Genomic DNA, 40,383 nt, shown 5'->3' with positions numbered 1-40,383 from the left:
TCGTCTCCGCGCTGGAGGAGGCCCTGGGCGGCGGGGCGGGCGAGCGCTGGGGGGCCTTCGTCAACAGGGCCCGGGAGGCCTGGGACCGCTCACGCCGGCCGCTGCTGGAGGAGCCGCTGTGGCCGAACTGGCAGGTCCTGGCCGACCGTGAGCCCTATCCGGCGGTGCCGCGCCGGCGGCTGCTGCGGCGCGATCTGCGGGCTACGACGCTGGCCGAGGTCGCCGCGTGGGAGCTGGCCGACCCACGGCTGACCGCGCTGCTGGAAAGTCACGCCCTGGCCTGCGGACTCGATCCGCGCACGGCTCCCGCGGCGGCGGCCGTGCTGCCGTACATGGAGCACACCTTCGGCAGTTGGTACGCCGTCGGCGGCATGCGCGAACTGGCGCGCGCCGTGTACGAGCGCTGTCTGGCCCGCGGGGTCGAGTTCGTCTTCGGCGCCGACGTCACCGCGATCACTCAGAAGGACGGCCGCGTGTCCGGTATCGGGCTCGCGGACGGCGAGACCGTGGAGGCCGACCGGGTCGTCGCCGGTGTCGACACCCGGCTGCTGTCCGCCCTCGTGGGTGGCCGGGATCCGTGGCAGGACGGTGATGTGCGGCCGGGGCGGCGCCCCGTGCCCGGCCGGCTCACGGTCTGTCTCGCGCTGCGCGGCGGCCGTCCGGAGGGTACGGCGCACCGGACGGTGGTCCATTCCACCGACCGCGCGGGCGAGTTGGAGGCGCTGTTCGACGAGGGCGTGCTCGGCGACAGTCCCACGGTGACCGTGCTGCGCCCCGACGATCCGTCCTCGGTGCCGGACGCCGGGCACGAGGCGGTGGTGCTGTCGGCGGTGGTGCCGGCGGGGGGCGGGGCCGTGGACTGGGCCGACGAGGCGGTCGCGGGGGACGCCGCCGACCGCCTCGTGCGGTCCGCCGAGGCGGCGGTGCCGGGTCTGGCCGACCGGATCCTGTGGCGCGTGGTGCGGACGCCGCTCGACACGGCGGCGCTCACCGGGGCGCGGGGCGGCTCGGTGCCCTCCCCCGCCCTGCCGGGCGCGGGAGGGCGGCTGCTGCACCCGGCCAACAGCACCCGGCTCGCGGGGCTGCACGTGGTGGGCGGCTGGTCCCATCCGGGCGGCGGGCTCCCGCACGCCGGCATGTCCGGAGCCCTGGTGGCGGGACTGATCGTCGAGGGCGAGGACTTCCGCGGCTCGCAGTGACGCTCCCCCGGCGACGGCCGCTCGCAGTCCCGGGCTCCCGGCGACGGGCCCCGGTGCCGGCACGCGGCTCCGCCGGGTGGGCGCGACCGGCCACGACGGACCCGCGGGGGACGCACCGGACCTCCGGCGGAGCGCCGGCGCTCAGTAGCGCTGCTGCTCGTTGAAATCCGGGTCGTAGCCCTGCTGGTACGGCGGGTACGGCTGCTGTCCCTGGTCCTGCGGCTGCTGCTCGCCGTCTCGCTGCTGCGGGACCCAGACCCCGCCCGCCGGGGTGTCGGCGGCGTACTGCCCGCCGTACGCGTCGTAACCGCCGGTGCCGTACTGACCGTAGGCGTCGTACTGCTGCTGCGTGGTCCCGATGTACGGGTCGGAGTACGCGGCGTACTGCTGCTGGGCTCCGTAGTCGTACTGCTGCTGCGGCATCTGCTGCTGCTCGTCGTAGCCGGAGTAGTTGTAGCCGTAGGCGTCCGTGCCCTGCGCCGCGTAGCCGTCGGGGCTCTGCGGGGCGGCCGCCGCGAAGACGGAATCGTTGTCGCCGCCGTACACGCCGTACTGCCCGGTGTCCTCCTCGGGCAGCGGCTGCGGTGCGTACACCGGGGCGTCCTGGCCCTCGTCGCCGCCGGCCGCCCCGAACTGCGCGGGTTCGAAGGGCGAACGCTCGTAGTCGGGCAGGTCGTAGCCCGGCGTTTCGGACTCCGGGGTCTCGTAGGCCAGATCCGAGACCTCGAGGGTGGGTTCCCGGGAGGCCGCCTGGTCCTTGCGGCGCCGGCTGGAGCCGCCGCGCATGCCGTTCAGTGCCCAGCCCTGCTGGAAGCCCTTGCGGAAGGAGAGGGTGACGTAGGTCTGGCCCACGGCGAAAGCGGCCGCTCCCACGCCGATCACGATCACCGAGGGCAGCAGTACGCCGATCACCACGCCCAGGAAGCCGGCGAAGGCGAGCAGCCTCCAGCGCAGCCGCGCCTTGTACTGAAGCAGCACCTCGCCGAGCAGCCACAGTGCGACCACTCCGAACGCGATGTACAGGACTGTCCAGCCCATGTACGCCCCTCTCGTTCGGCCGCCGCCCCTCGGATACGGCCGTCAGGACCGCCTGTGCAGTCCCAGATTCTCGTAGATTTCAAGCGTCGCCGGGGAGTGGTTCAGCGTGATGAAGTGCAGCCCGGGGATTTCCTCGGACATCAACCGTGAGCACAACTCCGTGGCGTATTCGATTCCGATCGAGCGTACAGCCGCCGGGTCGTTCTTGACCGAGAGGATCCTCTCAGCCAGCTCCGGGGGGAAGGCGGCATTGCTGAGCTGTGCGAACCGCTCGATCTGGCGGACGTTGGTGACCGGCATGATCTCCGGAATGATGGGCGTCGCGCAACCGGCGGCCGCCACCCGGTCCCGCAGCCGCAGGTAGTCCTCGGGGTAGAAGAACATCTGCGTGATCGCGAAGTCGGCTCCCGCACGGCACTTGTTCACGAAGTGCTCGATGTCGGTGTCCCAGTCGGTGGAGCGCGGGTGCATCTCCGGGTAGGCCGCGACGCCCACGCAGAAGTCCCCCGACTCCTTGATCAGGCGGACCAGCTCCACCGCGTACCGCACGCCCTGGGGGTGCGGGATCCACTCGCCCATCGGGTCGCCGGGCGGGTCGCCACGCAGCGCGAGCATGTTCCTGATGCCCGCGTCGGCGTACTGGCCGATGACATTGCGCAGCTCAGCGACCGAGTGGTTGACCGCGGTGAGGTGGGCGACCGGGGTCAGGGTGGTCTCCGTGGCGATGCGTTCCGTGGCCCGGACGGTGCCCTCGCGGGAGGAGCCCCCGGCTCCGTAGGTGACGGAGACGAAGGTCGGCGACATGGATTCGAGCCGGCGGATGGCGTTCCACAGCGTCTGCTCGCCCTTGGCGGTCTTGGGCGCGAAGAACTCGAACGAATAGGACTTCTTGCCGGACGCCAGCAGCTCACGCACCGTACGCGCGCGGTCCGTCCTGGTGGAAGCAGTTCCGAGGGCCATACCGGCAGGTTAGCCAGCTGACATGCGGCAACCCAACAAATCGTGGCAATTTGTCCGATTGGTCACTTTCTTGTCCACGTATCGGACAGATGACGGATGGCGCGCGCAAGTGCCGGGGCTCCGCGCGCCTTCACGGGCCCGCCGTTTCCCCCCGAACATTCAGAGGTTCTTCACCGGAGCTCCGCGCCGCTCCCCCGCCGGGGGGTCACTCCCCGCCGTCGTGCAGGGGCCGCTCGCGCAGCCGCTTCGCCAGATCCGCCGCCGCGGCCCCCGGGTCGTCGGCCTCCGTGATCGCCCGTACGACCACGACCCTGCGCGCCCCCGCGTCCAGCACCCGGTCGAGACTGCCGGCGTCGATGCCGCCGATCGCGAACCACGGCCGGTCCGGCGCCGCCGCCGCGGTGTAGCGCACGAGGCCGAGACCGGGCGCGGGGCGGCCGGGCTTGGTCGGGGTCGGCCAGCAGGGTCCGGTGCAGAAGTAGTCGACGCCGGGCTCCGTCACGGCAGCGTCCACCTCCGCCGCGGCGTGCGTGGACCGGCCGATCAGCACGTCCGGGCCGAGGATGGCCCGGGCAGCCCGGACCGGCAGGTCGCCCTGGCCCAGATGCAGCACGCCGGAGCCTGCGGCATGCGCGACGTCGGCGCGGTCGTTCACCGACAGGAGCCTGCCATGCCGCCGGCACGCCTCGGCGAAGACCTCGAGGTGCCCCAGCTCCTCCGCGGCCTCCATGCCCTTGTCCCGCAGCTGGACGATGTCCACCCCGGAGGAGAGGACGGCGTCCAGGAACTGCGGGAGGTCGCCCTGGCGCGTGCGCGCGTCGGTGCAGAGGTAGAGCCGGGCAGCGGCGAGCTGCTCACGCGGGGTGGCGACGGCCACGGATGTCCCCCGGGGGTCGGCGGCGTACGGGCCGGGGCCGTCACGGTCCCGGCCCGTACGCCGGGCGGTGGTGCTGGCGGTTCGGTGTTCCAGTGGTTCGGGCCACCGGCGGTGTGCCGGTGGCCCGGCGTTCTTCGGTGGTGCTGTGCTGCTTCCGCTCAGACGGCGAGCGCCTGCGCGCGGCGCTTCACCTCCGTGCCGCGATTCTCGCTCAGGGCCTGCGCGGGCGTGCCCGGCAGGCTCGGGTCGGGGGTGAAGAGCCACTCCAGCATCTCTTCGTCGGTGAAACCGTCGTCCCGCAGCAGCGTCAGCGTGCCTGCCAGGCCCTTGACGACCTTGCCGTCGCCGATGAAGGCGGCGGGCACATGGAGCGCCTTGTTCTCGCCGCGGCGCACGGCGATCAGCTGCCCCTCCTTGATCAGCTGCCGCACCCGGGTCACCTCGACGCCGAGCATCTCGGCGATGTCGGGGACGGTGAGCCAGGCGGGGACGAGAGCATCAATCTTCGCGTCAATCTCGGTCACGCCTCCCAGCCTGCCATCCCGGACCGACGGCCGGTAGCCGGGCACTCGCCGCTGCCGCCGGACGGGGGTCCCTCAGGCCCCGGGACGGACCCGGAAACCTCCCCAGCGCCCCTGACCACGGGAACCTCCGGACCTCGCATCCCCGCGCCCCGGGCCCGGACCGGGCTCCGCTCCCGCCCTCAGACCACCGCGCCCTTCAGCGGCACCGCCGGGTCCGCGGCCCGCACCGGGTCGACCACGGCGCCCTTCTCGATCAGCCTGCGGGCCTGCGCCAGGTCACGCGGCCGCCCCACCGCGAGAAGCGCCACCAGCACACCGTCGCGCAGCCAGCACACCGACCATGCGGCCCCCGCCGGGTCCCCGCGCCACACCAGGCGGTCGGTGGCGGTGTGGTACCCCGCGTACTGGACGAACCGTCCGAACTGCTCCGACCAGAAGTACGGCACCGGGTCGTAGACCGGCCCCTCGGCCTCCCCGCCCACGATGTTCGCGGCGACGGTACGCGGCCCCTGCAACGCGTTGTCCCAGTGGTGGACCAGCAGCCGCTCGCCGTAGCGCCTGGAGGGGAACGACGCGCAGTCCCCGACGGCGTACACATCGGGCAGCGAGGCGCGCAGCCGCTCGTCCGCCGTGATCGAGCCGTCCGGGCCGAGCTCGACCCCGCAGCCCGCCAGCCAGCCGGTGGCCGGCCGGGCCCCGATGCCGACCAGGACGGCCTCCGCCGTGATCCGGCTGCCGTCGTGGAGGACGACGGACAGGGGCGGTCCCGGGTCGATACGGGCGACCCGGGCACCCGTACGCAGTTCGGTGCCGGTCTCCACGTACCATCCCGCCAGCTGCATCGCGACCTCGGGGGGCAGCACATCGGCGAGCGGCCGGTCGGCGGCCTCGACGACCGTCACCGAGCAGCCCGCCTCGTGGGCGGCGGTCGCGAACTCGGCACCGATCCAGCCGGCCCCGACCACCACGACGCGGTGCTGGGCGGCGAGGACCGGCCGCAACTCCCGCACGTCGTCGAGGGTGCGCAGCAGATGGACACCGGGGATGCCCTCGCTGCCGGGCAGCCGGATCGCCTCCGCCCCCGTGGCGACGACGAGCACGTCGTAGGGGACCGGACCCGCCGCGGTGTCGACCTCGCGGTCGTCCGGGCGCAGTCCGGTGACCTCGCGTCCCAGGACGAGTTCGATGCCGAGCGCGTCGAAGTCGATCTCGAAGGCGGAGCCCTCCGCCTTGCCGAGCAGCACCGCCTTGGAGAGCGGCGGACGGTCGTACGGCGGATGCGGCTCGGCCCCCAACAAGGTGACGGGGCCCGTGAATCCGTCCTCGCGGAGCGCGACCGCGGTCTGCACCCCCGCCATCCCCGCGCCGACGACCACGACTCTGCGCTGCTGCTGCTCGCTGCTCACCCGATCACTGTAGGCACAGCCGGTCTTACAGCGGGTCGAGCCGCCGCGTTAAGGTGGCCCGCGTACAAAGCACCCGCGGGAGCCCGGACGCACCGGGCTGAGAGGGAGGCTGCAGCGGCCTCCGACCGTACGAACCTGATCCGGGTCATGCCGGCGAAGGGAGGAGCTGGACGCTCATGTCATCATCTGCCCCACGGGTCCCGTCGGCTTCGCGGAACTCGGACCATCACGCCGCCCGCACCCCGGACGTCCTGGTGATCGGCGGCGGGATCATCGGTCTCGTCACGGCCTGGCGGGCCGCGCAGCGCGGGCTGCGCACCGCGGTCGTCGATCCGGAGCCCGGCGGCGGCGCCGCCCGGGTGGCGGCCGGCATGCTCGCCGCCGTCACCGAACTCCACTACGGCGAGCAGACGCTGCTCGCCCTCAACCTGGCCTCGGCCGAGAGCTATCCGGCCTTCGCGGCCGAGCTGGAGGAGGCGAGCGGCAAGGACATCGGCTACCGCACCTGCGGCACCCTCGCGGTCGCGCTCGACGCCGACGACCGCGCACATCTGCGCGAACTCCACACGCTGCAGCGCGACTCGGGGCTCGACTCGGTGTGGCTCACGGGCCGTGACTGCCGCCGGCTCGAGCCGATGCTGGCTCCGGGTGTGCGTGGCGGACTGCGGGTGGACGGGGACCATCAGGTGGATCCGCGGCGGCTGGCGGCGGCGCTGGTGACGGCCTGCGAGCGGGCAGGGGTGGTATTCCACCGGCGGTGGGCGGAGCGGCTGCGAGTCGTGGGGGACCGGGCGTCCGGTGCGGTCCTGGCTGACGGCACCGAACTGTCCGCCGGGCAGGTCGTGCTGGCGGCCGGGAGCCTGAGCGGGCGGCTTGCCGGAGTGCCGGCCGAGGTCCTGCCCCCGGTGCGGCCGGTCAAGGGGCAGACACTGCGGCTGCGCGTGCCGGGTCGCTGTGCGCCTTTCCTCAGCCGCACCGTGCGAGCCGTGGTCAGGGGCTCGCACGTCTATCTCGTACCGCGTGAGAACGGTGAACTGGTGGTGGGAGCCACCAGCGAGGAACTGGGCTGGGACACCACGGTCACGGCGGGCGGTGTGTACGAACTGCTGCGTGACGCACATGAGTTGGTGCCCGGCATCACGGAGCTGCCGCTCGCCGAGACCCACGCCGGGCTGCGGCCGGGTTCTCCCGACAATGCGCCGCTGCTGGGCCCGACGGCTCTGCCCGGTCTGCACCTGGCCACCGGCCACTACCGCAACGGCGTGCTGCTGACGCCCGTCACCGGCGAGTTGATGGCCGAGGTCCTGGCGTCCGGGGTGGTGCCGGAGGCGGCCCGGCCCTTCTCCCCCGGGCGTTTCGCCGGTACGGCCGAGGACCGCGTGCCCGGGCCCGCGGCGGCCGGAGACGAGACAGCCGGAGACGAGACGGCCGGGAACCGGGCGGCCGGGAACCGGGCGGCGGCGGAACTCCAGGAGCAGTCCGCATGACCGTGCTGACCGTCAACGGCGAACGCCGGGACTTCCCGGCCGGCATCACCCTCGACAGGCTCGTGGCCACCCTGACCCGGGCCCCGTCCGGCGTCGCGGCCGCCGTCAACGAGACCGTCGTACCACGTGGCCAGTGGGCCGCGACCGCCCTCGGCGACGGTGACCGCGTCGAGGTTCTCACCGCCGTGCAGGGAGGATGACGCCATGGCCGACGATTCGCTCACCATCGGCGGTACGTCGTTCGGGTCCCGTCTCATCATGGGCACCGGGGGCGCCCCCAGCCTCGATGTGCTGGAGCGGGCGCTGGCCGCCTCGGGCACGGAGCTGACGACGGTCGCGATGCGACGTCTCGACCCGGCCGTCCAGGGGTCCGTGCTGTCGGTGCTGGACCGGCTGGGTGTCCGGGTGCTGCCCAACACGGCGGGCTGCTTCACCGCCGGGGAGGCGGTGCTGACGGCCCGCCTGGCGCGTGAGGCGCTCGGCACGGACTGGATCAAGCTGGAGGTCGTCGCCGACGAACGGACCCTTCTGCCCGATCCGGTGGAGCTGCTGGAGGCCGCCGAGACCCTGGTCGACGACGGGTTCACGGTGCTCCCGTACACCAACGACGACCCCGTCCTGGCGCGGAAGCTCCAGGACGTCGGCTGCGCGGCCGTGATGCCGCTGGGCTCGCCGATCGGCTCCGGCCTCGGGATTCGCAACCCGCACAACTTCGAGCTGATCGTGGAGGCTTCCTCGGTGCCGGTGATCCTGGACGCCGGCGCGGGCACCGCCTCGGACGTGGCCTTCGCCATGGAACTGGGGTGCGCCGCGGTGATGCTGGCGTCGGCGGTGACGCGGGCCCGGGAGCCGGTGCTGATGGCCGAGGCGATGCGGCACGCGGTCGAAGCCGGGCGGCTCGCCCGGCGGGCGGGCCGCATCCCGCGCCGGCGCTTCGCGCGGGCCTCCTCCCCGGTCGACGGCGTCGCGGTCCTCGATCCGGAGCGGCCCGCCTTCGGCGCCCAGGCCTGACGCCCGGGGCCCGCCCCGCAGGTGTGGGCGCGGTCCCGGGGCCCGCCCCGCAGCCGGACACATGCCCCGACGTCCCGGACCACGGCCCCGGGCGTGCGCCCCACGCACTTCGTCCACATACCCTGGGAATTCCTTGCTCCTGCGGTCAGGCACCCGGGAACGCCCGGCAGCCGGGCCCCGGGACAGGCGCTGCGGCCGCAGACCGCCACCCCGCACCGGGCAGTTCGCCGCACCGGTTCGCCCGCCGGTCGAACGTCACGTGACGTCGGCGGACAGGCCGGCCGGCGCGGCACTCGCGCGTCAGGCGGCGGGCGTCAGGATTCGGCCGACCACCGGTTTCGACGCGCGCCGGCGCGACGAGAGCGCGGCCTCCGGCCGACGCGCCGGACGTCCGGGCCGCCCGCCGGGCTCGGTCGGCCCAGGGGAACGAGGGCCGGCCCTCGGGCCGTGCCGGCGCGCCCCGCGCTTCGTGCACGCGCCCTGGAGAGGGCACCCGCAAAGGCCTGCGCCCGTCGGGCCCCATCGGATGCGGGAGGGCTCCGGTTCCTGGGGACCGTCGGTCGTCCTGCGCTCCCGAGCCGGGGAGCTCGCCCGGCATCGGGCCCCGGGCGGGCTCGCCCCCCTGCCGGCACCCGGGCCCCGGGCAGGCGCCGCCCCTGCCTGCGCGCAGGACGCTCGGGCCGGCCGGCCGGCGCCGTCAGCCCGCAGGGACGAGGGCCGGCGTGCCGTCGGCCTCGGTGATCGGCGCCACCGGGGTGTCCGCGGCGCCGACCCAGCGGGGGCCTGCGGGGCCGAACACCTCGCGGGGCTCCGGGAAGACCCGCAGCAGCACGAGGTGGAGGACGCCCGCCACGGCGGCGCCGAGCGGCAGGCTGATGTCGGCGCCGCCGGCCAGGTCGCCGAGCGGGCCGACGAACTGGCCGGGGATGTTGGTGAACAGCACGCCGGTCACCGCCCCGGTCCACCACGCGGCCATGCCGCGCCAGTTCCAGCCGTGCGCGAACCAGTAGCGCCCGCCGCGCTGCCTCCGGGTGAAGACCTGCAGCGCGTCGGGGTCGTACCAGCCCCTCCTGGTCACCCAGCCCAGCATCATCACGATCATCCACGGCACCGTGCAGGTGATGATCATCGTGGCGAAGGTGGAGATCGCCTGGACCAGGTTGAAGCCGAAGCGGCCGACGAAGATGAAGACGATGGACAGCACGCCGACCAGCACGGTGGCCCGGACCCGGCTGAGCCGGGGGAAGACGGAGGAGAAGTCGAGGCCCGTGCCGTACAGCGCGGTGGTGCCCGTGGACATGCCGCCGATAAGGGCGATCAGGCAGACGGGCAGGAAGTACCAGGACGGGGAGACCGCCAGCAGTCCGCCGACGAAGTTGGGGGCCGCCGGGTCGAGGTACTCCGGGGCCCGCTCGGCGATGATCGCGGCCGTGGTAAGGCCGAAGCCGAAGGGCAGCACGGTGGCGATCTGCGAGAGGAAGGCCGCTCCCATGACCTTGCGGTGCGGGGTACTGGCCGGGATGTAGCGCGCCCAGTCGCCGAGGAAGGCGCCGAAGGACACCGGGTTGGACAGCACGATCAGCGCGGCACCTATGAAGGACGGCCAGAACAGCTCCTGGGTGGCCGCGTCCGCGCCGGCGGTGAAGATCCCTGCGTACGAGGCGTCGAAGTCGCCGGCGAACGCGAACAGTCCGAGCACGAACAGCAGGGTGGCCGCAACGACCGCGATCTTGTTGACGAGCAGCATGAACCGGAACCCGTACACGCACACCGCCAGCACCAGCACGGCGAACACCGCGTAGGCCACCGCGTAGGCCGCGTCGCTCTCCGGCAGCCCGAACATCCGGTGCGCACCGCCGATCAGCGCGTCGCCGGAGCTCCACACCGACAGGGAGAAGAACGCGACCGCGGTGAGCAGGGACAGGAAGGAACCGACGACCCTGCCGTGCACGCCGAGGTGCGCGGAGGAGGAGACGGCGTTGTTGGTGCCGTTGCGCGGCCCGAAGACGGCCATCGGAGCGAGGAGCAGGGCGCCCACGACGAGCCCGAGCAGCATCGCGGCCAGACCCTGCAGGAAGGACAGGCCGAAGAGGATCGGGAAGGCGCCGAGCACGCAGGTGGAGAAGGTGTTGGCCCCGCCGAAGGCGAGCCGGAAGAGGTCGAAGGGGCGGGCGGTGCGGTCGGCGTCGGGGATGCGCTCGACGCCGTGCGTCTCGACCTGGGTGACGGAGGGCGGCTTTTCGGTCACGGACGACTCCGAATGTTGAATATTCATACGGGGTGTTGCATGGACCCTAGGTGCCGTCAACCCGCCTCACCAGTGGATGTTTCGTACACACCCCGCCGTCCGGAGGGGATGTTCCGCACTGTGCCCGTTTTCCGTCACAGCTCGGATCCAGTCTTCCCGCAGGCGGCGGGTGGTGTCGGCGGTCGCTCGTAGACTCTGCTGCGTGGATATGACCCTCCAGGACCCGCTTGTCGGGCAGGTGCTCGACGGCCGTTACCGCGTGGACGCGCGGATCGCCGTCGGCGGCATGGCCACGGTCTACCGTGCCGTGGACACCCGGCTCGACCGGATTCTCGCCGTCAAGGTGATGCATCCGTCGCTCGCCACCGACGCCACGTTCGTGGAGCGGTTCATCCGCGAGGCAAAGTCCGTGGCCCGCCTCTCCCACCCCAATGTCGTCGGGGTCTTCGACCAGGGCTCGGACGGCGCGTACGTCTATCTCGCGATGGAGTACGTGGCGGGCTGCACCCTGCGGGACGTGCTGCGCGAGCGCGGGGCGCTCCAGCCGCGTGCCGCGCTGGACATCCTGGAGCCGGTGCTGGCCGCGCTCGGAGCGGCGCACCGCGCGGGCTTCGTGCACCGCGACATGAAGCCGGAGAACGTCCTCATCGGGGACGACGGCCGGGTCAAGGTGGCCGATTTCGGTCTGGTGCGCGCGGTGGGGACGCACACCAACACCTCCACCGGCGGGGTTCTGGGCACGGTCTCCTATCTCGCTCCCGAGCAGGTGGCGCACGGCACGGCCGACACCCGCGCAGATGTGTACGCGTGCGGGATCGTGCTGTACGAGATGCTGACCGGCGCCAAGCCGCACACCGGGGGCACGCCCGCCCAGGTCCTCTACCAGCACCTCAACGAGGACGTGCCCGCTCCCTCGGCGGCCGTGCCCGGGCTGGCGCGCGCGCTCGACGGGCTGGTGGCGACCGCGACCGCCCGCGATCCGGAGGCCAGGCCGTACGACGCGGTGGCGTTGCTGGCCCTGGCCAGGCAGGCCAGGACCGCGCTGAGCGACGAGCAGCTCGACGCGGTGCCGCCGGGTGCGAGAGCGGGCGCACCCGCGGGGGCGGGCCCCGAGGACCGTACGAGCGTGATCCCGCGGGCGGTCGCGACGCCGGTCCCGGCGCGGTCCGCCGCGGACGACGCCCACCTGCTGAACCGGACCAGCAGGCTGGAGATGCCACCGCCCGGACCTCCGGCCGCGGAGGCCCGGGCCGGGGCGGAGGGTGCGCGGCCGGGCCGCCTCGACGGGCGGCGCGGGCTCTTCGCCGTCGTCACGGCCCTGCTGCTGATCGTCGGCATAGGCGCCGGCGTCTGGTACATCAACTCGGGGCAGTTCACCCGCGTACCGCCGCTGCTGGGCAAGACCGAGGCACAGGCCGGGAAGCGGCTGTCGGAAGCGGGGCTCGACGTGCGCGGCGTAGAGCAGGCGTTCAGCGACTCGTACCCGCGCGGCCAGGTGATGGCCAGCGACCCCGCCCAGGGTGAGCGGATCCGCGGCAACGGCTCGGTGACCCTGATCGTCTCCCGGGGGCCCGAGATGGTGAAGGTGCCCGACGTGAAGGGCGGCACGCTCGCCGAGGCGCGGCAGAAGCTGAAGGAGCAGGGCCTGCAACCGGGTCTGGTGACCAAGGCGTTCAGCGAGGAGGTGCCCCGGGGGCGGGTCATCAGCACCGACCCCGCGGCCGGCTCGGAGCGCAAGCCGGACACCGCCGTCGCCATCCTGGTCTCCAGGGGTGCGCCGGTGGAGGTGCCCGACGTGGTGGGCAAGTCCGTCGCGGACGCCACGGCGGAGCTCGCGGATGCGGGCCTGGAGGCCGAGGTCTCCTCCGAGCCCGTCTTCTCGGTGGAGGAGAAGGACACCATCGCCAAGCAGTCCCCGGGCGGCGGCGCCGAGGTCGGCGAGGGCGACAGGATCAGACTCACGGTCTCCAAGGGACCGCAGCTCGTCGAGGTCCCGGACGTCGAGGGCCTGAGCGAGGACAAGGCCGTCGCGGAGCTGGAGGCCGCCGGCTTCGAGGTCGAGGTGCAGCGCTGGTTCTTCGGCGACACGGTCTGGGACCAGTCGGTGGACGGCGGCGACGAGGCCCCGAAGGGCAGCACGATCACCATCAAGGTGAGGTGAGGCCCCGGCCTTCCGGCCGGGCCGAGGTCACGGCCTCCCGTCCGCGTGCCGTCCCCCGTCCGTGTGCCAGGGGGGCCGGTCGGCCCGGCGCGCGGCGGGGCTGGCAGGCTGAACGGGTGAACCGTGGCGCTGTCCCTGATCCTCCGGCCCGTCTCCCTGATCCTCCGGCCCGTCGCCGCAATCCCGTCGGCGGACATGTGCCGGTCGCGGCGCGGGGGCTCGTCGGCACCGGACTGGCCCACGCGCGTGAGACGGGTGCCGAGACGGTGCAGGTCTTCGTGGCCAATCCGCGCGGCTGGGCGACGCCCTCCGGGAGACCCGAGGAGGACGAGGCCTTCCGGACGGCCTGCGCCGACGGGGGAATCCCCGCGTACGTCCATGCCCCCTACCTGATCAACTTCGGTTCGCACTCCGAGGCGACGGTGGAGCGGTCCGTCGAGTCGCTGCGGCACAGCCTGCGACGGGGCAGGGCGATCGGGGCGCTGGGTGTGGTGGTGCACACCGGCTCGGCCACCGGAGGCCGGCCCCGGGAGGCGGCGTACGCGCAGATACGGGAGCACATGCTGCCGCTGCTCGACGAACTGACCCACGACGACGACCCCTTCCTGCTGCTGGAGCCGACGGCGGGGCAGGGCGCCTCGCTGTGCTCGCTCGTCACCGACCTCGCCCCCTACTTCGAGCGGCTCGACGCGCACCCCAGGCTCGGCGTGTGCCTTGACACCTGCCACGCCTTCGCGGCGGGCCACGATCTCGCGGCCCCGGGCGGGATGAAGGAGACCCTGGACCTGCTGGTGGACACGGTCGGCGGGTCCCGGCTCAGGCTGATCCACGCCAATGACTCCAAGGATGTGGCGGGGGCGCACAAGGACCGTCACGAGAACATCGGCAGCGGCCACATCGGCCCCGGCCCCTTCGCCGAGCTGTTCTCCCATCCCGCCACAGAGGGCGTGCCGCTGGTCATCGAGACGCCGGGCGGCAAGGACGGGCACGCGGCGGACGTCGCCCGGCTGAAAGAAATGCGGGCCGTTCCGGAATACCCCCCAGGGGTACCTGGTTCTGTGCTGTGACAGAGGCGGACAGCACCGGCAGGACGCCGCACACGAACCTGGGGGACGTCATGCAGCACGAGGCCCACACCCAAGAGCAGCACCGGCACGGACAGCACGGCACCGGGCAGAACCGGCACGGACACGGACACGGCGCTCACGGCCCCGCGAGCTGGGGCACGGCCGTGCGTGCCACCCTGCACTGCCTCACCGGCTGCGCCATCGGCGAGATCCTCGGCATGGTCATCGGCACCGCGCTGGGCTGGCACAACGCACCGACGATGGCCCTCGCGATCGCCCTGGCCTTCTTCTTCGGCTACTCGCTCACGCTGTACGCCGTCACCAGGGCCGGCCTGAGCCTCAGGACCGCGATAGGGGTGGCGCTGGCCGCCGACACACTCTCCATCACGGCCATGGAGCTGGTCGACAACGGCGTGCTCCTGATAGTCCCCGGCGCCATGGAGGCCCAGCTGTCCGACGCCCTGTTCTGGTGGGCGCTGGCCGCCGCCTTCGCGGTGGCGTTCCTGGCGACCACTCCGGTCAACAGGTGGATGATCGGCCGCGGCAAGGGGCACGCGGTGGTGCACCAGTACCACGGGTAGCCGTACGGGCGGACGCCCGCGGGCCGCTACAGCTCCGGGCCGTCCCCCGGTTCCTCCTGGTAGGAGTAGCGCTGCTCCCGCCAGGGGTCACCGATGTTGTGATAGCCGCGCTCCTCCCAGAAGCCGCGGCGGTCGGCGGTCATGTACTCCACACCCCGGACCCATTTCGGACCCTTCCAGGCGTACAGGTGCGGCACGACGAGCCGGACCGGGAAGCCGTGTTCCGCGGTGAGGAGTTCACCGTCCTTGTGGGTGGCGAAGATCGTACGCTCGGACATGAAGTCGGCGAGCCGCAGATTCGCGCTGAAGCCGTATTCGGCCCACACCATCACATGGGTGACCTCGGCCGCCGGCGGGGACAGCTCCACGATGGTGCGGGCGAGCACACCACCCCATTCGGCGCCGAGCATGCTGAATTTCGTCACGCAGTGCAGATCCGCGACGACCGAGGCGTATGGCAGGGCCGTGAACTCCTCGTGGTTCCAGCAGCGCTTGTCGCCGTCCGCGGTGGCCCCGAAGACCCGGAACTCCCAGCGGTCGGGCTTGAACTTGGGCACCGGCCCGTAGTGGGTGACCGGCCAGCCCCGCTGCAGTCGCTGCCCGGGAGGAAGCATGTCCCGCTCCGCCTCGCGGCTTTCCGACTGACCCATGCCTCCATGGTGACAGACCCCGGAGGGTGGTCGTGACCCACCCACCCCGAAATGGGACAACTACTACTAAGTATGCACTTACTGGACGGCTTTCGATCACGGTGCGAGGATGCGCGCACCTGCCCGCCACACGCCTGGAAGGAGCCCGCCGCCATGCAGGGCGACCCCGAGGTCATCGAATTCCTCAACGAGCAGCTGACCGCCGAGCTGACCGCGATCAACCAGTACTTCCTGCACGCGAAACTGCAGGAGAACTTCGGCTGGACGAAGCTCGCGAAGTACACGCGCAGCGAGTCCTTCGACGAGATGAAGCATGCCGAGGTGCTCACCGACCGAATCATCTTCCTGGAGGGGCTGCCGAACTACCAGCGGCTCTTCCATGTGCGCGTCGGCCAGACGGTGACCGAGATGTTCAACGCGGACCGGCAGATCGAGGTCGAGGCGATCGACCGCCTCAGGCGCGGTATCGAGGTCATGCGCGCCAAGGGCGACATCACGTCCGCGAACATCTTCGAGGACATCCTGGCGGACGAGGAGCACCACATCGACTACCTGGACACGCAGCTGGAGCTCGTCGAGAAGCTCGGCGAAGCGCTCTACATCGCGCAGCTGATCGAACAGCCGGACAGCTGAGGCGGGATCCTGCGGGCCCCCGCACACGGGGACAACGGGAGACCCGGGAGACCCGGACGGCACGGAGAACGCTCAGGCGGCTTCTTCGAGCCCCGGGCCCGCCGCCCGGACCTCCACGGCGGCGGCAGCCGGCTCACGGCGAAGCCGTGGCTGGGACTGCGGCTGGGGCTGGGCGCCACGGCCGAGCAGGGCCTGTATACGCCGTACGCAGGAACCGCAGTCCGTGCCCGCCCTGCAGGCCGAGGCAATCTGCCGCGGGGTGCAGGCACCGGCGTCCGCATGCTCCTTGACCTGCTTCTCCGTGACGCCGAAGCAAGAGCAGACAAACATGCGGTACACCTCCCGGGAATCGATCGGGATCGTCTGTTGCGCCATCCCGATGATCGGTGAGGCAAACCTAACCTTACCCGGCCTGTCCGATTCGCAAAAGCGCAGTGGGGCGCGGATCCGATGTGATCCGCGCCCCACTGGGGTCGACTGCCGCGATTCCTCGGCGCCTACTGGTCCCGGTACATCTCCGCGACCAGGAAGGCCAGGTCCAGCGACTGGCTGCGGTTCAGCCGGGGGTCGCAGGCCGTCTCGTAGCGCTGGTGCAGGTCGTCGACGAAGATCTCGTCGCCGCCGCCCACGCACTCGGTGACGTCGTCACCGGTGAGCTCGACGTGGATGCCTCCCGGGTGGGTGCCCAGCGCCTTGTGGACCTCGAAGAAGCCCTTGACCTCGTCCAGCACGTCGTCGAAGCGGCGCGTCTTGTGGCCGGAGGCCGCCTCGAAGGTGTTGCCGTGCATCGGGTCCGTCACCCAGGCGACGGTGGCGCCGGAGGCCGTGACCTTCTCGACCAGCTCCGGGAGCTTGTCCCTGACCTTGTCGGCGCCCATGCGGACGATGAAGGTGAGCCGGCCGGGCTCGCGCTCGGGGTCGAGCCGGTCGATGTAGCTCAGCGCCTCGTCGACCGTCGTGGTCGGACCCAGCTTGATGCCGATCGGATTGCGGATCTTCGAGGCGAACTCGATGTGCGCGTGGCCCAGCTGCCGGGTGCGCTCACCGATCCACACCATGTGCGCCGAGACGTCGTACAGCTGCCCGGTGCGCGAGTCGACACGGGTCAGCGCCGACTCGTAGTCGAGCAGCAGCGCCTCGTGCGAGGAGTAGAACTCGACGGTCTTGAACTCCTCCGGGTCGGCCCCGCAGGCGTGCATGAAGTTCAGCGCGTTGTCGATCTCGCGCGCCAACTGCTCGTAGCGCTGCCCGGACGGCGAGGTCTTCACGAAGTCCTGGTTCCAGGCGTGCACCTGGCGCAGGTCCGCGTAGCCGCCGGTGGTGAAGGCGCGCACGAGGTTGAGCGTGGAGGCCGAGGCGTTGTACATCCGCTTGAGGCGCTGCGGGTCGGGGACCCGGGCCTCCTCGGTGAAGGCGAAGCCGTTGACGGAGTCGCCCCGGTACGTGGGCAGCGTCACGCCGTCACGGGTCTCCGTGGGCTTGGAGCGCGGCTTCGAGTACTGGCCGGCGATCCGGCCCACCTTGACGACGGGCACGGACGCGGCGTACGTCAGCACGGCGCCCATCTGCAGCAGCGTCTTCAGCTTCTGCCGGATCTGGTCGGCCGAGACGGCGTCGAAGGCCTCGGCGCAGTCGCCGCCCTGGAGCAGGAACGCCTCGCCCCTGGCGACGGCTCCCATCCGGGCGCGCAGCTGGTCACACTCGCCCGCGAAGACGAGCGGCGGATACGACTCGAGCTCCGCGACGACGTCGCGCAGAGCCTCGGCATCGGGGTACTCGGGCTGCTGCGCCGCGGGGAGGTCTCGCCAGGTGTTGCCACCGGAGGCGGTGGTCTTAGCGTTCACGGTCACCTGTCCCACATTACGTGGTCGTGCCGGACGTCCATCCTCGCTCTCACCAGATGAGACGGAAGCCGCACAGAAGTGTCGGGGCTTCTTCCGGGCCGGACCGCGTACCGACCGTGTCCGGACGGTCACTGCCGCGTGCTTGCCTCACGGGCCGGACAGGCTCGCCGGCGTGCCCGCCGAATGCCCGGGAAGCCGGGCCCCGGACGGCGACCGAGGATGTGCCGTCCGCCTCCAGCCGATGCGCCGTCCGCCGGATCGTGTAAGGTGCCGGCCATGTTCGCGCACTCGATCCAGAACTGGTGGTGGACCGCTCCTCCGGCGGCCCACTGACTGCGCGTACCCGATACCGCGAAGGCCGCCCGAGGGGCGGCCTTCGGTGTTCTCGCGGACACCGGCCGTTCCTCCTGAGGTGAAGATTCCCCGGAAGGAACCCCTGGATGAGTACCGAACCCACCGCCACCGCACTCGTCGAGCGCCTGCTCGCCGCGGGATGCCCGCCCTTCGCGCTGCTGCGGCGCCGCACGCCCGGCCGCGACCACGACACGGTCGAGGTGCTGGTCGGTCCGGTCGCGGAGGCCGAGCGGCTCGCCGACATCCCGGTGGACGGCGCCGGCGCCCTCGCCCTCGTGCCGTTCCGGCAGATCCGCGAGCGTGGCTTCGACGTGCGGGACGACGGCACGCCGCTGTCGGTGCTGCGCGTCGAGGAGACGTACGAACTGCCGGTGGCCGGGCTCCTGGAGGCCCTGCCGGCGCACGATGTGCGGGTCGCGGGCGGGGAGTTCGCGGTCGGCGACGAGGAGTACGCCGGGATCGTGCGCCGGGTCGTGGAGGACGAGATCGGGCGGGGCGAGGGCGCCAACTTCGTGATCCGCAGGGACTTCACGGGCGTGATCCCCGGTTTCGGCCGGGCCGACGCGCTGGCGCTGTTCCGGCGGCTGCTCGCCGGCGAGCGCGGCGCGTACTGGACGTTCGTCGTGCACACCGGGGACCGCACCCTCGTGGGGGCGAGCCCGGAGGTCCACGTCCGGATGAGCGGCGGCACGGTGGTGATGAACCCGATCAGCGGGACCTACCGCTATCCCGCAGGGGGGCCGACGGCCGAGGGCCTGCTGGAGTTCCTCTCCGACCGCAAGGAGACGGAGGAGCTCTCGATGGTCGTCGACGAGGAGCTCAAGATGATGTGCACCGTCGGCGACATGGGCGGTGTGGTGATCGGGCCCCGGCTGAAGGAGATGGCCCACCTGGCGCACACCGAGTACGAGTTGCGGGGCCGCTCCTCGCTGGACGTGCGCGAGGTGCTGCGCGAGACGATGTTCGCGGCGACGGTCACCGGCTCCCCGGTGCAGAACGCGTGCCGGGTCATCGAGCGGTACGAGCCCGAGGGCCCGAACGGCGAGGGACGGGGCTACTACGCGGGGGCGCTGGCCCTGATCGGCCGGGACGCCGGCGGTGCGCAGACCCTGGACTCGCCGATCCTCATCCGCACCGCCGACATCGACGGCTCCGGGCGGCTGCGGGTGCCGGTGGGCGCCACCCTCGTACGGGGCTCGGATCCGTACTCCGAGGTCGCCGAGACCCATGCCAAGGCGGCCGGGGTGCTCGCCGCGCTCGGAGTGAGGGAGGGGCGGGCCCCCGAGGAGGCGGAGCGGCCCCGGCTGGCCGACGACATCCGGGTGCGCGCCGCGCTCGACTCCCGCCGGGACTCCCTCGCGCCGTTCTGGCTGCGGATGCAGGAGCGGTCGGCGACGCTGAGCGGGCACGCCCTGGTGGTGGACGGCGAGGACGCGTTCACGGCGATGCTCTCGCACGTGCTGCGCTCCTGTGGCCTCGAGGTCACCGTGGCACGCTTCGACGCGCCGGGCGTGGTGGAGACCGCGCTGGCCCACGAGGGCCCGGTGGTCCTCGGCCCCGGGCCGGGTGATCCCGGCGACCCCGCCGACCCGAAGATGCGGCTGCTGCGCGGCCTCGCGGCGCGGCTGCTGCGCGAGCACCGGCACGGCCTGCTCGGGGTGTGCCTCGGCCACGAACTGCTCGCCGCCGAACTCGGCCTGGACATCGTCCGCAAGGAGGTGCCCTTCCAGGGCGCGCAGGTCACCGTCGACCTGTTCGGGCGGCGGGAGACCGTGGGCTTCTACAACAGCTTCACCGCCCGCTGCGACGACGAGGCCGCGGAGGAACTGGCCGCCCACTCCGTCGAGGTGAGCCGCGACCCGGTCACCGGCGAGGTGCACGCGCTGCGCGGCCCCGGCTTCGCCTCGGTCCAGTTCCACCCGGAGTCCGTTCTGACGCTGGCCGGGACGGCGATCGTCGGGGAACTCCTGGCCCCGGTGGGGACGCGGCAGCCGTGACCGCACCGCACCGGCCCGCGTGCCGTTCGCCCCGGACCGCTGGTGCCCCGGGCCGTCAGGTCCGCGGCACCAGCACGTTCTCGGTGCGGCGGCCCGCCAGGTAGTCGGTGATGTTGCCGACCGTCGTGTCGATGATGGTGCCGACCGCGTCCTCGGTGTAGTACGCCTGGTGCGAGGTGACCAGCACGTTCGGGAAGGTCATCAGGCGGGCCAGGGTGTCGTCCGCGATGGCCTCGAGGGACTTGTCCAGGAAGAAGAAGCCCGCCTCCGCCTCGTACACGTCGAGGCCGACACCCCGGAAGCGGCCCGCGCGCAGCTCGTCGACGAGGGCCTCGGTGTCGATGAGCCCGCCCCTGCTGGTGTTGACGAGGAGGGCGTCGTCCTTCATGGCCGCCAGTTCGGCGCGGCCGATGAGGTGGTACGTCGCGGGCATCAGCGGCACGTGGAGGCTGATGAGGTCGGACTCGGCCAGCAGCCGGTCCTTGTCGACGTACTCCATGCCGAGCGCCAGGCACTCGGGGTTCTGGCTGACGTCCCAGCCCAGCAGGCGCATGCCGAAGCCGTGGCCGATCCGGGCGAAGGCCTCGCCGATCTTGCCGGTGCCCAGCACGCCCACCGTGCGGCCGCGCAGGTCGCGCCCCAGCAGCCCGTCGAGCCGGAAGTCGAACTCGCGGGTGCGGCCGGCAGCCTTGACGACGCGCCGGTTCACGGCGGTCGCCAGGGTCCAGGCGAACTCCGCGACGGAGTAGGGGGAGTAGTACGAGACGCGGGCGACGGTGAGGCCGAGTTCCGCAGCCACGTCGAGGTCGATGTTGTTGAAGCCGGTGGAGCGCTGGGCGATCATCCGGGTCCCGCCGGCCGCGAGGGCGCGCAGCACCTCTGCGCCCAGATCGGCGTTGACGCTGGAGCTGATGACCTCGCGCCCGGCGGCGATCGGCACGGTGTCCCCGGTGAGGAAGACGTCGAGGCAGTGGACGGAGTGGCCGGCGGCCGCGAAGGCCCGTTCCATCAGCGGCTTCTCGTCGGCCTGCACTCCGAAGGCCAGGATCTCCACGACGTCTTCCTCTCAGGCGTGATGGGCCGAGTGCCGAATCTTACGGCCCACCGCGGGTCCGGCCGAGTCAGCCGAAGAAGACACCCGCCTCCGCGTAGAGGCCCGGGTCGACCGTCTTGAGTCTGGCGGTGGCGTCCGCGAGCGGGACCCGCACGATGTCCGTGCCGCGCAGGGCCACCATCCTGCCGAAGTCCCCGTCGTGCACGGCGTCGACGGCGTGCAGCCCGAAGCGGGTGGCGAGCCAGCGGTCGAAGGCGCTGGGGGTGCCGCCTCGCTGCACATGGCCGAGGACCGTCGTACGGGCCTCCTTGCCGGTCCGCTTCTCGATCTCCTTGGCCAGCCACTCGCCGACGCCGGACAGCCGCACGTGCCCGAAGGCGTCGAGCGAGTCGTCCTTGAGCACCACGTCGCCGTCCTTGGGCATGGCGCCCTCGGAGACGACCACGATCGGCGCGTACGAGGCGCGGAAGCGGGAGGTGACCCAGGCGCACACCTGGTCCACGTCGAAGCGCTGCTCGGGGATGAGGATGACGTTGGCGCCGCCGGCCAGCCCGGAGTGCAGCGCGATCCATCCGGCGTGCCGGCCCATGACCTCGACGACGAGGACGCGCATGTGCGACTCCGCCGTGGTGTGGAGGCGGTCGATGGCCTCCGTGGCGATGTTGACGGCCGTGTCGAAGCCGAAGGTGTAGTCGGTGGCGGAGAGGTCGTTGTCGATGGTCTTCGGCACCCCGACGCAGGGGATGCCGTTGTCGTCGGAGAGCGCCGCGGCGACACCGAGGGTGTCCTCGCCGCCGATCGCGATCAGCGCGTCGACCTCGAACTTGGCGAGGCTGTCCTTGATCCGCTGCACTCCGCCCTCCACCTTGAGGGGATTGGTGCGCGAGGAGCCGAGGACGGTGCCGCCGCGCGGCAGGATGCCGCGCACCTGCGGGATGCCGAGGGGCATCGCGTCGTTCTCGAGCGGACCGCGCCATCCGTCCTTGAAGCCGACGAACTCGTATCCGTAATCCTGGACGCCCTTGCGGACGACGCCCCGGATGACGGCGTTGAGTCCCGGGCAGTCGCCGCCCCCGGTCAGTACTCCGACCCGCATGGAATCTTCCCTTCGCCGCTGTGGCTTGCCTGTGGCCTGCCTGTGGTTGATCGCGGGTCAAGCTAATAGTGATCCAGATCACTCCCCGACGCCCAAAAAGGGCAATTCCTTCGGATACCTGGGGAGTTGCCGTGAAGGTTTCACTCGTACGAGGTCTGCGGACAGTTACTGGCCGGAATCTCCGCAATCCTGGAGTCATGGCGAACACGAGTTCACGGACGCTGCGGCTGCTGTCCCTGCTGCAGACGCATCGCTACTGGCCGGGATCGGAGCTGGCCGAACGGCTCGAGGTCTCCGTGCGGACCCTGCGCCGGGACGTGGACCGGCTCCGCGAGCTGGGCTACCCGGTCGAGGCGCACCGCGGGGTGGACGGCGGCTACCAGCTGGCGGCGGGGGCCGCCCTGCCGCCGCTGGTGGTCGACGACGAGGAGGCGGTGGCTCTCGCCATCGGACTGCGGGCAGCGGCCCAGGGCGCCGTCGCGGGCATCGAGGAGTCCTCGATCAGCGCGCTGACGAAGGTGGTCCAGGTCATGCCGCCGCGGCTGCGGCGGCGGGTGGACGCCCTCCAGGCGGTGACCGTGCCCGCGACCACCGTGGACAACGGCCCGCAGGTGGAGGCGGGGGTTCTCACCACCGTGGCGCAGGCCTGCCGGGACGAGGAGCGGCTGCGCTTCACCTATGTGGCACGCCAGGGCGAGCACAGCGACCGCCATGTGGAGCCGCACCGGCTCGTCTCGCTGGGGCGCCGCTGGTACCTCGTGGCATACGACCTGACGCGGCAGGACTGGCGCAGTTTCCGCCTGGACCGGCTGTCGGAACCGCGGGGCACCGGTGCCCGGTTCCGGCCGCGCGCGCTGCCCGCCGAGAACGCGGCGGAGTTCGTGCGCCAGGGCATCGGCAGCATCCAGACGACGTACACCGCGCAGGCGGTGATCGAGGCGCCGGCCGAGCGGGTGCGGGCCACGATCGGGCGCTGGGGGACGGTCGAGGAACTGGGCACCGGGCGCTGCCGGCTGACCATGACGACGGACTCGCTGCACTGGGCCGCGCTGGCGCTGGGTTCGGTGGGCGCGGAGTTCAGGGTGCTGGGGCCGCCGGAGCTGGCCGGCCACCTGCGGGAGGTGGGGGCCAGGTTCACGCGGGCGGCCGCCAAGGCGTCCTGAGCGGGCCCGTTCGGGCAGGCCCGGGTCCGGTCCGCTCGGACGGGTCCCCGGTCCGGCATGCTCAAGCGGGGCCCGGCCCGGCATGCCCGGACGGGACCCTGTCCGGCCCGCGCCCGGTGCCGTACCGGCACCGCCGCCGGGGGCCACAGCGTGCCGCCCAGGCCGCCATCGGCCGTATGGCGCGGCATCCGGGCCGCGCCTGGCGGGTCCGTCCGGCCGGCGGCCACCGCCCGCACCGGCGCCGCTATGCCTCGTCGTCGAGGCCGCGCTCGATGGCGTAGCGGACCAGCTCGACCCGGTTGTGCAGCTGGAGTTTGCCCAGTGTGTTCTGGACGTGGTTCTGCACCGTCCGGTGGGAGATCACCAGGCGCTCCGCGATCTGCTTGTACGACAGCCCCTTGGCGACCAGTCTCAGCACCTCCGTCTCCCGCTCGGTGAGCTGCGGGGCCCTGGGCTCGTCCGGGGCCGAGGGCATGGGGTCGGCGGCGAGCCTGCGGTACTCGCCGAGGACCAGGCCGGCCAGGCCGGGGGTGAACACCGGGTCGCCGGCCGCCGTGCGGCGGACCGCGTCGATCAGCTCCTCCGTGCTGGCGGACTTCACGAGATAGCCGGTGGCACCGGACTTGACCGCCTCCAGGACGTCCGCGTGCTCACCGCTCGCGGAGAGCACCAGCACGCGCAGCGCGGACTTGCTGCCGACCAGTTCCTTGCACACCTGCACACCCGGCATGCCGGGCAGGTTCAGGTCGAGGACCAGGACGTCGGGGACGACCGCCTTGGCCCGGCGCACGGCCCCCGGGCCGTCGCCCGCGGTGGCGACCACGTCGAACCCCGCCGCCGCGAGGTCCCTGGCGACGGCGTCCCGCCACATCGGGTGGTCGTCGACCACCATCACCCGGATCGTCTGCTGCTCGCTCGTCACCGTACGCTCCCACGCTTCTTCCGTGCCGCGCGCGGCACCCTCAACTCGACCTCTGTGCCCTGCCCGTGCACCGACACCAGCTCCGCACTGCCGCCCAGGTCCCGCAGCCGCCCGCGGATGGACAGGGCCACCCCGAGGCGCCCCTCCCCCTCGGCCTCGGCCAGCCGGCCCTCGGGGATTCCGGGGCCCTCGTCCCGGACCGTCACGATCACCGCGTCCGGCTCGTCCTCGACCAGCACCCAGGCCCGGGCGTCCTCGCCCACGTGCTTGCGCACATTGTCCAGAGCGGCGCCGGCCGCGGCGGCGAGTTCCGCCGCGGCGGCGGGCTCCAGCCAGACGGGGGCGCCCGGTTCCGACACCGTCACGCGGGAGTTGGCGTGGGGCAGGAGCAGAGCGCGCAGATCCACGGGCCCGTCCGCGGCCGGCTCCGCGGCCGGCTCCTCCACCACGCGGACGACGGCTCCCTCGCTCGCGTCCTCGGACACTCTCCCGGGCGGTACGAGACCTCCGGAGACCAGGGTGCGCAGCGCGACCTCCTGTTCCCCGGCGAGGCGGCCCAGCTCGGCGGCCTCGCCCCCGATGGCGGTTCCCCTGCGCTGCACCATGGCGAGGACCTGAAGGACGCTGTCGTGGATGTCGCGGGCCAGGCGCTCCCGTTCGCGGGTGGCGGCCTCGATCTCCAGGGCCCGGGCGAGGGTGCGCTCACTGGCGCGGGCCACCTCGACGACGTATCCGATGGCGACGCTCGCCACCCACACGAGCAGGACGTTGTGCAGGGTGTCCCGGGCGGGTGCGCCGCGCTCGACGAGGTTGGCGACGGCGACCGGGGTGGAGGCGAAGGCCGCCCAGCGCCAGCCGCCCTTCAGGGCAAAGGCGAGTACGGACCCGGCCGTCCATATCGAGGGCAGCGTCGGGCCGCCCGAGACGATCCGCTCGTGGGTGTCGAACACGGGGGTCAGCAGGATGCCGGTCAGTGCGACGGCCAGGTCGACGGCGAGGAAGGGCTTGGTGCAGGAGGCGGCGGAGCGGACCTGCGGCAGGGTCGCCAGGGTCCACACGGCGAGCACCGCGAGAAAGACCCCCGCGCCCAGCGGGTGGGTGTACTCGTCGTAGGACCACACCCACAGCAGGATCGCGTAGCCGCAGGTCAGGACCCTGTATCCGGCGAGCGCACGCCACAGCGGCACCTCGACCGACATGCGCACGACCTGTTCGCGTCTGGCCATTCCCCCACCCCCCGGGCCTGCTCAGGCCCCTGACTCGTCGGCGGTGTCGGCCGTGGCGGCGATTTCGGCCGCGGTGCTCCGAGGTCTCCCGGTCCCCTCGGCCCTCTCCGCCCTCCCGGCCTTCTCCGCCCTTGCCGGCTTCTCCCGTTCCTGCTGCCTCTTCGCCTCTTCGGCGATCTGTCGCTTCGCGGCGGTGGCGTACATGTCCACGTACTCCTGGCCCGAGAGCTTCATGATCTCGTACATGACCTCGTCGGTCACCGACCGCAGTATGAACCGGTCGTGCTCCATGCCGTGGTAGCGGCTGAAGTCCAGCGGCTTGCCGATCCTGATGCCGGGGCGCATCAGCTTGGGCACGATCTTGCCGGGCGGCTGGATCTTCTCCGTGTCGATCATCGCCACCGGGATCACGGGCGCTCCGGTGGCCAGCGCCACCCGCGCCAGACCTCCGGGCTTGCCCCGGTAGAGGCGGCCGTCCGGCGAGCGCGTTCCCTCGGGGTAGATGCCGAAGAGCTCGCCCCTCTCGATGACGCCTATGCCGCTCCTGATCGCGGCCTCGCCGGCGCCCCGGCCGCCGGTGCGGTCCACGGGGAGCTGGCCGACGCCCTTGAAGAAGGCGGCGGTGAGCCGGCCCTTGATGCCGGGCGTGGTGAAGTACTCGGCCTTCGCGATGAAGGTGATCTTCCGGTCGAGCACGGCGGGAAGGAAGAAGGAGTCGGAGAAGGACAGATGGTTGCTCGCGAGGATCGCCGGCCCCTCGGCGGGAATGTTCTCCAAGCCCTCCGCCCAGGGGCGGAAGGCGACCTTCAGTGCCCCGCCGACAGAGAGCTTCATAGCACCGTAGATCAACTTGGAGCCTTCCTTCGTCAGTCGGTGAGACCTTAACCCGCGCTCGGCCGCGGGCGTGGCCTGGGGCGCGGGCCATGGACGCGGGCCAGGGGCGTGGACGGACGCGGGACGGAGTCGCGGGAGCATGGACGCGGACCGGCCCCGGCGGGACGGGAACGGACCTGGTCGGTGTCGGTGCGGTCGCGTACCGTGAATACGCACTGGCGCCGCGCCCCGCACGGTCCTCGCGTGCCGGACGCGATCGCGCCTCGTCCGAGCCATCACCACCTCATGAAGAGGAGTCCCAGGTGCCGGTCCTCCCTGGAGCCGAGCCGTTCCGCCACGAGGGCGGAGAGGTCGGCGTTCTGCTCTGCCACGGCTTCACCGGCTGCCCGCAGTCGCTCCGCCCATGGGCGGAGTACCTGGCCGAGCGCGGCCTGACGGTCGCCCTGCCGCTGCTGCCCGGGCACGGCACCCGCTGGGAGGACTTGGCGCTCACCGGCTGGCAGGACTGGTACGCCGAGGTGGACCGCGAACTGCGCGCGCTGCGGGAGAAGTGCGCGCAGGTCTTCGTCTTCGGGCTCTCCATGGGCGGGGCGCTGGCCCTGCGGCTGGCCGCCAAGCACGGGGACGCGGTGCAGGGTGTCGTCGTCGTCAACCCGGCGAACAAGGTGCACGGGCTCGCCGCGCACGCCCTTCCCGTGGTCCGCCACCTGGTGCGCACGACGAAGGGGCTGACGAGCGACATCGCCAAGGAGGGCGTCCAGGAGGTCGGTTACGACAAGGTGCCGCTGCACGCGGCGCACTCGGTGCGCAACTTCTTCCGCCTCGTCGACTCCGACCTGCCCCAGGTCACCCAGCCGCTGCTGCTCCTGCACAGCCCCCAGGACCACGTGGTGCCGCCCGCCGACTCGGCCCGCATCCTCAGCCGCGTCTCGTCCACGGACGTCACGGAGGTCCTGCTGGAACACAGCTACCACGTCGCGACGTTGGACAACGACGCGGAGCGTATCTTCGAGGACAGTTACGCATTCATCGGCCGACTGGCTCCGAGCGTCGGCAAGGAAGGAACGGCCACCGGTGGCTGAGCACGACGCGGAGCGCGACGAGAGCCGGGAGAACGACCGGGACCCGGACGCCGAGGCGAAGGCGAAGGGCCCCGAGGCCGGCGGCGCGCCGCTGCCGCTGGACGAGGACGCCGTGTGGGCGGCCATCGTCGCGGGGTACGGCGAGGAGCCGCCGGACCCGCCGGGCGCCAAGCCGTTCAAGTCGGTGGAGGACCTGGCCCTGCTGGAGAGTGGCACCAATGAGGCTCCCGACGCCCCGGACGCTCCCGGGCGGAGCGGCGGGGTGAAGGAGAAGGACCGGGACGAGGAGCCCGGTGAGGACGCGGGGCCCGGCAGGCCCGCGGGACCGCTGGGCAGCTCCGTGGTCTTCGCCCCCGGTGTCGGTGTGGGTGCGGGACCGCGCGACTACAGCGTCGCGGAGCCGGGCGGGGCGGACACCGGCGATCTCGACGAGGGGCACTTCGTGCCCCCGGAGCCGCCTCCGCTGCCGCCCGCCGACACCACCGCCAAGTTCGCCTGGCTCGGGATGATCGGCGGCCCGGTGCTGCTGGTTCTGGCGATACTGCTCCAGTGGGAGCTGACCTGGTGGCTGACCACGCTCTCCATCGGCGGGTTCCTGGGCGGCTGCGCCACGCTGGTGGTCAGGATGAAGCCGGACGACGAGGAGGACGACGACCCGGGGCGCGGGGCGGTCGTCTGACGTCCCGGCCACCGTTGACCTGCCACCGTTGGCCGACGACCGGTGACCGCCCGGCGGATCGCGTTGCTTCCGTCCGGGCCTGCCCCGGAGCCCCGTGATGTCCGCGAGCCTCCCCCTGTTCCTTGCCGGTGCGGTCGGAGACCGCGACGCCGTCCGGCGTCGGGAAGGCGGAGGAGAAGCCCGCCACCCGGGTCGCCTGCTCGTCGGGCCCCGTCTGTCACCGTGCCCCGAGGTCGAACCGCTCCGGGTCGGCGCCGTGCTGCGGCACGGGTTCGCCGGACCCCCGGTGACGCCCCCGTGGCAGAAGCCGACCGTCTCCGACAGGGAAAGCGGCTACGGCCGGTCGTTGAGCATCCGGCGGGTGCCGCGCCCGCCGAGCCGCCGCGGGCTCACCGCCGTTGTACGCCCGGTGGCGGGACGCATCCCGCCACCGGGTCTTATGCGGTCTGCGACGCGTGCCCGGCGGCCCGCCGTCCGGCGGTGACCGCGGGCACCCTCAGCGCGGCGAGCACCGGCAGGTGGTCGCTGGCCGCCCTCAGGTCCGCGTCCGTCACCCCCGGCAGGCCGCGGGGCACACCGCAGCCGAGCACCTCGACATCCCGGGTGGCGAAGACGGCGTCGATACGGCGGCGGGGGTCGGCCGGGGAGAAGGTGTTCTCGGCGCCCCAGGGCCGGGTTGCCCAGCAGTCCTGGAGCGAGCCGGCGAGCCGGCGGAAAGTCCTGCCATCGGGGCGGTCGTTGAGGTCGCCGGCGGCGAGGGCGTGCGGGGTGCCGAGGGCCGCGAGCCGGTCGAGCAGCAGCCCGCCCTGCTCGTAGCGTTCGTCGTCGTCCAGGCTGAGATGGAAGCTGACCAGTCCGAGCCGGGTGCCCCCGATGCGTGCGACGGCGGTCGCGAAGCCGCGCTGGTGCAGGCCGGGGGTGCGGGGCAGCAGGACGTCCTCGGTGTGCTCGACCGTGACGCGCAGGGAGCACAGCAGCGCGGGCCCGCTCGCGCTGGCCCCGCCGGTGAGCGTCACCAGGCCCGAGTTCTTGGCCAGCCAGGCGGCGTGCTTGCGCCAGCGGAAGAAGCGGGGCGCCTCCTGCACGAAGAGCAGGTCCGGGGCGCAGGCCCGGATCACCCGGGCCAGCGCCTCCCGGTCGTCGCGCAGGGAGCGGATGTTGTAGCTCAGAACCCTGATCACGGCCGAACCGTCGGGTTCCGTGCGGGATCCGGGCAGGGTGCCGCCGGGGCTGGTCCCGGCACTCGTCACGCTCGTCGCCATACGGATCAAGATATGCGAAACGCCCGCCGGAAGGCGGGCGCACGCATCCGACCGGGGCCGGTCTCAGCCCTGCCGCGCCAGGTCGGCCGCGCCGACGAGGCCGGCCTTGCCGCCGAGCTGGGCCGCCAGCACCTGGGCGTGCGGGCGGTGCTGCCCGCCGACCAGCCAGCGGCGGAAGGACTTGCGGATCGGGTCGAGGACGAGCTCGCCCTCGTCGGAGACGCCGCCGCCGACGATGAATGCCGACGGGTCGAAGAGCGAGGCCAGGTCGGCCAGGCCCGCGCCCGCCCAGCGGGCCAGCTCGCGGAAGGAGTCGACGGCCACCTTGTCGCCCTGCCGGGCGGCGTCGGAGATGTGCTTGCCCTCGATGCCTTCCGGTGTGCCGTCGCCGAGGGAGAGCAGGATCCCGGCGTTCTCCGGGGTGGCGTTGGCGCGCTGCTTGGCGTAGCGCACCAGGGCGCGGCCGGAGGCGTACTGCTCCCAGCAGCCCTGGCTGCCGCAGCCGCACAGCAGACCGTCGGGGACGACCCTGACGTGGCCGAACTCGGCGGCCACGCCGAAGCGTCCGCGGCGCAGCTTGTTGCCCATGATGATGCCCCCGCCCAGGCCGGTGCCGAGGGTGATGCAGATGACGTCCTCGTGGCCCTGGCCAGCGCCGAAGCGGTACTCGCCCCAGGCGGCCGCGTTGGCGTCGTTCTCGACGACCACGGGCAGGCCCACGCGCTGCTCGACCTTGTCCTTCAGCGGTTCTTGGCGCCAGCGGATGTTGGGCGCGAAGAGTACGGTGGCGCGCTTCTCGTCGACGTAGCCGGCCGCGCCGATGCCGACGGCCTCAACGGGGTGGCCGCTGCTGACCTCGGAGACGGCAGCGGAGATCGCGTCGACGACGCCTTCGGGCGTCGAGGGGGTCGGCACCTTGTTCGTGGCAAGGATCTGGCCCTCTTCGTCGACCACTCCAGCCGCGATCTTGGTACCGCCGATATCGACGCCGATGGTGAGTCCCATGTGTCCCTCAGTATTCGGTCGAGCCCCGCTGCGAATAACCGTACCGGAGGGAAAGCAGGGGTTGATGGCTGCTCCCCGGAGAGCGTGTACGAGGTCGAGTTGACTCGATCATGTGATGGACTGCCTGCGGGCTTGCGGTGGGCTGGACTGTCCGGGCTGCGGTGATCGTGCGATCCGGGACGTTGGGTACGGCTTCGGTACGCGGGGCCCCCGCTCCACCGGGGTGATGGTTCGGGGCCTCCCCGCCCGCCTCCGGCCGTATCCGTCCTGCCGGGTCGTGAGGGAACCGGCCTCCCGGGACCGGACCACGGACAGGATCCGTGTCGCCGCCCCGGGGCCGAGTACGCCGGGGACCAGTGCGCCCAAGACCGTTCGGGGCGCGCGGCTGAACGGGACCACTCCCGCTCAGCCTTCAGGAACGGTTGAGTCCGTCAGGGGTCAGTCGACGTCGATGCGCTCGCTGCCGGGGCCGTCCTCGTTGCCCTCGCCCCCCTGCGACCAGCGGCGTTCGCTCTTCTCCACGGCGGAGCGGTAGGCGGCGAGCAGCTCGTTGCCCGCGGCGGCGAGGTGATCGAAGACCTCCGGGTTGCGTTCGACGACCGGTTCGACGGCTTCCTTGGCGCGCTGCACCAACTGCTGGAGTGCGCCCTGCGCCGCCAGCGCCGCGAGCGGCCCCGGCAGCGAGGTGACCTTCCCGGCGACCGCGTCGACGAGCTTGCGCAGTTCCTCGGCCGCGGAGCCGGGAGGCGGACCGTACTGCGCCCGGCGGCGGGCGCGCTCCGCGGCGAGGTCCTCGGCGCAGGCCTCGGCCCAGGCGTCGGACTCGGCGGCGGGGCGCCCGGTGGCTTCGCTCATGGCGGACTCCTGGGAGGACTGGCGGGGCGGGGTCTCACGAACGACGTTACCCGACGCCGCGCACCGGCCTCAGCGGGTGCGCGGCCACAGTTCGGGGTCGGGCGCGAACCGCACCCGCAGTTCGCCGCCGGCCAGTCCGGCGCCGCTGACGGTGCAGCGGCGCAGTGCCGGGGCGAGCGGCACGATGCGGCGGAACGGGCCGACGGTGAGGAGCAGTTCGTCGCCGCGCCGCACCAGCTCCAGCTCCTCGCGTCTGGCCCCGGGCAGCGGCAGCCGCCAGACGAGGACGCCGTCCTCGTCGAGCCGGTTCTCGACGGTCCAGGGATCGGCGCCTGGGTGCCGCGCCGCCGGGCCGGTGCGCGGGCCGGCTCCGTCCGGGACCGTGGTGTCCGGGACCGTGGTGTCCGGGGCCGCCTCGCGGAGCAGTCCCTCCCCGGGCGCGTCACCCGTCGCGTCGGACGCGTCCCCCACCACCCGGGTCGGTCCGGTGCCGGACCCGGATCCGTGCCGCGAGGGCTCGCGGTCCGTGTCCGCCGCGGGTCCGGCCGCCCGGCGGGCCGCCCGGCGCCCGGGGTACGGACCGGCCGGCTCCACGAGGACCGCCAGGTCGTCCGTGCCGCGGGGGTCCCGGCCCAGGTGCGGGAGCGCGGTCAGGGGGATGCCGTGCCCCGCGTACTCCTGCTCCCACTCGGCGAGGTGCTTGTCCTGCTGGGCCACGAGCGTGGCGAGCCACGGGTCGCGGGAGCCGGGCGGCAGCAGCCGGTTGGCGACGACGCCGTCGACGGTCAGGCCGTGCAGGGCGAGGCCGTAGCGTGTGGTGCGCAGCGCCTCCGCCGCGGCGGGGCCCGGCTCGGCGACCAGCCGCACCGTGGTGGAGGGCGGCTCGAGGAGCGCCTGGACGGCAGCCAGCTCCCCGTCCCAGCGGGCCGCGGACTCGTACAGCCACCGCGCGGGCATCGGTACGCCGGCCAGCTGGGCCAGCACCGGTCGCAGCGCGCGGGCGGCCTGCCGCTGCTCGGGCAGCAGCCTGCGCAGGTAGCGGCGCAGTTGTTCGGGCCTGGCGAGCAGCGGTACCGCGCCGGGGGTGGGCGGCAGGTCGACGACGAGGAGGTCCCAGTCGTCCCCGCCGGCCTCGCGCAGGGCGCGCAGCAGCGCGAACTCCTCGCTGCCGGGCAGCTCGGTGAGCTCCTCCTCCTCGAACCGGACGGCGCCGAGCAGGTCGAGGGCCGCGGTGCCGCGCTCCTGCAGGGTGAGGAGCGCGGAGCGGAAGGAGGCGCCGGGGTCGGTGCGGGTGGCCCACAGGCCGGGCGCCGCCTCGACCGGTCCGGTGGCCGGGGTGCCCGCGAGCGGGGTGCCGAGTACGGCGCCGAGGGTGTCCTCGCGGTCGGTGGAGAGCACCAGCGTGCGCCGTCCGGCACGGGCCGCGGCGAGTGCGGTGGCGGCGGCCACGGTGGTACGGCCGGCGCCGCCGGGTCCGGTGACGAGGAGCGTCTGCTTCGGGGCCCTCATCAGGCCTTCGGACCGCCGCTCTCGACCCGCTTCTTCAGCCCGGCCAGCGCGCGGTCGATGATGACCTTCTCCGCCTTGCGCTTGATCATGCCGAGCATCGGGATCTTGACGTCGACGGTGAGCCGGTAGGTGACCTCGGTGCGGTCGCCGCCGCCCACGGGTGCGAGCTTGTACGAACCGTCGAGTGAACGCAGCATCTGGGACTTGACCAGCGTCCAGCTGACCTCGTTCGCGCCGGTCCACGTGTAGGCGAGGGTGTGGTCGTCCTTGATCGCCCCGGCGTCGAGCACCAGCCTGACCTGTTCGGCCCTGCCCTCGGCGTCGGTGGAGAGCACCTCGGCCTCCTTCACCTCGCCGGTCCACTCGGGGTAGCGGGCGAAGTCGGCGATCACCTGCATGACCTCGGCCGGTGCCGCGTCGATCGTGATGCTCGAGCTGGTGTGTTCGGCCATCGCCGTGGTTCCTCCGCTGCTGGCACTGCTTGTCGATAGGGGCTGAGGGGGGCTTGGGGCTGAAGAAGGGCTGAGAAGAGGGCTGGAGAGGGACTGTGGGGGACCGCTGCGGCTGAAGGCTATCGCGCGCGGGGCCCCTCGCAGTCCCAAGGTCCGCGCGAGCTCACCACCGGAGGGTCCGGCTCACCATTCGAGCGCCCAGGGCCGTCCGGTCGACGCGAAGTGCCCGACGTTGACGCATTCGGTGCGTCCGATCCGCATGCGCCTGGCGAGCGGCTGGTGGACATGGCCGAAGAGCGCGTAGCGGGGGCGGACCCGGTGGATGGCGTCCAGCAGGGCGCGACTGCCGCGTTCGAAGCGCCGCGGCACCACGTCGTAGCAGAGCTCGGGGACCTCCGGCGGGATGTGCGAGCAGAGCACGTCAACCTCGCCGAGGGCCTCGACCTTCGCCGCGTACTCCTCGTCGCTGATCTCGTAGGGGGTGCGCATCGGCGAGCGCAGCCCGCCGCCGACGAATCCGAAGACGAGGCCGCCGATCTCCACCCGCTCTCCGTCGAGGACGGTGACGCCGGGGCCCGCGTACTCGGGCCACAGACCCGGTATGTCGACATTGCCGTAGGTGGCGTACGTCGGTGCGGGGAAGGCCGCGAACAGCTCGGCGTACTGCTTGCGTACCGCGGACTCGATGGCCGCGCTGCGGTCCAGGCCCTCCCAGAGCCTGGCGCCCAGGGCGCGGGCCTCCTCGAAGCGGCGGGCGGTGCGCAGCTCGACGAGGCGGGTGGCGTTCTCCGCGCCGAACAGATCGGGAAAAATGCCGCGCGAGTGGTCGGCGTAGTCGAGGAAGAGGACCAGATCGCCCAGACAGAGGAGGGCGTCGGCCCCCTCGCCCGCCACCCGCAGGTCGCGGGCGTTGCCGTGTACGTCGCTGACCACATGGACTCGCATGACGATCACCCTATTCCCCGGCCCCCCGGCCGGACCTGCGGTTACTTTCACGTGGCCGGATCCCTGGACTACTGTGCGCCAAGCACCGTCACGAGGATGTGACGCTTTGAACAACTGACCCGGTCCCCCTATCCGAAATGCTTTACCGGTGGGTAACGTCCGGAGCAGTCCAGTCGCACAATGTCGTGGCGCCGGCGCCCATGAGGAGCAGCAGTCTTGCGCGAGTTCAGCCTTCCGGCCCTGTACGAGGTCCCTGCGGACGGCAACCTGACGGATCTCATCCGACGCAATGCCGCGCAGCACCCCGACACGGCCGTCATTGCCCGCAAGGTCGACGGCGCGTGGCAGGACATCACCGCCGCCGGGTTCCTCCGCGAGGTGCGCGCCGCCGCCAAGGGCCTGATCGCCTCGGGCGTGCAGCCGGGCGACCGGGTGGGCCTGATCTCCCGCACCCGTTACGAGTGGACGCTGCTGGACTTCGCGATCTGGAGTGCGGGGGCGATCACCGTTCCCGTGTACGAGACCAGCTCCGCCGAGCAGATCCAGTGGATACTCGGTGACTCGGGTGCCGTCGCCGTGATCGTGGAAACCGACACGCACGCCCGCTCGGTGGAGTCGGTGCGGTCGGATCTGCCGATGCTGAAGCACATCTGGCAGATCGACCGGGGCGCGGTGGAGGAGCTGGGCGCCGCGGGCACCGAGGTCGCGGACCACACGGTGGACGAGCGCAGTTCCTCGGCGAAGGCCGACGACCCGGCCACGATCGTCTACACCTCCGGCACAACGGGGCGGCCCAAGGGCTGTGTGCTCACCCACCGCAACTTCTTCGCGGAGTGCGGCAACGTGGTGGAGCGCCTCAAACCGCTGTTCCGTACCGGCGAGTGTTCGGTGCTGCTGTTCCTTCCGGTCGCGCACGTCTTCGGCCGGCTCGTCGAGGTCGCCTCGGTGCTGGCCCCGATCCGCCTCGGTCATGCTCCGGACATCAAGAACCTGACCGGCGAACTCGCCTCGTTCCGGCCGACGCTGATCCTGGGTGTGCCGCGCGTCTTCGAGAAGGTCTACAACTCGGCGCGCGCCAAGGCTCAGGCCGAGGGCAAGGGCAGGATCTTCGACAAGGCGGCCGACACCGCCATAGCGTTCAGCAAGGCCAAGGACACCCCCGGCGGGCCGTCCTTCGGCCTGCGGCTGAGGCACAGGCTCTTCGACAGGCTGGTCTACGGGAAGCTGCGCGCGGTGCTCGGCGGCCGGGGTGAGTACGCGATCTCCGGCGGGGCCCCGCTGGGCGCGCGGCTCGGCCACTTCTTCCGCGGCATCGGCTTCACGGTCCTGGAGGGCTACGGCCTGACGGAGTCCTGCGCCGCCACGGCCTTCAACCCGTGGGACCGGCAGAAGATCGGCACGGTCGGCCAGCCGCTGCCCGGCTCCGTGGTGCGGATCGCCGACGACGGCGAGGTGCTGCTGCACGGTGAGCACCTGTTCACGGGCTACTGGAACAACGAGGCGGCCACCCGCGAGGCGCTGGCCGACGGCTGGTTCCACACCGGCGACATCGGCACCCTCGACGAGGACGGCTACCTCACGATCACCGGCCGGAAGAAGGAGATCATCGTCACGGCGGGCGGCAAAAACGTGGCGCCCGCCGTGATCGAGGACCGGATCCGCGCCCACGCGCTGGTCGCCGAGTGCATGGTGGTGGGCGACGGGCGGCCCTTCGTGGGCGCGCTGGTCACCCTGGACGAGGAGTTCCTGGGGCGCTGGGCGGCCGAGCACGGAAAGCCGGCCGGGGCGACGGCGGCTTCGCTGCGCGAGGACCCGGACCTGCTCGCAGCCGTCCAGCGGGCTGTCGACGACGGCAACGCGGCCGTCTCCAAGGCGGAATCGGTGCGGAAATTCCGCATTCTGTCCTCCCAGTTCACGGAGGAGTCGGGGCACATCACGCCCTCGCTGAAGCTCAAGCGCAATGTGGTGGCGAAGGACTTCGCCGACGAGATCGAGGCGCTCTACACCCGCTGACCGCGGCCGCTGCCCCGCCGGGTGCGGCGGCGGTCCGGCCGGCCGGGCTCAGCTCAGGTCCTCCGCGATCACCCGCCGGACGTTCCGCTCGGCGAGCGCGGTGATGGTGACGAACGGGTTGACACCGATGGAGCCCGGCACGAGGGCTCCGTCGGTGACGTACAGCCGCGGGTGTCCCCTGGCCCGGCCGTAGTCGTCGGTGGCCTCCCCGAGGACGCAGCCGCCCAGCGGGTGGTAGCAGAAGTCGTCGGCGAAGGTCCTGTTGGCGCCGAACAGGTCGTAGCGGTAGATCGTCGCGTTGGCCCTGTTGACGCGGTCGAAGAGGGACTTGGCCGCGGTCACGGCGGGCTGGTTCTGGGACCGGCTCCAGTTCAGCCGCACCGCGTCCGTGGCCGCGTCGTACGAGAAGGTGCCGCGCTCCGGGTTCTTGGTGATCGCCAGGTAGAGGCTGACCCAGTGCTCGAGGCCGGTGGGCAGCGGGGCGATCTCGGCGAAGACCGGGTGGTCGGGGTTGGCCCAGTCGTCGATGCCCATGGCGGGCATGGTCGCCTGGTCGGCCCCGACGGTGTCCCACAGGTGGTTGGCGCGGCCGGTCATGACGTTGCCGTTGGTGCCCCAGCCGGTGCCGACCGCGTCGCCGAGGCCGGGCAGGGCGCCGGTCTCCCGGGCGCGCAGCAGCAGTTCGGTGGTGCCGAGGCTGCCGGCGCCGAGGAAGAGGGCGGAGCAGCCGAACTCCCGGGTCTCGACGACGGCTCCCGTGTCGTCGATCCGGTCGGCGGTGACGACGTATCCGCCGCCCTCGGGGCGTACGGCCCTGGCCCGGGTCAGCGTCTCGATGGTCACGTTGCCGGTGCCGAGGGCGGCCGCGAGATAGGTCTTGTCGAGGCTCCGCTTGCCGTGGTTGTTGCCGTAGATGACCTCCTGTCCGAGGGCGGAGCGGGGCGCGGTGCCGGCGGCCTCGCGCTCCATGTGGGCGAAGTCGTAGACGCTGGGCACGAAGACGGTGCGCAGCCCGGCGTTGTGGGCGTGCTTGCGGGAGACGCGGGAGAAGCGGTACCACTCGGTGGACTCGAACCAGTCCGGCGAGATGCTGTTGACTCCGAGCATGCGCCGGGCGAGCGGGAAGTACGTGCCGTACATCTCGTCGGCGTCGACCCGGGGCAGCACCTCCTGGAAGTACGCCCGGCTCGGGGTCACCGCCATGCCGCCGTTGACGAGCGAGCCCCCGCCGACGCCGCGGCCGACGTAGACGGCCATGTCGCCGTACGAGACACGGTCGAGCACGCCGGGGTAGGGGTCGATGTCCTTGTTGACGATGTCGAGCCAGAGGAAGGTGGCGAGCGGCGCCTCGGTGCGGGTGCGGAACCACATGGAACGCCGGTCGGGGGCGGCGGTGGAGCAGAAGACCTTTCCGTCGGAGGCCGGTGTGTTCCAGAGCCGCCCCATCTCCAGGACGATCGTGCGGATGCCCGCCTCGCCGAGCCGGAGCGCGGCGACGGCGGAACCGTAGCCGGAGCCGATGACGAGTGCGGGCGCGTGGTCGGGCGCCTGTGCGGCGTGTGCCCGGCCGGTACCGATGCGGGTGAGTCCCAGGGTCGCCGCCGTCTGCAGGGCCGCGAGGCCGAGCATGTGACGGCGCGTCAGTTTTCTGGTCATGCCCGCATCGTGTGCGGAATTCAACCTTCTGCCCATAGGCCGCGCAGCACGGATCTGACGAATCGTCACACTCGCCTCCGCCCGCGCCCGGCCGGGCGCGGGCGGCCGGGGTGCGTCAGAGGTCAGAGGTCAGAGGTCAGAGGAGGGTCTTCAGGCGTTCGGCGAGCAGGTCCCAGCGCCACTTCTCCTCGACCCACTGCCGGCCCCGCTCGCCCATCCGCCGGCGCAGCTCCGCGTCCTTCAGCAGGACGGAGATCCGTTCGGCCGACTCCTCGGCCGAACCGCCGCGCACCACCCACCCGGTCTCACCGTCCAGCACGGCGTCGGGCGCTCCGCCCGAGTCGCCCGCCACCACCGGAAGGCCGGTGGCCGAGGCCTCCAGGTAGACGATGCCGAGCCCTTCGACGTCCAGTCCACCCCGCCGGGTGCGGCACGGCATGGCGAAGACGTCGCCCGCGCCGTAGTGAGCGGGCAGTTCCGACCAGGGCACGGCCCCCGTGAACCGGACGGAGGCGCCGGCACCGGTGCTCGCGGCGAGCTTGCGCAGCTCACCCTCGTAGGGGCCCCCTCCGACTATCAGCAGGACGGCGTCCGGGACCTCGCGCAGGATCGCGGGCATCGCGCGGATCAGCGTGTCCTGCCCCTTGCGCGGCACCAGCCGCGAGACGCACACCACGACCGGCCGGTCCTTCAGTCCGAGCCGCTCCCGGACCGCGTCCCCGCCGGAGGCCGGATGGAAGACCTTCTCGTCCACGCCGGGCGGCAGCTGCACCATCCGCCCGGCGGCCTCGGGGCTGAGCGCCTCCGCTATCCGGGACCTGGTGTACTCCCCCAGGTAGGTGATGGTGTCGGTGCCGTCCCCGATCCGGCGCAGCAGCTGCCGGGCGGCGGGCAGCTGCGCCCAGCCCGCCTCGTGCCCGTGCGTCGTGGCCACCAGCCGCCGGGCCCCGGCCCTGCGCAGCGCCGGCGCCATCAGCCCGAGCGGCGCCGCCGCCCCGAACCACACCGAGGTGCAGCCGTGCTCCCGCAGCAGCGCGGTGGCCCGGCCCGTGACGCGCGGTGTGGGCAGCAGCATGGCCGTACGGTCGCGGACGACGGTGAAGGGCTGCTCGGCGTCGAAGGCCGCGGTGGCCTCGGCGCCCTCACGGCCGTGTTTCCACGTCGACGCGTACACTACGACCCGGTCGGGATCCAGACGCAGCGCCATGTTGTGCAGGAACGCCTGGATGCCGCCGGGCCTGGGCGGGAAGTCGTTGGTCACGATCAGGGTCTTGTGCATCGCGCCAGACAGTACCAACCGCGCCCCGCGACCCGGCCCGACAGCTCCCGCACAGCCCGCCCGGGCATCATGGGAAGTCCCTGCCCCCGGAACGGACGAGGTGGTCATGTCGGGCGCACGCCGCAGGAGTCCCTGGCCTCCCCTCGCCGCCTGGGCCCTCACCCGGTGCCTGCTGCTGCTGTTCGTCCTGAAGGTCCTGACCTTCCCGGGCCCGGACGTGACCAGTGATGTGTCGGTGATCTACCAGGGCTGGTACGAGGTGCTGCGGACCGGCACCTACCCGCTGGACGACGTCACCTGGCAGTACCCGCCGGCCGCCGCGCTGGCGATCCTCTCCCCGGCGGTCCTTCCCTTCCTCGGCTACGCGCAGGCCTTCTTCGTCCTGGTCCTGCTCGCCGACGCGGCCGTCATGGGCCTGCTGCTGTACGCGGGCGGACGGCCCGGCCGCACCCCGCGCGGCGCCTGGGTGTGGGTGGCGGGCGTGGCCCTGCTGGGCCCGACCGCGTACGCCCGCTACGACCTGATGGTCACCGCGGTCGCCGTGGCGGCGCTGCTCGCGGCCGCCCGGCACCCGCGCCTGCTGGGGGCACTGGCCGCGCTCGGCGCGCTGCTCAAGGTCTGGCCGGCGCTGCTGCTGGCCGGGGCCCGGGGCCGTGCCGTGTGGGGCGCGGCGGCCGTCACCGGCCTGGCGCTGACGGTGGTGTCCGCCGTCGCGATGCCGGGGGCGTTCGCGTTCCTGACGTTCCAGCGGGACCGCGGCACGGAGGTGGAGTCGCTGGGCGCGCTGGTCTTCCACATCGCCAGGCACTTCGGCTGGGAGGGCCGGGTGCTCCTCAACTACGGCTCCGTGGAGTTCCTCGGCCCGTGGGTGGACACGGTCAGCGCGGTGGCGCTGATACTGACGGCGCTGGCCTTCGGCTGGCTGCTGTTCTGGCGGCTGTCGGCGGTGCGGCGCTCCGCCACGACCGTGTGCGACGCCGCCTTCGCGGCCGTCCTCGTCTTCACGGTCACCAGCCGGGTGCTCAGCCCGCAGTACATGCTGTGGCTCGTCGGGCTCGCCGCCGTCTGCATGTCGGCGCGCGCGAGCCGGATGGCGCTGCCCTCGGCGCTGGTGCTGGTGGCGACAGGGGTCACGGTCCTGGAGTTCCCGGTGTGGTTCGCCGACGTCGTGACCGGCGACGGGCCGGGCCTGCTGCTCCTGTTCATACGCAACGGCCTGCTGGTGGTGGCCGCGGTGAGCGCCTGCGTCCTGCTGTGGCGCTCCACGGCCGACCCGGCTCCCCACCGCCCCGCCGAGCCCGCGCCCCGGGACAC

The 40,383-nt window shown here is 72.5% G+C and carries 37 protein-coding genes and 1 riboswitch; of the genes, 15 read left to right on the top strand and 22 right to left on the bottom strand.

Annotated elements, in window-relative coordinates:
* Positions 1–1,199: NAD(P)/FAD-dependent oxidoreductase (locus GUY61_RS04350; RefSeq protein WP_166628707.1), on the top strand; the 1,199-nt coding region annotated here is incomplete at its 5' end.
* A 141-nt stretch (positions 1,200–1,340) separates the two neighbouring features.
* Here GUY61_RS04350 and GUY61_RS04345 read toward each other — a convergent pair.
* The 5 genes from GUY61_RS04345 to GUY61_RS04325 form a co-directional block, all read right to left on the bottom strand.
* Positions 1,341–2,237, bottom strand: coding sequence for a hypothetical protein (locus tag GUY61_RS04345; protein ID WP_166628706.1), 897 nt, complete (start codon positions 2,235–2,237; stop codon positions 1,341–1,343).
* A 42-nt stretch (positions 2,238–2,279) separates the two neighbouring features.
* Positions 2,280–3,197, bottom strand: a complete 918-nt coding sequence (metF, locus tag GUY61_RS04340; protein WP_166628705.1) for a methylenetetrahydrofolate reductase [NAD(P)H] — start codon at positions 3,195–3,197, stop codon at positions 2,280–2,282.
* A 205-nt stretch (positions 3,198–3,402) separates the two neighbouring features.
* Positions 3,403–4,074 (bottom strand): thiamine phosphate synthase, encoded by a 672-nt coding sequence (thiE, locus tag GUY61_RS04335; RefSeq protein WP_166628704.1) that lies wholly within the window; start codon positions 4,072–4,074, stop codon positions 3,403–3,405.
* Positions 4,075–4,232: 158 nt separating this feature from the next.
* A complete protein-coding gene (locus tag GUY61_RS04330; RefSeq protein WP_166628703.1) occupies positions 4,233–4,598 on the bottom strand; it encodes an Rv2175c family DNA-binding protein in 366 nt (121 codons plus the stop codon).
* 179 nt (positions 4,599–4,777) lie between these two features.
* A complete protein-coding gene (locus GUY61_RS04325) occupies positions 4,778–5,956 on the bottom strand; it encodes an NAD(P)/FAD-dependent oxidoreductase (protein WP_166628710.1) in 1,179 nt (392 codons plus the stop codon).
* A 112-nt stretch (positions 5,957–6,068) separates the two neighbouring features.
* A riboswitch (TPP riboswitch) is annotated at positions 6,069–6,183 on the top strand.
* Between GUY61_RS04325 and thiO the strand changes: the two genes are divergently transcribed.
* From thiO to GUY61_RS04310, 3 genes are all read left to right on the top strand, one after another.
* The gene (gene thiO, locus GUY61_RS04320) at positions 6,181–7,491 is read left to right on the top strand and encodes a glycine oxidase ThiO (RefSeq protein ID WP_166628702.1); all 1,311 of its coding nucleotides are present in this window, start codon (positions 6,181–6,183) and stop codon (positions 7,489–7,491) included. It overlaps the preceding riboswitch by 3 nt.
* Positions 7,488–7,691, top strand: coding sequence for a sulfur carrier protein ThiS (thiS, locus tag GUY61_RS04315; RefSeq protein WP_166628701.1), 204 nt, complete (start codon positions 7,488–7,490; stop codon positions 7,689–7,691). Before thiO ends, thiS begins: the two co-directional genes overlap by 4 nt.
* 4 nt (positions 7,692–7,695) lie before the next feature.
* A complete protein-coding gene (locus tag GUY61_RS04310; RefSeq protein ID WP_166628700.1) occupies positions 7,696–8,502 on the top strand; it encodes a thiazole synthase in 807 nt (268 codons plus the stop codon).
* Positions 8,503–9,199: 697 nt separating this feature from the next.
* On the opposite strand, the gene GUY61_RS04305 is transcribed toward GUY61_RS04310, so the two are convergent.
* Complete coding sequence (locus GUY61_RS04305; protein WP_166628699.1) at positions 9,200–10,777, bottom strand: cytosine permease; 1,578 nt, start codon at positions 10,775–10,777, stop codon at positions 9,200–9,202.
* Positions 10,778–10,952: 175 nt separating this feature from the next.
* Between GUY61_RS04305 and pknB the strand changes: the two genes are divergently transcribed.
* The 3 genes from pknB to GUY61_RS04290 all read left to right on the top strand — a co-directional run bounded on the left by pknB (position 10,953) and on the right by GUY61_RS04290 (position 14,559).
* Positions 10,953–12,911, top strand: coding sequence for a Stk1 family PASTA domain-containing Ser/Thr kinase (gene pknB, locus GUY61_RS04300; RefSeq protein WP_166628698.1), 1,959 nt, complete (start codon positions 10,953–10,955; stop codon positions 12,909–12,911).
* A 116-nt stretch (positions 12,912–13,027) separates the two neighbouring features.
* Positions 13,028–13,978: a deoxyribonuclease IV gene (locus GUY61_RS04295; RefSeq protein ID WP_166628697.1), complete on the top strand. Its 951-nt coding sequence runs from the start codon at positions 13,028–13,030 to the stop codon at positions 13,976–13,978.
* A 50-nt stretch (positions 13,979–14,028) separates the two neighbouring features.
* On the top strand, positions 14,029–14,559 hold the full coding sequence (locus tag GUY61_RS04290) for a DUF4396 domain-containing protein (protein ID WP_166628709.1): 531 nt from the start codon (positions 14,029–14,031) through the stop codon (positions 14,557–14,559).
* 26 nt (positions 14,560–14,585) lie between these two features.
* Here the strand turns inward: GUY61_RS04290 and GUY61_RS04285 are convergent, their stop codons facing one another.
* Positions 14,586–15,209: a sulfite oxidase-like oxidoreductase gene (locus tag GUY61_RS04285; protein WP_166628696.1), complete on the bottom strand. Its 624-nt coding sequence runs from the start codon at positions 15,207–15,209 to the stop codon at positions 14,586–14,588.
* Between the two features lie 153 nt (positions 15,210–15,362).
* On the opposite strand from GUY61_RS04285, the gene bfr reads away from it, so the two are divergent.
* Positions 15,363–15,842: a bacterioferritin gene (gene bfr / locus GUY61_RS04280; protein WP_166628695.1), complete on the top strand. Its 480-nt coding sequence runs from the start codon at positions 15,363–15,365 to the stop codon at positions 15,840–15,842.
* A gap of 72 nt (positions 15,843–15,914) precedes the next feature.
* On the opposite strand, the gene GUY61_RS04275 is transcribed toward bfr, so the two are convergent.
* A complete protein-coding gene (locus GUY61_RS04275; RefSeq protein ID WP_166628694.1) occupies positions 15,915–16,172 on the bottom strand; it encodes a bacterioferritin-associated ferredoxin in 258 nt (85 codons plus the stop codon).
* 167 nt (positions 16,173–16,339) lie between these two features.
* Complete coding sequence (locus tag GUY61_RS04270; protein WP_166628693.1) at positions 16,340–17,692, bottom strand: class II 3-deoxy-7-phosphoheptulonate synthase; 1,353 nt, start codon at positions 17,690–17,692, stop codon at positions 16,340–16,342.
* 177 nt (positions 17,693–17,869) lie between these two features.
* Here GUY61_RS04270 and GUY61_RS41775 point away from each other — a divergent pair, with 177 nt between their 5' ends.
* Positions 17,870–18,019 carry a trp operon leader peptide gene (locus GUY61_RS41775; RefSeq protein ID WP_398954190.1) on the top strand — a complete coding sequence of 50 codons (150 nt, stop codon included), beginning with the start codon at positions 17,870–17,872 and terminating at the stop codon, positions 18,017–18,019.
* A gap of 107 nt (positions 18,020–18,126) precedes the next feature.
* Positions 18,127–20,037: an anthranilate synthase family protein gene (locus GUY61_RS04260; RefSeq protein WP_166628691.1), complete on the top strand. Its 1,911-nt coding sequence runs from the start codon at positions 18,127–18,129 to the stop codon at positions 20,035–20,037.
* Between the two features lie 55 nt (positions 20,038–20,092).
* On the opposite strand, the gene GUY61_RS04255 is transcribed toward GUY61_RS04260, so the two are convergent.
* Together GUY61_RS04255 and GUY61_RS04250 are read right to left on the bottom strand one after the other, a co-directional pair.
* A complete protein-coding gene (locus tag GUY61_RS04255) occupies positions 20,093–21,091 on the bottom strand; it encodes a 2-hydroxyacid dehydrogenase (RefSeq protein WP_166628690.1) in 999 nt (332 codons plus the stop codon).
* A gap of 67 nt (positions 21,092–21,158) precedes the next feature.
* Positions 21,159–22,187, bottom strand: coding sequence for a 6-phosphofructokinase (locus GUY61_RS04250; RefSeq protein ID WP_166628689.1), 1,029 nt, complete (start codon positions 22,185–22,187; stop codon positions 21,159–21,161).
* A gap of 197 nt (positions 22,188–22,384) precedes the next feature.
* Between GUY61_RS04250 and GUY61_RS04245 the strand changes: the two genes are divergently transcribed.
* Entirely contained in the window at positions 22,385–23,350 is a 966-nt protein-coding gene (locus GUY61_RS04245; RefSeq protein ID WP_166628688.1) for a YafY family protein, read from the top strand.
* 244 nt (positions 23,351–23,594) lie between these two features.
* On the opposite strand, the gene GUY61_RS04240 is transcribed toward GUY61_RS04245, so the two are convergent.
* The 3 genes from GUY61_RS04240 to GUY61_RS04230 are packed head-to-tail and all read right to left on the bottom strand — an operon-like array spanning position 23,595 to position 26,332.
* Complete coding sequence (locus GUY61_RS04240; RefSeq protein ID WP_166628708.1) at positions 23,595–24,242, bottom strand: response regulator transcription factor; 648 nt, start codon at positions 24,240–24,242, stop codon at positions 23,595–23,597.
* A gap of 26 nt (positions 24,243–24,268) precedes the next feature.
* Complete coding sequence (gene macS, locus GUY61_RS04235; protein ID WP_166628687.1) at positions 24,269–25,498, bottom strand: MacS family sensor histidine kinase; 1,230 nt, start codon at positions 25,496–25,498, stop codon at positions 24,269–24,271.
* A gap of 21 nt (positions 25,499–25,519) precedes the next feature.
* Positions 25,520–26,332, bottom strand: coding sequence for a 1-acyl-sn-glycerol-3-phosphate acyltransferase (locus GUY61_RS04230; RefSeq protein WP_166628686.1), 813 nt, complete (start codon positions 26,330–26,332; stop codon positions 25,520–25,522).
* A 302-nt stretch (positions 26,333–26,634) separates the two neighbouring features.
* Between GUY61_RS04230 and GUY61_RS04225 the strand changes: the two genes are divergently transcribed.
* Complete coding sequence (locus GUY61_RS04225; protein WP_166628685.1) at positions 26,635–27,414, top strand: carboxylesterase; 780 nt, start codon at positions 26,635–26,637, stop codon at positions 27,412–27,414.
* A complete protein-coding gene (locus tag GUY61_RS04220) occupies positions 27,407–28,093 on the top strand; it encodes a hypothetical protein (RefSeq protein WP_166628684.1) in 687 nt (228 codons plus the stop codon). The genes GUY61_RS04225 and GUY61_RS04220 overlap by 8 nt, the downstream gene beginning before the upstream one ends.
* A gap of 437 nt (positions 28,094–28,530) precedes the next feature.
* Here the strand turns inward: GUY61_RS04220 and GUY61_RS04215 are convergent, their stop codons facing one another.
* The 6 genes from GUY61_RS04215 to GUY61_RS04190 all read right to left on the bottom strand — a co-directional run bounded on the left by GUY61_RS04215 (position 28,531) and on the right by GUY61_RS04190 (position 34,121).
* Positions 28,531–29,355: an endonuclease/exonuclease/phosphatase family protein gene (locus GUY61_RS04215; RefSeq protein ID WP_166628683.1), complete on the bottom strand. Its 825-nt coding sequence runs from the start codon at positions 29,353–29,355 to the stop codon at positions 28,531–28,533.
* Positions 29,356–29,418: 63 nt separating this feature from the next.
* Complete coding sequence (locus GUY61_RS04210) at positions 29,419–30,360, bottom strand: ROK family glucokinase (RefSeq protein WP_166628682.1); 942 nt, start codon at positions 30,358–30,360, stop codon at positions 29,419–29,421.
* 438 nt (positions 30,361–30,798) lie between these two features.
* Positions 30,799–31,215, bottom strand: a complete 417-nt coding sequence (locus GUY61_RS04205) for a DUF5304 domain-containing protein (protein WP_166628681.1) — start codon at positions 31,213–31,215, stop codon at positions 30,799–30,801.
* A gap of 69 nt (positions 31,216–31,284) precedes the next feature.
* Entirely contained in the window at positions 31,285–32,724 is a 1,440-nt protein-coding gene (locus GUY61_RS04200) for an ArsA family ATPase (RefSeq protein WP_166628680.1), read from the bottom strand.
* Positions 32,724–33,176, bottom strand: a complete 453-nt coding sequence (locus tag GUY61_RS04195; protein ID WP_166628679.1) for an SRPBCC family protein — start codon at positions 33,174–33,176, stop codon at positions 32,724–32,726. The genes GUY61_RS04200 and GUY61_RS04195 overlap by 1 nt, the downstream gene beginning before the upstream one ends.
* Positions 33,177–33,359: 183 nt before the next feature.
* Positions 33,360–34,121: a metallophosphoesterase gene (locus GUY61_RS04190; protein WP_166628678.1), complete on the bottom strand. Its 762-nt coding sequence runs from the start codon at positions 34,119–34,121 to the stop codon at positions 33,360–33,362.
* A 216-nt stretch (positions 34,122–34,337) separates the two neighbouring features.
* On the opposite strand from GUY61_RS04190, the gene GUY61_RS04185 reads away from it, so the two are divergent.
* A complete protein-coding gene (locus tag GUY61_RS04185; RefSeq protein WP_166628677.1) occupies positions 34,338–36,134 on the top strand; it encodes a long-chain fatty acid--CoA ligase in 1,797 nt (598 codons plus the stop codon).
* A 48-nt stretch (positions 36,135–36,182) separates the two neighbouring features.
* Here the strand turns inward: GUY61_RS04185 and GUY61_RS04180 are convergent, their stop codons facing one another.
* Together GUY61_RS04180 and GUY61_RS04175 are read right to left on the bottom strand one after the other, a co-directional pair.
* Positions 36,183–37,790, bottom strand: coding sequence for a GMC oxidoreductase (locus GUY61_RS04180; protein WP_166628676.1), 1,608 nt, complete (start codon positions 37,788–37,790; stop codon positions 36,183–36,185).
* Between the two features lie 136 nt (positions 37,791–37,926).
* Entirely contained in the window at positions 37,927–39,069 is a 1,143-nt protein-coding gene (locus GUY61_RS04175) for a glycosyltransferase family 4 protein (protein ID WP_166628675.1), read from the bottom strand.
* Between the two features lie 106 nt (positions 39,070–39,175).
* Here GUY61_RS04175 and GUY61_RS04170 point away from each other — a divergent pair.
* Positions 39,176–40,383, top strand: a 1,208-nt coding sequence (locus tag GUY61_RS04170) for a glycosyltransferase 87 family protein (RefSeq protein WP_166628674.1), incomplete at its 3' end; no start/stop codon positions are given.

Origin of the sequence: Streptomyces sp. GC420 (genome assembly GCF_009916105.1) — a bacterium.
Lineage (GTDB): Bacteria > Actinomycetota > Actinomycetes > Streptomycetales > Streptomycetaceae > Streptomyces.
Note: the sequence above shows the minus strand (reverse complement) of the source record. Positions and strands in the feature narration are given on the sequence as shown.

What these genes read in the sequence shown, in the direction of transcription:
- GUY61_RS04345 (WP_166628706.1), bottom strand. Translation starts at nt 2,237, where the DNA reads ATGGGCTGGACAGTCCTGTACATCGCGTTCGGAGTGGTCGCACTGTGG.
- metF (WP_166628705.1), bottom strand. Translation starts at nt 3,197, where the DNA reads ATGGCCCTCGGAACTGCTTCCACCAGGACGGACCGCGCGCGTACGGTG.
- GUY61_RS04325 (WP_166628710.1), bottom strand. Translation starts at nt 5,956, where the DNA reads ATGGCGGGGGTGCAGACCGCGGTCGCGCTCCGCGAGGACGGATTCACG.
- thiO (WP_166628702.1), top strand. Translation starts at nt 6,181, where the DNA reads ATGTCATCATCTGCCCCACGGGTCCCGTCGGCTTCGCGGAACTCGGAC.
- thiS (WP_166628701.1), top strand. Translation starts at nt 7,488, where the DNA reads ATGACCGTGCTGACCGTCAACGGCGAACGCCGGGACTTCCCGGCCGGC.
- GUY61_RS04310 (WP_166628700.1), top strand. Translation starts at nt 7,696, where the DNA reads ATGGCCGACGATTCGCTCACCATCGGCGGTACGTCGTTCGGGTCCCGT.
- GUY61_RS04305 (WP_166628699.1), bottom strand. Translation starts at nt 10,777, where the DNA reads ATGAATATTCAACATTCGGAGTCGTCCGTGACCGAAAAGCCGCCCTCC.
- GUY61_RS04290 (WP_166628709.1), top strand. Translation starts at nt 14,029, where the DNA reads ATGCAGCACGAGGCCCACACCCAAGAGCAGCACCGGCACGGACAGCAC.
- GUY61_RS04285 (WP_166628696.1), bottom strand. Translation starts at nt 15,209, where the DNA reads ATGGGTCAGTCGGAAAGCCGCGAGGCGGAGCGGGACATGCTTCCTCCC.
- bfr (WP_166628695.1), top strand. Translation starts at nt 15,363, where the DNA reads ATGCAGGGCGACCCCGAGGTCATCGAATTCCTCAACGAGCAGCTGACC.
- GUY61_RS04275 (WP_166628694.1), bottom strand. Translation starts at nt 16,172, where the DNA reads ATGTTTGTCTGCTCTTGCTTCGGCGTCACGGAGAAGCAGGTCAAGGAG.
- GUY61_RS41775 (WP_398954190.1), top strand. Translation starts at nt 17,870, where the DNA reads ATGCCCGGGAAGCCGGGCCCCGGACGGCGACCGAGGATGTGCCGTCCG.
- GUY61_RS04260 (WP_166628691.1), top strand. Translation starts at nt 18,127, where the DNA reads ATGAGTACCGAACCCACCGCCACCGCACTCGTCGAGCGCCTGCTCGCC.
- GUY61_RS04250 (WP_166628689.1), bottom strand. Translation starts at nt 22,187, where the DNA reads ATGCGGGTCGGAGTACTGACCGGGGGCGGCGACTGCCCGGGACTCAAC.
- GUY61_RS04245 (WP_166628688.1), top strand. Translation starts at nt 22,385, where the DNA reads ATGGCGAACACGAGTTCACGGACGCTGCGGCTGCTGTCCCTGCTGCAG.
- GUY61_RS04240 (WP_166628708.1), bottom strand. Translation starts at nt 24,242, where the DNA reads ATGGTGGTCGACGACCACCCGATGTGGCGGGACGCCGTCGCCAGGGAC.
- macS (WP_166628687.1), bottom strand. Translation starts at nt 25,498, where the DNA reads ATGGCCAGACGCGAACAGGTCGTGCGCATGTCGGTCGAGGTGCCGCTG.
- GUY61_RS04230 (WP_166628686.1), bottom strand. Translation starts at nt 26,332, where the DNA reads ATGAAGCTCTCTGTCGGCGGGGCACTGAAGGTCGCCTTCCGCCCCTGG.
- GUY61_RS04215 (WP_166628683.1), bottom strand. Translation starts at nt 29,355, where the DNA reads ATGGCGACGAGCGTGACGAGTGCCGGGACCAGCCCCGGCGGCACCCTG.
- GUY61_RS04210 (WP_166628682.1), bottom strand. Translation starts at nt 30,360, where the DNA reads ATGGGACTCACCATCGGCGTCGATATCGGCGGTACCAAGATCGCGGCT.
- GUY61_RS04205 (WP_166628681.1), bottom strand. Translation starts at nt 31,215, where the DNA reads ATGAGCGAAGCCACCGGGCGCCCCGCCGCCGAGTCCGACGCCTGGGCC.
- GUY61_RS04200 (WP_166628680.1), bottom strand. Translation starts at nt 32,724, where the DNA reads ATGAGGGCCCCGAAGCAGACGCTCCTCGTCACCGGACCCGGCGGCGCC.
- GUY61_RS04195 (WP_166628679.1), bottom strand. Translation starts at nt 33,176, where the DNA reads ATGGCCGAACACACCAGCTCGAGCATCACGATCGACGCGGCACCGGCC.
- GUY61_RS04190 (WP_166628678.1), bottom strand. Translation starts at nt 34,121, where the DNA reads ATGCGAGTCCATGTGGTCAGCGACGTACACGGCAACGCCCGCGACCTG.
- GUY61_RS04180 (WP_166628676.1), bottom strand. Translation starts at nt 37,790, where the DNA reads ATGACCAGAAAACTGACGCGCCGTCACATGCTCGGCCTCGCGGCCCTG.
- GUY61_RS04175 (WP_166628675.1), bottom strand. Translation starts at nt 39,069, where the DNA reads ATGCACAAGACCCTGATCGTGACCAACGACTTCCCGCCCAGGCCCGGC.